48 protein-coding genes (1 of these 48 cut by a window edge) are annotated in these 56,930 nt (G+C 66.5%); 25 read left to right on the top strand and 23 right to left on the bottom strand.

Going from position 1 to position 56,930, the window contains the following annotated elements; genetic code table 11:
- On the top strand, window positions 1-3,255 hold a 3,255-nt coding region (locus tag A5779_RS12290), incomplete at its 5' end, for an SDR family NAD(P)-dependent oxidoreductase (protein WP_131811641.1).
- 80 nt (window positions 3,256-3,335) lie between these two features.
- On the opposite strand, the gene A5779_RS12285 is transcribed toward A5779_RS12290, so the two are convergent.
- On the bottom strand, window positions 3,336-5,078 hold the full coding sequence (locus tag A5779_RS12285; protein WP_064882161.1) for a DUF3556 domain-containing protein: 1,743 nt from the start codon (window positions 5,076-5,078) through the stop codon (window positions 3,336-3,338).
- Window positions 5,079-5,255: 177 nt separating this feature from the next.
- Complete coding sequence (locus A5779_RS12280) at window positions 5,256-6,335, bottom strand: NAD(P)H-dependent amine dehydrogenase family protein (protein ID WP_064882159.1); 1,080 nt, start codon at window positions 6,333-6,335, stop codon at window positions 5,256-5,258.
- A gap of 234 nt (window positions 6,336-6,569) precedes the next feature.
- Between A5779_RS12280 and A5779_RS12275 the strand changes: the two genes are divergently transcribed.
- The 4 genes from A5779_RS12275 to A5779_RS12260 all read left to right on the top strand — a co-directional run bounded on the left by A5779_RS12275 (window position 6,570) and on the right by A5779_RS12260 (window position 11,427).
- The gene (locus A5779_RS12275; protein ID WP_064882157.1) at window positions 6,570-8,408 is read left to right on the top strand and encodes an acyl-CoA dehydrogenase; all 1,839 of its coding nucleotides are present in this window, start codon (window positions 6,570-6,572) and stop codon (window positions 8,406-8,408) included.
- Between the two features lie 100 nt (window positions 8,409-8,508).
- A complete protein-coding gene (locus A5779_RS12270) occupies window positions 8,509-10,092 on the top strand; it encodes a phospholipase D family protein (RefSeq protein ID WP_064882198.1) in 1,584 nt (527 codons plus the stop codon).
- Between the two features lie 91 nt (window positions 10,093-10,183).
- A complete protein-coding gene (locus A5779_RS12265) occupies window positions 10,184-10,825 on the top strand; it encodes a DUF1361 domain-containing protein (protein WP_055119693.1) in 642 nt (213 codons plus the stop codon).
- A gap of 110 nt (window positions 10,826-10,935) precedes the next feature.
- Window positions 10,936-11,427 (top strand): hypothetical protein, encoded by a 492-nt coding sequence (locus A5779_RS12260; protein ID WP_064882155.1) that lies wholly within the window; start codon window positions 10,936-10,938, stop codon window positions 11,425-11,427.
- Between the two features lie 35 nt (window positions 11,428-11,462).
- Here A5779_RS12260 and A5779_RS12255 read toward each other — a convergent pair whose 3' ends face one another.
- Window positions 11,463-11,735 carry a DUF4235 domain-containing protein gene (locus A5779_RS12255; RefSeq protein WP_064882153.1) on the bottom strand — a complete coding sequence of 91 codons (273 nt, stop codon included), beginning with the start codon at window positions 11,733-11,735 and terminating at the stop codon, window positions 11,463-11,465.
- 169 nt (window positions 11,736-11,904) lie between these two features.
- On the opposite strand from A5779_RS12255, the gene A5779_RS12250 reads away from it, so the two are divergent.
- Window positions 11,905-12,315, top strand: a complete 411-nt coding sequence (locus A5779_RS12250) for a phage holin family protein (RefSeq protein ID WP_064882151.1) — start codon at window positions 11,905-11,907, stop codon at window positions 12,313-12,315.
- The gene (locus A5779_RS12245) at window positions 12,302-12,595 is read left to right on the top strand and encodes a DUF3618 domain-containing protein (protein ID WP_064882149.1); all 294 of its coding nucleotides are present in this window, start codon (window positions 12,302-12,304) and stop codon (window positions 12,593-12,595) included. The genes A5779_RS12250 and A5779_RS12245 overlap by 14 nt, the downstream gene beginning before the upstream one ends.
- 4 nt (window positions 12,596-12,599) lie before the next feature.
- Here the strand turns inward: A5779_RS12245 and A5779_RS12240 are convergent, their stop codons facing one another.
- Window positions 12,600-13,226: a TetR/AcrR family transcriptional regulator gene (locus A5779_RS12240; protein WP_082941658.1), complete on the bottom strand. Its 627-nt coding sequence runs from the start codon at window positions 13,224-13,226 to the stop codon at window positions 12,600-12,602.
- 137 nt (window positions 13,227-13,363) lie between these two features.
- Between A5779_RS12240 and A5779_RS12235 the strand changes: the two genes are divergently transcribed.
- Both A5779_RS12235 and A5779_RS12230 read left to right on the top strand, forming a co-directional pair.
- Complete coding sequence (locus tag A5779_RS12235) at window positions 13,364-13,810, top strand: MmpS family transport accessory protein (protein WP_055119681.1); 447 nt, start codon at window positions 13,364-13,366, stop codon at window positions 13,808-13,810.
- A complete protein-coding gene (locus A5779_RS12230) occupies window positions 13,807-16,710 on the top strand; it encodes an MMPL/RND family transporter (RefSeq protein WP_064882145.1) in 2,904 nt (967 codons plus the stop codon). Before A5779_RS12235 ends, A5779_RS12230 begins: the two co-directional genes overlap by 4 nt.
- A gap of 10 nt (window positions 16,711-16,720) precedes the next feature.
- Here the strand turns inward: A5779_RS12230 and A5779_RS12225 are convergent, their stop codons facing one another.
- The 3 genes from A5779_RS12225 to A5779_RS12215 all read right to left on the bottom strand — a co-directional run bounded on the left by A5779_RS12225 (window position 16,721) and on the right by A5779_RS12215 (window position 20,357).
- Entirely contained in the window at window positions 16,721-17,656 is a 936-nt protein-coding gene (locus A5779_RS12225) for an aromatic alcohol reductase (RefSeq protein ID WP_064882144.1), read from the bottom strand.
- A gap of 105 nt (window positions 17,657-17,761) precedes the next feature.
- Window positions 17,762-18,673 (bottom strand): TIGR03564 family F420-dependent LLM class oxidoreductase, encoded by a 912-nt coding sequence (locus A5779_RS12220; RefSeq protein WP_064882142.1) that lies wholly within the window; start codon window positions 18,671-18,673, stop codon window positions 17,762-17,764.
- Between the two features lie 382 nt (window positions 18,674-19,055).
- Window positions 19,056-20,357, bottom strand: a complete 1,302-nt coding sequence (locus A5779_RS12215) for an acetyl-CoA C-acetyltransferase (RefSeq protein WP_064882195.1) — start codon at window positions 20,355-20,357, stop codon at window positions 19,056-19,058.
- 109 nt (window positions 20,358-20,466) lie between these two features.
- Here A5779_RS12215 and A5779_RS12210 point away from each other — a divergent pair, with 109 nt between their 5' ends.
- Window positions 20,467-21,819: a 3-oxoacyl-ACP reductase gene (locus A5779_RS12210; RefSeq protein WP_064882140.1), complete on the top strand. Its 1,353-nt coding sequence runs from the start codon at window positions 20,467-20,469 to the stop codon at window positions 21,817-21,819.
- A gap of 13 nt (window positions 21,820-21,832) precedes the next feature.
- Window positions 21,833-22,648, top strand: coding sequence for a MaoC/PaaZ C-terminal domain-containing protein (locus tag A5779_RS12205; protein ID WP_064882192.1), 816 nt, complete (start codon window positions 21,833-21,835; stop codon window positions 22,646-22,648).
- Window positions 22,649-22,666: 18 nt separating this feature from the next.
- Here the strand turns inward: A5779_RS12205 and A5779_RS12200 are convergent, their stop codons facing one another.
- The 6 genes from A5779_RS12200 to A5779_RS12175 form a co-directional block, all read right to left on the bottom strand.
- Window positions 22,667-23,113, bottom strand: coding sequence for a lipoprotein LppJ family protein (locus tag A5779_RS12200; RefSeq protein ID WP_131811640.1), 447 nt, complete (start codon window positions 23,111-23,113; stop codon window positions 22,667-22,669).
- Between the two features lie 110 nt (window positions 23,114-23,223).
- Window positions 23,224-25,065, bottom strand: coding sequence for an alpha/beta hydrolase (locus A5779_RS12195; protein WP_110777171.1), 1,842 nt, complete (start codon window positions 25,063-25,065; stop codon window positions 23,224-23,226).
- Complete coding sequence (locus tag A5779_RS12190) at window positions 25,062-25,361, bottom strand: type VII secretion target (RefSeq protein ID WP_064882136.1); 300 nt, start codon at window positions 25,359-25,361, stop codon at window positions 25,062-25,064. The genes A5779_RS12195 and A5779_RS12190 overlap by 4 nt, the downstream gene beginning before the upstream one ends.
- 71 nt (window positions 25,362-25,432) lie before the next feature.
- The gene (locus tag A5779_RS12185) at window positions 25,433-28,795 is read right to left on the bottom strand and encodes an ATP-binding protein (RefSeq protein ID WP_064882134.1); all 3,363 of its coding nucleotides are present in this window, start codon (window positions 28,793-28,795) and stop codon (window positions 25,433-25,435) included.
- A complete protein-coding gene (locus tag A5779_RS12180; protein WP_064882132.1) occupies window positions 28,788-29,543 on the bottom strand; it encodes a DUF4194 domain-containing protein in 756 nt (251 codons plus the stop codon). Before A5779_RS12180 ends, A5779_RS12185 begins: the two co-directional genes overlap by 8 nt.
- Window positions 29,540-31,012, bottom strand: a complete 1,473-nt coding sequence (locus A5779_RS12175) for a DUF3375 domain-containing protein (protein WP_064882130.1) — start codon at window positions 31,010-31,012, stop codon at window positions 29,540-29,542. Before A5779_RS12175 ends, A5779_RS12180 begins: the two co-directional genes overlap by 4 nt.
- Window positions 31,013-31,155: 143 nt before the next feature.
- Between A5779_RS12175 and A5779_RS12170 the strand changes: the two genes are divergently transcribed.
- On the top strand, window positions 31,156-32,244 hold the full coding sequence (locus A5779_RS12170) for a methyltransferase (protein ID WP_064882129.1): 1,089 nt from the start codon (window positions 31,156-31,158) through the stop codon (window positions 32,242-32,244).
- On the opposite strand, the gene A5779_RS12165 is transcribed toward A5779_RS12170, so the two are convergent.
- Genes A5779_RS12165 through A5779_RS12155 form a run of 3 tightly spaced genes read right to left on the bottom strand, consistent with a single transcriptional unit; the run spans window position 32,241 to window position 34,617 of the window.
- On the bottom strand, window positions 32,241-32,750 hold the full coding sequence (locus A5779_RS12165) for a hypothetical protein (protein WP_064882127.1): 510 nt from the start codon (window positions 32,748-32,750) through the stop codon (window positions 32,241-32,243). The two genes, A5779_RS12170 and A5779_RS12165, sit on opposite strands and share 4 nt — an antisense overlap.
- A 54-nt stretch (window positions 32,751-32,804) precedes the next feature.
- Window positions 32,805-33,428: a TetR/AcrR family transcriptional regulator gene (locus A5779_RS12160; RefSeq protein ID WP_064882125.1), complete on the bottom strand. Its 624-nt coding sequence runs from the start codon at window positions 33,426-33,428 to the stop codon at window positions 32,805-32,807.
- 52 nt (window positions 33,429-33,480) lie between these two features.
- Window positions 33,481-34,617 carry a glycoside hydrolase family 3 N-terminal domain-containing protein gene (locus A5779_RS12155; RefSeq protein ID WP_064882123.1) on the bottom strand — a complete coding sequence of 379 codons (1,137 nt, stop codon included), beginning with the start codon at window positions 34,615-34,617 and terminating at the stop codon, window positions 33,481-33,483.
- A gap of 103 nt (window positions 34,618-34,720) precedes the next feature.
- Here A5779_RS12155 and A5779_RS12150 point away from each other — a divergent pair, with 103 nt between their 5' ends.
- The gene (locus A5779_RS12150) at window positions 34,721-34,894 is read left to right on the top strand and encodes a DUF2613 domain-containing protein (protein ID WP_003881739.1); all 174 of its coding nucleotides are present in this window, start codon (window positions 34,721-34,723) and stop codon (window positions 34,892-34,894) included.
- A 40-nt stretch (window positions 34,895-34,934) separates the two neighbouring features.
- Window positions 34,935-39,167, top strand: coding sequence for an alpha-(1->3)-arabinofuranosyltransferase domain-containing protein (locus tag A5779_RS12145; RefSeq protein WP_207549070.1), 4,233 nt, complete (start codon window positions 34,935-34,937; stop codon window positions 39,165-39,167).
- Window positions 39,168-39,462: 295 nt separating this feature from the next.
- On the opposite strand, the gene A5779_RS12140 is transcribed toward A5779_RS12145, so the two are convergent.
- Genes A5779_RS12140 through A5779_RS12130 form a run of 3 tightly spaced genes read right to left on the bottom strand, consistent with a single transcriptional unit; the run spans window position 39,463 to window position 42,741 of the window.
- Window positions 39,463-40,404: a R2-like ligand-binding oxidase gene (locus tag A5779_RS12140; protein WP_055119657.1), complete on the bottom strand. Its 942-nt coding sequence runs from the start codon at window positions 40,402-40,404 to the stop codon at window positions 39,463-39,465.
- A gap of 9 nt (window positions 40,405-40,413) precedes the next feature.
- The gene (locus A5779_RS12135) at window positions 40,414-41,094 is read right to left on the bottom strand and encodes a TetR/AcrR family transcriptional regulator (protein WP_064882121.1); all 681 of its coding nucleotides are present in this window, start codon (window positions 41,092-41,094) and stop codon (window positions 40,414-40,416) included.
- Window positions 41,095-41,148: 54 nt separating this feature from the next.
- Complete coding sequence (locus A5779_RS12130) at window positions 41,149-42,741, bottom strand: MFS transporter (protein ID WP_064882120.1); 1,593 nt, start codon at window positions 42,739-42,741, stop codon at window positions 41,149-41,151.
- 34 nt (window positions 42,742-42,775) lie between these two features.
- On the opposite strand from A5779_RS12130, the gene A5779_RS12125 reads away from it, so the two are divergent.
- A complete protein-coding gene (locus tag A5779_RS12125) occupies window positions 42,776-43,096 on the top strand; it encodes a GNAT family N-acetyltransferase (RefSeq protein WP_064882187.1) in 321 nt (106 codons plus the stop codon).
- Between the two features lie 3 nt (window positions 43,097-43,099).
- On the opposite strand, the gene A5779_RS12120 is transcribed toward A5779_RS12125, so the two are convergent.
- The gene (locus A5779_RS12120; protein WP_064882118.1) at window positions 43,100-43,714 is read right to left on the bottom strand and encodes a class I SAM-dependent methyltransferase; all 615 of its coding nucleotides are present in this window, start codon (window positions 43,712-43,714) and stop codon (window positions 43,100-43,102) included.
- A 130-nt stretch (window positions 43,715-43,844) separates the two neighbouring features.
- Between A5779_RS12120 and A5779_RS12115 the strand changes: the two genes are divergently transcribed.
- The 4 genes from A5779_RS12115 to A5779_RS12100 are packed head-to-tail and all read left to right on the top strand — an operon-like array spanning window position 43,845 to window position 47,211.
- Window positions 43,845-44,321, top strand: coding sequence for a MarR family winged helix-turn-helix transcriptional regulator (locus A5779_RS12115; RefSeq protein WP_064882116.1), 477 nt, complete (start codon window positions 43,845-43,847; stop codon window positions 44,319-44,321).
- The gene (locus tag A5779_RS12110) at window positions 44,318-44,734 is read left to right on the top strand and encodes a PPOX class F420-dependent oxidoreductase (RefSeq protein WP_064882114.1); all 417 of its coding nucleotides are present in this window, start codon (window positions 44,318-44,320) and stop codon (window positions 44,732-44,734) included. Before A5779_RS12115 ends, A5779_RS12110 begins: the two co-directional genes overlap by 4 nt.
- A 19-nt stretch (window positions 44,735-44,753) precedes the next feature.
- A complete protein-coding gene (locus tag A5779_RS12105; RefSeq protein ID WP_064882111.1) occupies window positions 44,754-45,725 on the top strand; it encodes a phosphotriesterase family protein in 972 nt (323 codons plus the stop codon).
- Between the two features lies 1 nt (window position 45,726).
- Window positions 45,727-47,211: an AMP-binding protein gene (locus tag A5779_RS12100; protein ID WP_064882108.1), complete on the top strand. Its 1,485-nt coding sequence runs from the start codon at window positions 45,727-45,729 to the stop codon at window positions 47,209-47,211.
- Here A5779_RS12100 and A5779_RS12095 read toward each other — a convergent pair.
- Window positions 47,174-48,292, bottom strand: coding sequence for an acyltransferase family protein (locus A5779_RS12095; RefSeq protein WP_207549069.1), 1,119 nt, complete (start codon window positions 48,290-48,292; stop codon window positions 47,174-47,176). The genes A5779_RS12100 and A5779_RS12095 overlap by 38 nt on opposite strands.
- A gap of 238 nt (window positions 48,293-48,530) precedes the next feature.
- Between A5779_RS12095 and A5779_RS12090 the strand changes: the two genes are divergently transcribed.
- Complete coding sequence (locus tag A5779_RS12090) at window positions 48,531-49,721, top strand: cell envelope lipid trafficking protein PgfA (protein WP_064882103.1); 1,191 nt, start codon at window positions 48,531-48,533, stop codon at window positions 49,719-49,721.
- A 22-nt stretch (window positions 49,722-49,743) separates the two neighbouring features.
- Complete coding sequence (locus tag A5779_RS12085) at window positions 49,744-51,393, top strand: MmpA family trehalose lipid delivery protein (RefSeq protein ID WP_064882185.1); 1,650 nt, start codon at window positions 49,744-49,746, stop codon at window positions 51,391-51,393.
- 92 nt (window positions 51,394-51,485) lie between these two features.
- Here A5779_RS12085 and A5779_RS12080 read toward each other — a convergent pair whose 3' ends face one another.
- Window positions 51,486-52,655: a glycosyltransferase family 4 protein gene (locus A5779_RS12080; RefSeq protein ID WP_064882101.1), complete on the bottom strand. Its 1,170-nt coding sequence runs from the start codon at window positions 52,653-52,655 to the stop codon at window positions 51,486-51,488.
- A gap of 48 nt (window positions 52,656-52,703) precedes the next feature.
- Here A5779_RS12080 and A5779_RS12075 point away from each other — a divergent pair, with 48 nt between their 5' ends.
- The 3 genes from A5779_RS12075 to A5779_RS12065 all read left to right on the top strand — a co-directional run bounded on the left by A5779_RS12075 (window position 52,704) and on the right by A5779_RS12065 (window position 55,365).
- The gene (locus tag A5779_RS12075; RefSeq protein WP_413784910.1) at window positions 52,704-53,462 is read left to right on the top strand and encodes a class I SAM-dependent methyltransferase; all 759 of its coding nucleotides are present in this window, start codon (window positions 52,704-52,706) and stop codon (window positions 53,460-53,462) included.
- Window positions 53,463-53,518: 56 nt separating this feature from the next.
- Window positions 53,519-54,994: an aldehyde dehydrogenase gene (locus tag A5779_RS12070; protein ID WP_064882183.1), complete on the top strand. Its 1,476-nt coding sequence runs from the start codon at window positions 53,519-53,521 to the stop codon at window positions 54,992-54,994.
- Window positions 54,995-55,143: 149 nt separating this feature from the next.
- Window positions 55,144-55,365, top strand: a complete 222-nt coding sequence (locus A5779_RS12065) for a hypothetical protein (RefSeq protein WP_064882098.1) — start codon at window positions 55,144-55,146, stop codon at window positions 55,363-55,365.
- 17 nt (window positions 55,366-55,382) lie between these two features.
- Here A5779_RS12065 and A5779_RS12060 read toward each other — a convergent pair whose 3' ends face one another.
- Window positions 55,383-56,180: a crotonase/enoyl-CoA hydratase family protein gene (locus A5779_RS12060; RefSeq protein WP_064882096.1), complete on the bottom strand. Its 798-nt coding sequence runs from the start codon at window positions 56,178-56,180 to the stop codon at window positions 55,383-55,385.
- A 315-nt stretch (window positions 56,181-56,495) separates the two neighbouring features.
- Here A5779_RS12060 and A5779_RS12050 point away from each other — a divergent pair, with 315 nt between their 5' ends.
- Window positions 56,496-56,930: the 5' portion of a TetR/AcrR family transcriptional regulator gene (locus A5779_RS12050; RefSeq protein ID WP_064882092.1), read on the top strand. 216 nt of this gene lie beyond the right edge of the window; the window shows 435 of its 651 coding nt (coding positions 1-435); the start codon lies at window positions 56,496-56,498; its stop codon lies off the right edge, out of view.

Genomic DNA, 56,930 nt, shown 5'->3' with positions numbered 1-56,930 from the left:
AGAGACCAGCTCTTGCGGACGCATGCGTTCCAGCCGTTCGAGACCTTCGCCGACCTGGAATTGGCCTGGGGCCCAAACTGGTCCGGTTCCCTGAAGTCCTTGTGGCTCGGTGAGGGCGAGGCGATCGGCGACATCCTGGTCGGAGCGGAACTCGCCGAACAACTGGGCACCGAGCCGATGCACCCGGTCCTGATGGACCTGTGCACGGGCGTCGCCTTCCCGGCGTTCCCGGCTCTTCTGGCGGCCGAGCAAGGGGTCAACGACCTGTTCCTGCCGTTGCGCTACGGGCAGGTGACGTTGAAAGAGAAGATGCCTCGGCGGTTCTACTGCCGGGCGAAGTGGCACGAGGCCGAGCTCAACAACGAAACCCAGGTGTTCGACCTCGAGTACATCGATCGGGACGGCCATTACCTCGGCGGCGTTCGCGAGTTCACCGTCAAGCGCGCACCCCGCGAAGCATTGCTTCGTGGCCTCGGCGGCGACGCCACCCGGCTGCTGTACACGCTGGGCTGGCACGAAGTGCCGGTGCCGCCGTCCGACGCTGCGGCCGAAAGCCCGAGCGGCACTTGGCTGGTCGCCGGGTTCGACGAACTCGCCGCGAAGGTGCCGGGCTGCATCCCGCTCGATCGCAACACCGGTCAGCAGCTGGGAGAGGTGCTGGCAGAGGCCAAGGAGCGCGGTCTGCCGTTCTCCGGTGTCATCTGGCGTGCCGCCACGCCGGGCACGGAATCGGCCGGTGCTGACAGTCAGGCGCGACTCGAAACCGAGATCACCAATCTGCTCGGCGCGGTGCACACCGTGCAGGGCGGTGAGGTGAAACTCCCGAATGGTCTGTGGATCGTCACCGAGCGGGCCGTCGCCACCGAATCCGGCGAGCCGGTCGATCCGGTGCAGGCGGCGCTGTGGGGCTTCGGCCGCACCACGATCAACGAGGAACCGGCGTTGCACGCCAAACTCATCGATTGCGACGGGTCACCGGAGGCCGTGCAGGCACTGGCCGATCTGATCGCCACCCCGGTCGAGGAACCGGAAATCGCTGTGCGGCAAGGCAAGCTGCTCGCATCTCGGTTGCTGCCATGGTCGCGAAGCGGGAACCTCACGGTGCCGCGCGGCAGCGACTACGTCCTGGCACCCACCGAACGCGGCGCGATCGACAACCTCCGCATCACCGAGAAGGAGGTGCCGGCGCCGGACGAGGGTTATGTGCAGGTCCGGGTGGAGGCCGCAGGTCTCAACTTCCGGGATGTGCTCAACGTGCTGGGCCTGTACCCCGGTGATCCGGGACCGATCGGCGGTGACTTCGCCGGCATCGTCACACAATTGGGTGAGGGCGTCACCGGAGTCGAGGTGGGCCAGCGGGTCTACGGCTCCATGCAGGGTGCGTTCTCCAGCCGGTTCAACGTGCCTGCCCAGTTCCTGGCGCCGATCCCGGACGGGGTCAGCGCGGTCGAGGCCGCGACGATTCCGGCCGCGGCGCTGACCGTCCGACTGTCGTTCGACTGGGCGAAGCTCAAGCCCGGCGACAAGGTGCTGATCCACGCCGCCAGCGGTGGTGTGGGCCTGGCCGCCATCCAGATGGCACAGCAGTGCGGTGCGGAGGTCTACGCCACGGCGAGCACCTTCAAGCGGGCCACGCTGCGCAAGCTGGGTGTCAAGTACGTCTATGACTCGCGGACAACGGACTTCGCCGATCAGATCCTGGCGGACACCGACGGTGCGGGCGTGGACGTGGTGCTCAACTCCCTGACGAGCGAAGGGTTCATCGAGGCGACGCTGAAGGCCACCGGCAAGAACGGCCGCTTCGCCGAGATCGCCAAGCGCGACATCTGGTCACCTGAGCAGATGGCCGAGGCCCGTCCCGACATCGCCTACGAGATCGTGGCGTTGGACACGGTGATGTTCACCGAGCCCGATCGCATTCGCGACCTGCTCACCGAGGTGTCGGAAGGCCTCGCCAAGGGCGAATGGACTCCGCTGCCCGCGGAGATCTACCCGCTGACGGAGGCCAGGACGGCGTTCCGGCGTATGCAGCAAGCCCGGCACATCGGCAAGATCGTGTGCCAGCTGCCGAATCTGCTTGCACCTCGGCCGGATCGGACCTACCTGATCACGGGTGGGCTCGGGGCGATCGGTCTACACACCGCGTCGTATCTGGCTCAGCTGGGTGCCGGCGACATCGTGCTGACCAGCCGCCGCGCACCGGATACGGACGCGCAGAAGCTGATCGAGGAGATCACCGAGCGCAACAAGACCCGCATCCATGTGTTCACCGCCGATGTGGGCGAGGAGTCCGAGGTGTCGAACCTCCTGGAGCGGATCCGTGCGGAGCTCCCGCCGCTTGCGGGCGTCGCCCACCTGGCAGGTGTGCTCGACGATGCGCTGCTGGGTCAGCAGAGCACGGAGCGGTTCCATAAGGTGTTGGCACCCAAGGCCTTCGGCGCCGAGTATCTGGACAGGTTGACCAAGGACGACGAGCTGGACTTCTTCATCGTGTCCTCCTCGGTGTCCAGCCTGTTCGGTTCCCCGGGGCAGTCCAACTACGCGACGGCCAATGCGCTGCTCGACGGTCTGATCGCACAGCGCAGGGCGCAGGGCCTGCCGGCCACCGGCATCAACTTCGGCCCGTGGGGTCAGGGTGGCATGGCCTCCTCGGAGGCGGCGACAGCCAATATCAGTGCGCAAGGCCTGATTCCGCTGGATCCCTCGGCCGCCCTCGCCGCGCTCGCCGAGGTCGTCGCCAACGGGACCGGCCAGGCGGCCGTCATCAAGGCCAACTGGCAGCGGGCCGCGAAGGTGCTGGGCAGTCAGCGGCCTCCGATCCTCGACCTGGTGTTGCCGAGTGCCGTCGGTGAGGTCGTCGGTGACAGTGAGGTTCTCAAGCAGCTGCTCGAGATCCCCGTGCCGCAGCGTGCCGGGTTCGTGACCGAGTTCCTGCAGAAGGAGGTGCAGAACTTCCTGCGACTCGCTTCACCGCCGGCCGCGACCAGCCGCTTCCTGGATCTCGGCACCGACTCGCTGATGGCGATCGAACTGCGCAACCGACTGCACACTCAGTTCGGTGGCAAGTTCACGCTCAACGCGACGGCGGTCTTCGACTATCCGACCATCGGCGGGCTGGCCGAGTATCTGGTGGCCCAGCTGCCCGATGCGGAGTCGGCGGATTCGGCCGAGTCGTCGGAGCCGTCGGAGCCGTCGGAATCTGACGCGGCGCAACCGGAGTCGGCACCGGAGGCCTCAGAGGCACCCACGGACTGACCCGCGAGCAGACGCTGCGGTACCCGCGAACACCGATTTTCGGTACCGCAGCGTCTTCTCGTCGGAGCGGACGGAAGTCTTCAGGACATGCCGGCTGCCGCACTGCGGCCGACGTGCACTGGCAGGTCATCCGCCCAAGGTTGGTTGACGGCCATGTCATCGACTTCGACGTAACCCCGCTCGAACTCGCCGGTGGCTGCGTCGACGAGCCGATACTCCTGTCGCTTGGTGTGAATCGGCTGCGAGTCGAGGATCACCACACGAACCTCTCCCGGATCGAACCCGCAGCGCCGTTGCATCGCCTCGATCAGGCACTCGTTGTGCATGTGGCCGTCACCGAAGTTCCAGCCAAGCAGCATCGCGCAGACCTGCTCGCCCTCACACAAGTTGTAGTCAGCTTCGTCCTGGCCGGTCATGGCTCGGTGCGCCAACGTGAACAATGCGCGCCCGTGGGTGTTCATCCCGCGGAACGCGTAGCCGAGATAGGTGATGATCTGGGGCGTTTCACCGTCGTCGTACAGCCGCTCCAGTTGCAGGTGATACATCGGGCCGAGCGCTCGCGAGGCTGCTCGCAGCTTCTCGTCAGCCGACGGCTTCACGCACCACACCGTGGTGTCCCAGTTGCCTGCGTAGTACCTCATGCCGGGCAAGAAGGAAATCTTGTGCGGCAACAGGTTTCCGCACACCACGGTGCCCGCGAGGACGACAAGAAGCAGCACCACCGGCCAGGGTTCGCCAAGGTCGGACAGTCCGATGTCCGCATGGCCGACGAAAAGCCAGAGCAACCCGAAGATCATGAAGACATTCCATTCCAGCGGAACACCCATCGGAAACGACAACAGGATGTTCAGGTGGAACACGACCATCACGAATGCCGCGACGGCGGTGGGCCAGCCACCGTGGGAGAAGAACAGCACCAGCGGCACCAACCCCTCCACTGCCGTCGAGAAATGCGCGATGAAGTGCGCGACACTGCTGGGCCTCAGATCGTCCGGATATCGCTTGAACATCGAGCGTTTGAGAATCCCCGGCGGGACAAAGGGATTGTTCGCCAGCATCGTCGAAATGACGAACGGAAAGTGCGCGTTGAGCTTGCTGGTAGCGGCGCCCAGCCAGATGACCAGGAAGACCACCTTTGCGCCGACGACGATGTCTGTCCCGACGAACAGGAACACCAGTGCCAGTGGCGCGTACACCTCGGCGCGGGCCGCCAGATAGATCACCTTGTCGCGCAACCCGAGCAACGCCAGGACGGACAGCACCGCGGCGGTCTGCCACCAGGGCAGCACGCCGATCTCGGTGTCCAGGGCGGAAATTGGGCCGGACCCATCGGACAACAGCGCTGTCACGAGTAACACGAGCAGTCCGGCGTACAGCGCCACATCGATCGGGGACCGGATGTCGCCCTTGGTCAACGGCACCCGGTCCGGCCACGGCGGCAGCCGCACGGTCCCGGGCCGCAACCAGTACAGGATCGATCCCATCGGCGGAAAGTAGCGGCCCGCCAAAGGCCCGAAACAGCAACCGAGCCCGACGACTTCGAACAACATCGTGTAGAGGACGGCCTTCTGGAAGACGATCGGCTCCAACCACCAGGCCCCGACGTTGGTGAATCCGTCGACGCCCCGAGTCGACAACGCGAACACCCAGGCACCGAGAACGTAGAGCACGATCTTCACGCCGTACATCAGCGGCATCACCAGCGGCGTGCCGAAGCCGTTCTCGGCGATGTGCCGCGCCATCGGCACAATTCGCTCGGCGCGGGTGCCTTTGCTCCACACCGCGACATCGACGACCGGCAGGTTCGGCTGGAGAAACCCCATGCCGGAATGTTCCACGTCAGAGGCCGATTGCGGGGGTCTTTGGAACGAGGAGCCGCCCCGGTGCTTGCGTCAGCAAGCGCGTCACCCCTGATTGCCGAGCAGACGTGGCGGTACCCGGAGTTGCCGATTTTCGGGTACCGGAGTGTCTGCTCGGCGGAAGAACTCGGCAGAGAGAACTCAGATCCAGCGGGTCGCTTCGACCTCGGCAGGCAGCGGCGGGTGCAACGGCACGTCAAGTCCGTCGTAGATACCGGGCTTCTGGGTAGCCAGCCAATCGATCGCGCCGAGCAGACGGTTGGCCGCCGTGGTGTTGCCGCCGTCGGCGCGGGTGCCACCCGGCACATCGGCGCGCACGACGATGCTCAACTGCGGATCGCCGTCGACGATCACCCGGTGATCGCCGACCCCTTCGTCGGGCTGCGGCCAGTCCGGCGCGCAGGCCGGGTCGATGCGGGTGATGTGCTCGATGACGACCCGCTCGACCCCGTTGGCCCACCCGATGACCTGCAGGCGGAATGCGCCCTGGGTGCCTGCCTCGAACCGGCCCATGACGTTGTCGACGGCCTCGGTCAGCGGCAGCCGTTCGACCGTCTCGGTGATCTGGTCGATCTCCAGGCCGAGCCCGCGGCCGATCAAGCGGACATTGCCGCCCCACACCATGGTGGGGATGGACGGCAGCAACATCATCGGCGTCTCGTCCATCGACCCACCGAAACCGCAGAGCACCCGGACCGAGTGCGGCTGGTTGTAGGTGGAGTAGTCGAAGATCTCCTGGCACCGGATGGTGCGGATCCGGGTGCACAACCCCGCCGCGATCACGGCCAGGGCATCGTTACCCCAGCCCGGGTCCACGCCACTGACCAGAAGCGCGGAGTTGCCGGCCACCGCGGCGTCGGTGAGCCGCTCGACCCATTCGGCGGGAGCCGAGGCCGGGTCGTAGAGCGAGTACAGCGACGGCGTCACCACTTGCTTACCTGCACGGAGGCACCGCTCGATCTCGGCAAGGGCCTCCTCGGGACGGATGTCGCCGGAAGACATATACGCCACCGCATCGCACTGGGCGAGTGCCGCGTCCACATCGGTGGTGGCCTCGACTCCGGTGGGCGCGTCGAGCTTGGCGAACGTCGCCGCGTCGCGACCGGCCTTGTCGGGCGAGGACGTGATCACCGCTGCCAGTTCGAGGCCCGGAAATCCCGTGGCCGACCTGATCGCCGTCGCACCCATGTTGCCCGTACCCCACACCGCAATTCGACGCATCGGGCCACCTTAGTAGACCATTGGTGACTATCCTCACATTATCCGAAAACAGCTGGTCAAGCCCGTTTACGGAAAGGGGTACAAGGCTCGATCAACCACTGGGTTGGTTAGCTTTCAGAAATTGCTCAGAGTCTCTTTGCGTTGAAGTTACTGAACGGTATAGTTAGCCGCAGTTACTGGTGGGTAACTTATCCAAAGTACCCAACCTCAGGTGGCATTCCACAAGGAGGAAAAGTGAGCCACTACAAGAGCAATGTCCGTGACCAGGTCTTTAACCTGTTCGACGTGTTCGGCATCGACAAGGTGTTCGGCACCGGCAAGTTTGCGGATCTCGATCAGGATTCGGCTCGCGAGATGCTCGCGGAGATCGCACGACTGGCCGAGGGACCCATCGCCGAGTCGTTCGCCGACGGCGACCGCAACCCTCCCGTCTTCGATCCCAAGACCCATAGCGTCACGCTGCCGGAGTCGTTCAAGAAGTCGATGCGCGCCCTCCTCGAGGGTGGCTGGGACAAGGTCGGCCTCTCCGAGGAACTCGGCGGTATGCCGGTGCCGCGTGCCCTGCAGTGGGCGCTGATCGAGCACATCCTGGGCGCCAACCCCGCGGCCTACATGTACGCGATGGGCGCGGGCATGTGCGAGATCTTCTACAACAACGCCACTGAAGAGCAGAAGAAGTGGGCAGTGCTGGGCGCCGAGCGCGGCTGGGGCGCCACCATGGTGCTCACCGAGCCCGACGCCGGTTCCGACGTGGGCGCCGGCCGCACCAAGGCCGTCCAGCAGGAGGATGGCTCCTGGCACATCGACGGCGTGAAGCGGTTCATCACGTCCGCCGACTCCGACGATATGTTCGAGAACATCATGCACCTGGTGCTGGCCCGCCCCGAGGGCGCCGGCCCGGGCACCAAGGGTCTGTCGCTGTTCTTCGTACCCAAGTTCCTCTTCGACTTCGAGACCGGTGAGCTGGGCGAGCGCAACGGCGCCTTCGTCACCAACGTCGAGCACAAGATGGGCCTGAAGGTCTCCACCACCTGTGAGCTGACCTTCGGTCAGCACGGCGTTCCCGCCAAGGGCTGGCTGGTCGGCGAGGTGCACAACGGCATCGCGCAGATGTTCGACGTCATCGAGCAGGCCCGAATGATGGTGGGCACCAAGGCCATCGCAACCCTGTCGACCGGTTACCTGAACGCCCTCGAGTACGCCAAGGAGCGCGTCCAGGGTGCCGACCTGACCCAGATGATGGACAAGGCTGCCCCGCGCGTCACCATCACCCATCACCCCGACGTGCGCCGGTCCCTGATGACCCAGAAGGCCTACGCCGAGGGCATGCGCGCCGTCTACCTCTACACCGCGACCTTCCAGGACGAGGACGTTGCCAAGGCCGTCCACGGGGTGGAGCCCGAGCTGGCCCACAAGGTCAACGACCTGCTGCTGCCGATCGTCAAGGGCTGCGGCTCCGAACGGGCCTTCGTCCTGCTGGGCCAGGAGTCGCTGCAGACCTTCGGTGGCTCCGGCTTCCTGCAGGACTACCCGCTCGAGCAGTACGTCCGCGACTCGAAGATCGACTCGCTCTACGAGGGCACCACCGCCATCCAGGCGCAGGACTTCTTCTTCCGCAAGATCGTCCGCGACAAGGGCCAGGCGCTGGCATTCGTGGCCGGCGAGATCGAGCAGTTCATCAAGAACGAGACCGGCAACGGCCGCCTCAAGACCGAGCGTGCCCTCCTGGCCACCGCGCTGGAGGACGTGCAGGGCATGGCTGCCACCCTCACCGGGTACCTGATGGCCGCCCAGGAAGATGCCGCAAGCATCTACAAGGTGGGTCTGGGTTCGGTCCGCTTCCTGATGTCGGTCGGCGACCTGCTGCTCGGCTGGCTGCTGGCCCGCCAGGCCGCAGTGGCCATCGAGAAGCTCGACGCCGGCGCCACCGGCGAGGAGCGCACCTACCTGGACGGCAAGATCGCCGCCGCATCGTTCTTCGCCAAGAACATGCTGCCGCTGCTGAGCAGCACCCGTCAGGTCATCGAGACCCTCGACAACGAGGTGATGGAGCTCGACGAGGCTGCGTTCTAAGAAGTTCGAAGTCGAACGCCCCCGGGTTACCCGGGGGCGTTTGTCTTTGATGCACCCGGGTGCAGACACGGCCGCCAACGGGTATCTCCGGACAGTGCCCATGGAGTTGACGAATTGGTTCCTCACGACAGAGGAACGCGGCAATCCGGACACCTTGTTGCCTGACTGGTGTGCCGGCAACCGGGTCGAACCGCTGATCCATGGCGCAACCTACTTCGATCGGCTGGCCGCCGAGGTGAGCGAGATGCGCCGAGGCGACCATCTGTTCTTCACCGACTGGCGCGGCGACCCCGACGAACGGATGCGCGTTGACGGACCTACCATCGCCCAGCTGTTCTGCCAGGCTGCCGAGCGTGGCGTTGTCGTCAAGGGCTTGATGTGGCGCTCGCACCTGGACCGATTCGCCTACAGCGAGGAGGAGAACCGGCATCTCGGTGACGTGATCGAGGCAGCGGGTGGGGAGGTGCTGCTCGACCAACGGGTGCGCATCGGCGGTTCCCATCACCAAAAGCTCGTCGTACTGCGCCATCCCGGCGCACCCGAACGCGACGTCGCCTTCGCCGGCGGTATCGACCTCTGCCACTCGCGGCGCGACGACGCCGACCACCATGGGGATCCGCAGTCGATGCGGATGGCTCGCCAGTACGGCGAACACCCGCCGTGGCACGACGTCCAGCTACGCATCCAGGGACCGGCGGTCGGCTCGCTGGACTTCACGTTCCGGGAGCGTTGGACCGACCCGGCACCGTTGGACATGCTGTCGCCGATCGCCTGGATCGCCGATAAATTTCGCCGCTCCGACCTGAGCGCCGGCACATTGCCGCCGCAGCCGCCCGATCCCCCACCCTGCGGCCGACAGGCGGTGCAAGTACTGCGGACCTATCCCGATGCCCACTTCGAGTACGCGTTTGCCCCGCACGGCGAGCGCAGCGTGGCACGTGGGTACACGAAAGCCGTGCAGCGGGCCAGGAGCCTGATCTATCTCGAAGACCAGTACCTGTGGTCCAAGCAGGTTTCGCAGTTGTTCGCCGACGCGTTGGCGAACAACCCTGACCTACACCTGATCGCGGTGGTGCCGCGACACCCCGATGTCGATGGCCGCTGGGCCCTGCCACCCAACCAGGTGGGCCGCCAGCAGGCGATCGAGAAGTGCCGGGCCGCCGACCCGCGGCGTGTACATATCTTCGATATCGAAAACCACATGGGGACACCGGTTTACGTACACGCAAAAGTGTGTGTGATCGACGATGTCTGGGCCTGCGTGGGCAGCGACAACTTCAACCGGCGGTCCTGGACGCACGACAGCGAGTTGTCGTGCGCAGTACTCGACGGCACCCGCGACCAACGTGAACCCCGTGACCCAGCGGGCCGCGGCGATGGTGCCCGGGTGTTCGCCCGCAACCTCCGGCTGCGGCTACTCGCCGAACATCTCGACCTCGCCCCCCACGACGATGTCGACCTGATCGATCCGGCGGCTGCGGTCGAGGCCGTCACGGCGTCGGCGCAGGCGCTGCAGGACTGGCATGACGGCGGGCGGACCGGCCCGCGCCCGCCCGGGCGGCTCCGGCCGCATCAACCCGAGCGTCTCGGCCGGCTCACCCAGGCGTGGGCAAAACCGGTGTACCGCGCCGTCTACGACCCCGACGGGCGGTCTTACCGCGACCGGCTGCACCGGCGCTGGTAGTGCGGTGACCAAGCCCAACGTTGGCTCGTGTCTCAAATTCGGCCGAAATATGGGACACAAGCCAACATTCGGCGGATGACAAACTGGTCGCATGACTGAAGCCCGCGGCATCTTGCTCGTCATGTCGTTGATGGCGACGACCGCGCTCACCCTGGCCCTCGGGATCACCGATCCGGCGGCGCCGATGTCCTACCCGACCAAGTTCCTGGTGTGGAACCTGGTGCTCGCCTGGATCCCGATGGTCTTCGCGATCGCTTTCGATCTGGTCGAGCGACGACTGTGGCTGTTGCCGCTGGGACTGGGTTGGTTGGCGTTCCTGCCGAACGCTCCCTATCTGGTGACCGATCTGGTCCACCTCGGCGAGGGCTACGAGCTGTGGCGTCACGTGCTGCAGTACGGATTCGCCGCGTGGACCGGGATGCTGCTGGGCGTGGTCTCGCTGTTGCTGGTGCATCAGCGCCTTGACGACGAATTCGGCTCGTTCTGGGGCTGGCTGGCCGTCGTGCTGTCCGTGGCGGGGTGCGCCGTCGGCGTGGTCATCGGCCGGTTCCAGCGCTGGAACTCCTGGGACCTGGTGACCCGGCCCGATGCGGTGGTCGCGGCGACGTTCGACTGGATGCGCGCACCGCTGTCCTATGTGCAGTCGACCGGCGTGGCGATAGCTGTTGCAGCGTTCTTCGGGTTGGCGTATCTGACGATCTGGGCACTCAACGGACTGAATGTGCGCAGATAGTGTCCTGATCGTTATCGCGGTTTATCCCATTTGCCACATGGGTAACTTCTGTATCAGCGGCGCGAGTCCGCGACCGCACTGAAACAGAAAGAGGCGAATGGATCACCACCATGAACACCGTCCTATATTTCAGCGTCTATGGCGCCGTCTATGAAACCCGGGCCTACACCACCGCCGATATCAACCAGCTCGTCCACGACCACGGGCTGCACTGCCTGACCTCCGCGGATCGGCAGTTCGACTTCTGGTTCAGCCCGTCAACACACTCATGCCAGCGTCACGTGAACCGGAAGGCAACCGAACTCCTGCTGGCCACAACAGCTTTCACCCCCAAGACGGTTCCGCTGCTGCGCGGATGCGTCGTCGTCGCCACGCACGACACCGATGGTGAACTCGACGGGCTGAGCTGGCAGCAACTGGAGCTGCTGGCCCGCCGCGACCGCTCGCTGACCACGTCGCAAAAGCGTGCGCTCGGTCGACACATCAACCGCGCCGACGCCCGCCGAATCGACCCGCTCATCCCCGCCGCACACTGCGACGGGTCGCATCACATCGCGGTCAGCCGCGTCCGCGCAACCAGTCGAAGGGCCTGGGCCGATTGATCGGGGATGCCTGAATGGCCCGCGGCGGCGGAACGCTACACGGGCGATTCATGGGCCAGCGCCCGGTAGCCCTTGGCTCCCGCCCGGTCGACGGCGGCGCGGACCAAGCCGAACACCAAGCCCTGCAGGGCCGCAGCCGTCAGCGCTTTGGCGGTGGACCTTTCGAGATCTTTGGGGTCGGGCGGTTCCAGATTCGGCTCATCGATGCGCTTCCAGATCTGGGTGAACAACGCGCCGGCCAACAGTCCCCCGCCCACGCTCGTCGCCATCGACAGCGGCAGGTACAGCGTTTTCGAGAGTCGGCTCACGGGTTCTCCTCGCATCGTCCAGGCCCCGAAAGAACGGCTTTCGGGCTGACAGTGCGGATACCCCGAACCGACCGGTTCTAACGGGTTCCGGCGGCGGTACGAGGTTTTGCCGGGCCCTGCGTCGGGCACAGCTGTGTGAGAAGTAGTACGCATGGGGAAAGGCCCACCGATGACTACCGAACCCAAAACCATCAACGAAGCGTCCACGGCCGAGCTCCTCGGCCAACTACAGCAGCAGACCACACGGCTGGTACGCGACGAGCTGCGATTGGCGCAACGCGAATTCCAGGAGTCGGCGCGCCACGCCGGACTCGGCGCCGGGCTGATCAGCGCTGCCGGCCTGCTGGCGGTGCTGGGCCTGATGACGGTCGTCGCCGCCGCCGTGGCGGCGATCGCGCTGGCCCTGCCGGTATGGGCGGCCGCGCTCATCGTCGCCGCGGTGCTGTTCCTCGGGGCCGGGGTGGCCGCGCTGGTCAGCCGCAGCCAAGCCAAACAGGTACCGCCGCCGGCGAGCCAATCGGTCGACAGCGTCAAGCAGGATCTCGACGAGCTCAAGGAGGCACGACATGGCCACCGCTGATCGCCTTCCGCCCGAACCGGGGCCAGACGCCGGCATCGACGAACTCCAGTCCGATATCGACAAGACGCGCAGCGAGCTGGGTGAGACGGTGGCTGCGCTGTCGGACAAACTCGACGTCAAGGGCCGGGCACAGGACAAGGCAGTCGAGACCAAGGAAGCCTTCGTCGACCGGGCCCACGCCGCAACCGAGGCCGCGCGGTCCAAACCGGCGGTTCCGGTGGCCGCTGCGCTTGCCGTGCTCGCGGCGGTAGGCCTGCTCGTGTGGTGGCGCCGCCGCTGACAGGTCAGAACCGGGTCAGGCTGGGCATCAACACGTCGTCCACGAGCGCCCGAACCGTCTCCTCGGTCGGCGGACGTCCCGGGATCAGGGACCGGAACACCAGATACCCGGGCATCACATCCCACAACTCGTTGTGCACCGCCGCGGCGGTGATCTCACCCCGGTTGACCGCATCCGTCAGCACTTCGGTCATCAGCTTCTTGCGCTGCAGAACGAACTGATTCTGCAGCGCCGCACTCAATTCCGGGCTGTGCGCCACCTCGGACATGATCGCGCTCATCGTGCTGCCGTGCTCGCGTGCCTGTGCGCACACCGACGAGCCGATACTCAGCAGATCGGTCCGCAGCGCGCCCGTGCGAGGCGGCACCAACTGGATCCGGGTGCCCTCGATGAAGGCTGCCAGGACCAGCTCGGTCTTCGAGGGCCACCGGCGGTAGATGGTGGCCTTGCTCGACTTCGCTTCGGTCGCGACGGCTTCCACCGTCAGCCGGTCGTATCCGTGCTGCTGCAACAGACGCAGGGTGACCGCCAACAACTCCGATTCGCGCTCGGTCCACTGTGTCGCCGGGGCCGGCGGTGAGACGTCATGCGACGAGGCGGTCGAAGCGGGTGACACTGAAAACCTTTCCATAGCGGGCAACCACGGCCACTTGCCTGTAGGCCTTGCCCTGCAATCGACTGTACCGTACGGTACCGTTCAGGTGCTTGGAACGGCCAAAGACTCTCGCCTCACGGCGCGCAGAGCGCCCGTTGTCGAAAGGCTCTGAGATGCAGGGGATCTCGGTAGGCAGCCTGATAAGGCGGCGCTGGACGGTGATCGTGGCCGTGCTCGTGGTGGCGGTCGTCGCGTTCACCGTCAGCCGACTACACGGCATATTCGGTTCCGACAACGAGGTGTCACGCCCCAGTGCCGACGCCCTGGAGAACACCGGATACAACCCGAAACGGGTTCTCTTCGAAGTATTCGGATCACCGGGCTCGGTAGCCACCATCAATTACCTGGACATCGACGCACAACCCCAGCGGGCCGAGGACGTGACGCTGCCCTGGTCGCAGACCCTGGTCACCGATGACCCGACCATGTTCGCCGACCTGCGGGCGCAAGGCGACGGCGAATACATCGGCTGCCGCATCACCGTCAACGGTGTCGTCAAGGACGAAAGGTCCACCGATAACGTGAACGGCTACATCGCATGCTTGGACAAGTCGGCATGAGCGGGCAGCACGCCGAAGGCGCAGACGTCCGCTCCAGGACGTCGCGGACCATCCGCATGCTCGCGGTACCGATCGTGCTCGTGTGGGTGGCCATCGCCGCATTGACGAACATCCTTGTGCCACAACTGGAGGTCGTCGGCGCAGCACGTTCGGTGGGGCTCAACGCGCCCGATGCACCGTCGACCATGGCGATGCGCCACATCGGCCAGGTCTTCGACGAGTTCAACTCCGACAGCGCAGCCATGATCGTGCTCGAAGGTGATCAGCCGCTCGGCGATGATGCCCACCGCTTCTACGACACCCTGGTGAAAAAGCTTGCCGAGGACACCGAGCACGTCGAGCACATCCAGGACTTCTGGGGAGACCCGCTCACCGCGGGCGGCTCACAGAGCAAGGACGGCAAGGCCGCTCTGGTGCAGGTGTACCTGGCCGGCAACCAGGGCGAGGCATTGTCCAACCAGTCCGTCGACGCCATCCGCGAGATCGTGGCGAGTGTCCCACCACCGCCCGGGGTCAAGGCCTACGTCACCGGCGCCGCGCCGCTCATCACCGACAACTTCGAGGTGGGTAGCGAGGGCACCGAAAAGGTCACCGGCATAACCTTCTTGGTCATCGCGGTGATGCTGCTCGTGGTCTACCGATCCCTGGTCACGATGCTCCTCATGCTCGTCACCGTCCTCATCGAACTGGCGGCCGCGCGCGGTGTCGTCGCCGCGCTCGCGCACTCCGGGGTCATCGGTCTGTCCACCTATTCGACGAACCTGCTGACGCTGTTGGCGATCGCTGCGGGTACGGACTACGGCATCTTCATCGTCGGCCGCTATCACGAGGCGCGTAGCCGTGGCATGGACCGCGAAGCCGCGTACTACGACATGTTTCGCGGCACCGTCCACGTCATCGTCGGCTCCGGGCTGACCATCGCCGGAGCCGTGGCCTGCCTGCACTTCACCCGACTCCCCTACTTCCAGACCCTGGGCGTACCCGCCGCCATCGGCGTGCTGGTGACGCTGGTGGCCGCACTGACGCTCGGGCCCGCCGTACTGACCATCGGGAGCCGATTCGGACTCCTCGAGCCGAAACGCAATCCACGGGCACCGCGCTGGCGGCGCATCGGCACCGCGATAGTGCGGTGGCCCGGTCCCATCCTGGTGGTGTCGTGTCTGATCGCGCTCGTCGGCCTACTCGCCCTGCCGGGCTACAAGACCAGCTACGACGGCCGCCCCTACCTACCGGAATCAGCACCGGCCAACATCGGCTACACCGCCGCCACCCGCCACTTCTCCGAAGCCCGGCTGAACCCCGAGCTGCTGATGATCGAAACCGATCACGACATGCGCAACCCCGCGGACATGCTGGTGCTCGAACGCGTTGCCAAGGCCGTTCTGCACACCCGCGGCATTGCCCTGGTCCAGTCGATCACCCGACCACTGGGCACACCGATCAAGCACAGCTCCATCCCATTTCAGATCAGCGCGCAAAGCGCCAGCCAGATCATGAATCTGGGTTACCAGCAGGACCGCGCCGCCGATCTGCTCAAGCAGGCAGGCGAGCTGTCCAACACGATCAACATCCTCAAGCAGCAGGTCTCCTTGCAGCAGGCCAGTGCCGCCGCCACCCATGAGCAGACGCAGGCGTTCCACGACACCGTCGCGATCGTGAACGACCTGCGCGACAAGATCGCCAACTTTGACGATCAGTTCCGCCCCTTGCGCAACTACTTCTACTGGGAACCACACTGTTTCGACATCCCCATGTGCGCGGCGTTGAGGTCGGTTTTCGATGCGCTCGACGGGATCGACAAGCTCAGCGACCAGTTCGGTCAGATCACCGCGAGCCTGGACAAGCTCGACGCCCTCCAGCCGAAACTCGTGGCGCTGCTGCCGCCGCAGATCGCCATCCAGGAGCGCAACCGTGATCTGACCCTGTCCAACTACGCCACCACGGCCGGCACCAACTCGCAGTCCCAGGAAGCCCTCGAGAATTCGACTGCGATGGGCCAGGCCTTCGACTCCGCGAAGAATGACGACTCGTTCTATCTGCCGCCGGAAGCCTTCGACAACCCCGACTTCAAACGTGGCCTGAAACTGTTCATGTCACCCGACGGCAAGGCCGCCCGCATGATCATCACGCATGAGGGCACTCCCGCCACACCCGAGGGTATTTCGCACATCGATGCGCTCAAGGACTCCGCCTTCGACGCGATCAAGGCCACGCCGCTGTCGGACGCCAAGATCTACGTGGCCGGAACTGCTTCTGCGTACAAGGACATTCAGGACGGCGCCAAGTACGACCTGCTGATCGCCGCGTTGGCAGCCATCAGCCTGATCTTGCTCATCATGATGTTCATCACCCGCAGCCTGGTCGCCGCGATGGTCATCGTCGGCACGGTCGTGCTGTCGTTGGGAGCGTCGTTCGGTCTGTCAGTTCTGGTGTGGCAGTACATCTTCGGCATCCAGCTGTACTGGATCGTGTTGGCTCTGGCCATCATCCTGCTGCTGGCGGTCGGAGCGGACTACAACCTGCTGCTGATATCCCGATTCCAGGAAGAGATCGGGGCCGGTCTCAAGACCGGCGTCATCCGCGCCATGGCCGGGACCGGCCGGGTGGTGACCGCGGCCGGCCTGGTGTTCGCCGCCACCATGTCCTCGTTCATCTTCAGCGATCTCATCGTGCTCGGGCAGATCGGTACCACCATCGGCCTCGGTCTGCTCTTCGACACCTTGATCGTGCGGTCGTTCATGACGCCGTCCATCGCGGCGCTGCTCGGCCGGTGGTTCTGGTGGCCGCAGATCGTGCGGCCCCGCCCGGCCAGTCGCATGTTGCGCCCGTACGGATCTCGCACCTCGGTTCGCAAACTGCTCGAGCCGGAATCCGAGCCCGAGCCGACCACATCGACTTAGCCGCCGGACATCACGCCAGGTTCGTCCGCGCCCATTCCTCGGCGGTCGTGGTGGTGATCCCGCGAACAGCGTTGTAGGACTGGTCTTTCGGCCAGGCAACACCGTTGGTGCGGGCGAACACCGCCCGGTACTTGCTCATCGTGTCCTCTGGGTGCTGCCGCAATTGCTCGGCCAGGAAGTCATCGGTCCACAGCGTGCGGTTCACCGCACTCCCACGGAGCCGTTCGACGATATCGGCGAGTTCGCGGTAGCTGATGGTGTCCCCGGCGAGATAGACAACAGTGTCGCGAAGTCGCGGTTCGGCGAAGACGATATCGGCGGTCAGTGTCCCGATATCTTCGGGAGTGGTGAGGGTGACTTGGTTGTCCCAACTTCCGAGCGCATGCACGGTACCGGCAGGCAGATCCACGACGCCGAACTCGGGGTCGAACAGGAAACTGGTGAACATGCCGGTGGAGACGATCACCCACTCCGTGGTGTGCTGGCCTCGCAGCAGGTCACGCACGTCGAGCTGCTCATCGAACAGCGGCTGCGCGCTACCGCGGCCTATCTCGTCATAGTCGACACCGAACTGCCATGGGAAGAACCGCGGCACTCCGGCCGCGAGGGCCGATCGAGCGAGTTTGCGCTGTGTGCCCGGCCCCGCCGCGAAACCGACACAGCTGATGACCGTGTGGTACCGCCCCATTACGGCCGCAAGCTCTGCCACCGACGCCGTCGAGACGTCGGCATGTTCTACCGTGATCCCCGCCTCCGCCAATTTCGTTTGGCGCGCATCGCTGTTCGCGTCGGCACCCGCTGACGGTGGCCGCAAGAGCACCGCGAGAGTTGCGTCTGGAGGGCGCGCGACGTGATTGGAGAGAGCGAACAACACGCCGGCGCCGAGTTCTCCTGCCCCGATCACGAGAATGCTGGGGCTGTCTGCCGCTGATGACGTTGTGGGCAATGCGGCCTCCGTTACTGGTGGTGCGTCAAGCTTGCCTCGGCAACCACATCCACCTGCGGCCACCGGCAAGGACTGCAACCGCCAGATCGGCGACAATCATCCCCGTCAGCTGTCGAGCGAGCGCAGCAGCGCCCTTGTGCGGGCCCGGTTCTCGGGCGATGCGTCGAACACCACCCCGACATATTCGTCGACACCAATCGTTCCGAGCGCCCGAATGCGTTCTGCCACAGTGCTTTCGTCACCGATGATGGCGGCGTCCTCGGGTCCGGCGTAGCCCTCGCGGTCGAGCATGGCACGGTACGACGGCAGGTGCCCGTACATGGCGAACTGTTTGGCGGCCTGAGCACGGGCGCCGTCGACGTCATCGGTGACGCTGACCGGAAGCGCCGCGACGACGCGGACCGGGCGGTCCCCGGCCGCCTCGCGCAGTGTCGGGGACACGTGTTCGGCCAGTGTGGTCGGGCCGGTCATCCAGGTGACGGTGCCCGCTGTGCGACGGCCCGCGAGCTTGAGCAGTTGTGGCCCCAACGCGGCGATGTACACATCTGGTGCCGTCGCCCCCGGGATCTGCAGCGCGCCGCGCGTGGTCACCGTCTCGCCCGGTGCGTCGGCGGGTTCGCCGGCCAACAGCGGTTGTAGTCCGTCCAGATACTCACGGAGCCGACGCACCGGCTTGTCCCACGGAATGCCCCACATCCCCTCGGTCACCGCTGCATGGGTCATGCCGAGGCCGAGCAGGAACCGGCCGCCGCTGATCAGGTTGAGAGTGAGCGCACGCTGCGCCAGCAGCATCGGGTGCTGATTCTGGATCGGGATGACGCCGGTGCCCACCTCGATCCCGTCGACCTCACGGAAGGCGACAGCGAGCACGGTCAGCAGGTCCGGTTCGTAGGGCATCTGGGTCATCCAGACCCGCCGGAATCCCTCGTCGTGCAATTGCGCGAGATTCTCTACTGTGGCGTCGATCGGGGAGCGGCCACCGGTGTCACTGAGCGAGGCGATGAGGCTGGTCTGCATGTCACCACGCTACGGGCCGTATGGGCCAGACGATGCGGGGATCAAAACAAATAAGGGCGGGTTCGGGAGGACACCTGGGGGCGTTTCAATTCGTCTCACGCAGCCGGTCTTTCACCCCTGTACCGACTCTTTGGATCAGTCACTCCCGAACCCGTCGTACGCTCGATCGTACGCCTCGGGTACCCCTCAAACCAGAGAAAAGTACGGCCGAATTTGCCGAGAATTTGAAGCTAGGTCGCCCCGTGTTGCCGTCGGGTCGGGGGGTCAGACGGCAACACGGAGCTACCCGTGTATCGACCTCTATGCCGCGGCCGTTACACATCCCCGAAAGAAACTTTTCGGATGTTTTCGGCCTGGGCGTTTACGGAGGTCACGCCGCAAGCTACGCCTCCAAAATCGCGGTGACGCCCTGTCCCCCGGCCGCGCAGACAGAGATCAGGCCGCGCACCGGCTTACCCGTCTCCTTCTTCTTCTCGGCCAGTTGCTTGGCCAACTGGGCCACGATCCGGCCACCGGTGGCCGCGAACGGGTGACCCGCTGCCAACGAGGAACCGTTGACGTTGAGCTTGCTCCGGTCGATGCTGCCGAGCGCCTTGTCCAGACCCAGGCGCTCCTTGCAGTACTCGTCGGAGTCCCAGGCCGCCAGCGTGGCCAGCACCACCGAGGCGAACGCCTCGTGGATCTCATAGAAGTCGAAGTCCTGAAGGGTCAGCCCATTGCGGGCCAGCAGGCGAGGCACCGCATAGGTCGGTGCCATCAGCAGCCCGTCGGGCCCGTTGACGTAATCGACGGCCGCGGTCTCGCCGTCGACGAAGTAGGCCAGCGGCTCGTGACCGTGCGCCTGGGCCCAGTCCTCACTGGCGAGCAGCGCCACCGAGGCACCGTCGGTCAGTGGGGTCGAGTTGCCCGCGGTCATGGTCGCGTCACCGGCCTTGACCCCGAACACCGGCTTGAGCTTGGCCAGCTTCTCCACCGAGGAATCGGCCCGGAGATTGTTGTCGCGGTACAGCCCGAGGAACGGGGTGACCAGGTCGTCGAAGAAGCCACGGTCGTAGGCGGCGGCCATGTTGCGGTGGCTGGCGGCGGCCAGTTCATCCTGGTCGACGCGCTTGATGCCCATCTTCTTGGCGGTGACGGCGGCGTGCTCGCCCATCGACATACCGGTGCGGGGCTCGCTGTTGACCGGGATCTCGACGCCCAGTGCGGCCGGCAGCTTGCCGACCAGCTTGAGCCGGTCCACGTTGGACTTCGCCCGGCGCAGGCCCAGCAGAACCTGCCGCAGATCGTTGCCGAACGCGATCGGGGCGTCCGATGCGGTGTCCACACCGCCGGTGGCCGCAGACTCGTATTGCCCCAGCGCAATGGCGTTGGCAGCGACGATCGCAGCCTGCAGGCCGGTGCCGCAGGCCTGCTGAAGATCGAAGGCCGGCGTGTACGGCGACAACGAGCTGCCCAGCACGCACTCGCGCATCAGGTTGAAGTCGCGGCTGTGTTTGAGCACCGCGCCGCCGATCACCGCACCGAGCTGCTCACCGGCCAGATCGAAGCGCTCGATCAGCCCGTCCAGCGCGGCGGTGAACATGTCCTGGTTGGAGGCGTTGGCGTAGGCGCCGTCGGACCGTGCGAACGGAATTCTGTTGCCACCCAAAACGGCAACGCGTCGCCGGGTCGTGTTGTTGGCCATTTGTTTGCCCTCCACTGTCGGGTTGTCCGGGGCCATATTACCCACTGTTCTTACTCTGGAGTAAGTTCGGTATTGACAACGCAGTACTGCGAAGCGAAAGGCAGCTGAAGTGGCTTCCGACCTGTTCTCCCAAGTGGTCAACTCCGGGCCGGGATCGTTCCTGGCCAAGCAGCTGGGCGTGCCGCAGCCCGAGACCCTGCGCCGCTACCGCCCCGGGCAGCCGCCCCTGAACGGCTCCCTGCTCATCGGCGGCGAAGGCCGCGTCGTCGAGCCCCTGCGCGCCGCACTCGCCGGCGACTACGACGTCGTGTCCAACAACATCGGCGGCCGCTGGGCCGATTCGTTCGGCGGTGTGGTGCTCGACGCCACCGGCATCGCCGACGCCGCCGGGCTCAAGGAGCTCTACCAGTTCTTCACGCCGGTACTGCGCAACCTCGCGTCGTGCGCGCGTGTGGTCGTCATCGGCACCACGCCGGACGAAGCAGGCAGCGTCCACGCCCAGATCACTCAGCGTGCCCTGGAGGGCTTCACCCGCTCGCTGGGCAAGGAGCTGCAGCGCGGCGCCACCGCGTCGCTGGTGTACCTGGCCGCCGACGCCAAGCCCGGCGCCACCGGCCTGGAGTCCACCCTCCGGTTCATCCTCTCGGCCAAGTCGGCCTACGTCGACGGGCAGGTGTACCGGGTGGGCGCCGCCGACTCGACCCCGCCCGCCGACTGGGACAAGCCGCTGGCCGGCAAGGTCGCCGTGGTGACCGGCGCGGCGCGCGGCATCGGCGCGACCATCGCCGAGGTGTTCGCACGTGACGGCGCGACCGTGGTGGCGGTCGACGTCCCCCAAGCGGCCGAGGATCTTGGCAAGGTCGCCGAGAAGGTCGGCGGCAGCGCCCTGACGCTGGACGTCACCGCCGACGATGCGGTCGAGCAGATCGTCGCCCACGTCACCGCACAGCACGGCGGCAAGGTCGACGTTCTGGTCAACAACGCCGGCATCACCCGCGACAAGCTGCTGGCCAACATGGACGAGAGCCGCTGGGATTCGGTGATCGCGGTGAATCTCCTTGCCCCGCAGCGCCTCACCGAGGGTCTGGTTGCCGGCGGCACGCTCGGCGATGGCGGCCGGGTGATCGGACTGTCCTCCATGGCCGGCATCGCCGGCAACCGCGGCCAGACCAACTACGCCACCACCAAGGCCGGCATGATCGGCCTGACCGAGGCTCTCGCACCGGTGCTGGCCGAAAAGGGCATCACCATCAATGCCGTGGCCCCCGGGTTCATCGAAACGAAGATGACCGACGCCATCCCGCTGGCCACCCGTGAGGTGGGCCGCCGGCTGAACTCGCTGTTCCAGGGAGGCAAGCCGGTGGATGTGGCCGAGTTGATCGCCTACTTCGCCAGCCCGGCGTCGAATGCGGTCACCGGCAACACGATCCGGGTCTGCGGCCAGGCCATGTTGGGGGCGTGAGCAGGTGAACAACATGCTGCGCGCCGTCGTCGGCGCCCTGCCGTTCATACCGCGCGACGACACCCTGCCCGCACGCACCGTCACGGTCGACGAGCTGTCCATCGACCCGGCCAACGTTGCCGCCTATGCGCAGGTGACCGGGCTTCGGTTCAGCGACACCCTGCCGCTGACCTACCCGTTCGCATTGACCTTCCCCACGGTGATGTCACTGGTGACCGGATTCGATTTCCCTTTCGCCGCAATGGGTTCGGTACACATCGAGAACCACATCACGCAGTACCGGCCAATCAAGGTGACCGACACCGTCAGCGCCGCCGTACACGCGGAGAACTTGCGTGAACACCGCAAGGGCCTGCTGGTGGACATCGTCACCGAGCTCAAGGTCGGCAATGACACGGCGTGGCACCAGGTGACGACGTTCCTGCACCAGCAGAAGACCAGCCTGTCCGGTGAACCGAAACCGGAACCGCAGAAGCAGCCGAAACTGCCGCCGCCCAACGCGGTTCTGAACATCACCGCGGGCCAGATTCGGAACTACGCGTCGATCGGCGGGGATCACAACCCCATCCACACCAACGCGATCGCCGCCAAGCTGTTCGGCTTTCCTACGGTCATCGCGCACGGGATGTTCAGCGCTGCAGCGGTCCTGGCCAACATCGAGGGGCAGCTGCCCGATGCGGTCAAGTACTCCGTGCGGTTCGCCAAACCTGTGGTGTTGCCCGCCAAGGCCGGACTCTACGTCGAACGCGACGGCGACAGCTGGGAGCTGACGCTGCGCAACCTGAAGAAGGGCTACCCACACCTCACTGCGACGGTGCAGCCCGTCTGACTGCGAAGTAGCCGGGGGCTATTGCGATTCCAGCTCAGCCGTCACGTCGCCACGGTCGAACGGGTCTTTGGAGTGGTCATAGGTGTCGCGGCATTGGCCGTAGAGGGTGACGCGCGCGTGGGCGCCCAGTGGGAGAACGTACATCAGCTCCACCACTGCTTCCACGTCGTTCTTCTGCAACGTCGCGGTGCTGTGTGAGTGGAAGCCGGGGTCGCCCTGCCATCCGTGTTGCTGCAGCGCGGTAACGAGCATCGCAGGGTCCAGCGGCGCGGACCGGTCGGCGCCCGGCATCCAGAACACCAACACGAGCTTGCCTCTGAACGGGCCCTTGTTGTCATCGGTGCAGGATTCGTAGGTGAACGTCGTTCTGGTCAGGTTGCCCCGCAACCCCAGGTCCCGGACCAGTTCTTTGCCGGCGTCGATCACCTGCGCGCGGGACTGTTGCGGTGTCATCGGTTCTGTCACTGCGTTACCACCGCCGCACCCGACCATCACACTGGTCATTGTCACTAGCGCGATCGCCGTGATCACGTGTCTCCAACGCGTACCCAATCCTCATGCTCCTCCCTCAGTTCCTAATGGCGGTGGTTGTCCTGAGCGCGCCGATCCGCCTCGGGGTCGAAGGCTTGGTCGACACCCGGGATGGTGATCGAGGTGCCGGGCACCGGGATGGGGCCCATCGGGGTTGGTATCACCACCGGAACTTTGGCATACCAGTGATCTGAGCGATGTTCGGCCGTCATCCCGTTCTGTTGCAACCGATCACCGTGCCCTGAGGCGATGTCGGCCATGTTGTACAACGACTCCGAGCCCTGTTCGAAGTATCTGCTGTGATCGGTGCCGTAGTCGCGCAACGAGGATTCGGCGTCGAATCGGGTCGATCCGTACCCCTCGATCGACGGGTCGGTGCCCAGGCCCAGGCCGGGTGCATTCATGTGTTCTCGGCCGAGGTAGGTGACCGGGTCGGTGCTGGCCGCCCCCACGTACAGATGGCCGTCCGGAGGCAAGTGGAAATCGGCTGCCGATTTCGCCAGATCGGTGCCCGGGCTACCGATCAGCACAATGTCGTCGGCGCGCATACCGAACCCGGCCGCCGCATCGGCCACAGTGGTCGAGCCGTAGGAATGGCCGATCACAGTCAGGTGGCTGGAACCCAAGTGGGTGGCGTCCAGAGCGTTGACGTCGGCGGCCAACAGTTCAGCACCGTGGCGGGCCATGTTCGGCACCGCGACCGCCTGGTCGTCGGGCGCGTCATAACCCATCCACATGACGACTGCGTTCGACTTGCTCGGGTCGGCCAAACTGGTCTCGTTGTAGAGGTTGACCGGATCGGGGTTGTCCAACGATCCGCCCTTCACCGAGGTGGTGAGACCGGAGACCTTCACGGTCGTGTTGTTGGCGGTGTCGGGGTTACCGATCGCGATCGCCGCCGCACCCTTGCCGCCGAACGCCTCGGGGTCGTACTTGGTCAGAAAGATCGGTGGGTGCTGATCGTCGGTCCCGGGGAGCTTGGCGTCGCGGCCATAGCGGTCCAGCGCCTTCTGCACCTCGACCGCATTGTGGTAACGCGTGATGTCTGTGGCGGTCAGACCGTACTTTTCCGGGTGCGCCCGCACCTCGTCGACGCTGACATGGTGCGCCTCAGCCGCAGAGTTGACCCGGGCCAGATCCTGTTTCTGGATCTTCAGATTGGCCTCGCTCTTCACACCGGTCGGGATGCCGTTGAGGTTCCCGATCTTGTCCGGGTGATCGCGGAGCATCTGCGCCTTCTGCTCCGGGGTCAGCGAAAGCCACCAATCATGGATCGCGTGGGGGTCCTTGGTGTCGGGGATTTGTGGCTCGGCCTTGTCACCAGGGGTGGGTGCGCCCCCGCCGGCCCCGCTGCCCGGGCTGTTGGTCAGGCCGGCCACTGCCTGCCGTACCGCTTCGTCGGTCTGTTGATCCGCCGCGTCGAACTGAGCCAGCAACTTTTTCACCGCAGCGGTGTTGCGAACCGCCAGCATGCGGACCATCAACGCGTTGACCGGGCTGAGCCGAGCGTAGAAATCCAGAGCGCTGCCCGGCCGCACCGACACCGTGCCATCCGAAGCGACCTGCCAGCCCTGACCCTCCAACTGCGCCACGGTCTGCAACACCGATGATCTGATCTGGGTCAACTGCGCGCCGCCGGCCTGCAGAGGAGCTTGCACCCGAACCATGGCCTCGTGCACGCGCCGCATCTGTTCAAGGGTCTTCTGCCCGTCGGCAATTGCCGCATCTGACGCCGTGCCCTGCCATCCTGCCTTCAGCTTGTCCAGGTTCGCCTGCTGCCGATCGATCTGGGCCTGGTAGGCCGCCGCAGCCGCCTCCATCTGAGCGCCGGCGCGGGTCAGCGCCTCCGGTTGCGAGGCCTTCACCTGCTCGACGGTGACCGTCATCGACTGAACTGCTGCAATCGACGACCGAAGGTGGCGTCAGTGGCCTCATACTGCTGGGCTGCCGCCTCGAGCTTCTGCGAGTGACCGTTCAGCGCCGTAGTCACCGACTGGTTGACTTCATCGAACACCGCCTGGGCCGATTGACAGCCGCCCGCGGAGCGCAATCCCGCCATGCCGGCCGCCGCATCAGCCAGCGCCGCAGCGGCTCCGGTGTTCGACGCGGCCGCAGCTACCGATTTCTCCGCTGCAGCAACATCGCGCAACGTCGGCGCGTTTACTCGCAGGGTTGGCGTCACCCTTCGAGGATAAGTGCACCGTCACGCCGGTCCAGACACCAAATTCTGGTCAGCCGGCCCCTGCGCTCGAACTAGGCGCTCGCAACCGCCTCGCCCGAGGTCTTCCGCAGATCGGCGAATTCGGAGATCGATGCCGACGTGACCGAAGCGACCGGCCGGGCATTGGGCGCTGACGCGTCCGACTTGGACACCATCACCACGTTGTCGATGTAGGGCTGGATCGTCGTGCTGTTCTGCACGGTCGACACGATCACCAACTGGAAGCCGAACTTGCGGAACGCCGACAGGGCCTGCTGAGCGAACTGCGGATCCGACTTCGAGAACGCCTCGTCCAGCATGAGCTGGGCGAACAGCGGCCGGGTGTCGTCGCTGTCGGGGCTGGCCAGGTTGAAGCTCAGCGCCCCGGCCAGACAGAACGCCATGAGCTTCTCCTGCTCACCGCCGGAGTTGTCGCCGGAGTTGCTGTAGGTCCGGATGACCTCGCCGGTCTCGGCGTCGCGCTCCTCGCAGTACAGCACGAACCGGTTACGCACATCGAGTGCATCGCGGGTCCACTGGCGGTCCTCGGGGGTGTTGCCCGCCAACAACTTTCGCAACTGCAGGATGTCGGTGTACTGCTCGAACATCGCGGTCTCGTCGCCGAAGCTCACCAGGGACACCCGCGAGGAGATGCGCTGGGCCTTCTCGTTGAGTTCGTCGACGGCGGCCAGATGTCGGGTACCGGCATGCAGTGTCAACCGGGTACCGCGGTTGAACTCCACCGCGCCCAGCCCGGTATTGACGCGGGCGATCTGCTCGGTGATCCGCCGAGCCTCGTTGTCGGCGATCATGTGCAGGTTCAGGATCGCGCCCGGCGCCTGCTCGGTGATCAGCCGCTGCATGCGCTCGTAGGCGTCGGGCAGCTCGCGCTCGTCGATCCGACGGCACAACGCCACGTAGTCGTGCACCCGCTCGTCGAACACATCGCTGTCGTTGGGAATCGCATCGGGGAACGAGCTGTCGTAGGCGGCCATGATGCCGGCCAACTCGTCGTGAGACCGGTTGCGGTCCGCCCGCAGGCGGTCCCGTTCACGACTGATGACGCGGACCAGTTCGTTCCGGTAGAGCTCGGGTTCGAGCAACTCCAGGCTCAGCGCGATGTCGGCGGCATAGCCGTCGATCGTGTCCCGGGCATGTGACGGGAATTCGCCGGCACCGAGCCGCTCGGTCAAGACCTCGCTCAGCTCCAGCAGCGCCGTCCGCCTGCGGTCCAGGGTGGTCTCACGCTCGTTGAGCGAACCGATCTGTTGGATGACCTTCTCGACGCGCTCCCAGCAATCGTCGGCCCGCTGTTGCAGCCGTTCGGCGTCGGGATTGTCGGAGACCAGCAGATCGTGTTCGCCCTGCAGCCGCTCCAGCATCTCGTCCACCGAATCGGTGTCGATGTCACTCCACTGCATGTACTGGTCGCACAGCGCCCGGCAGGCCCGTTCCCGGGACTGCAGCTGGCCGCGGTGCTCGTCGAGCCGCTCACGGGCCGTGCGCGCCACCTGGTACACATCCTGGGCCGCGGTCAGATCATCCTGCAACGCTTCGACTTTGGCCGCTGTTCCCCCGAGGAAGATGTAATCCGAGGGGCGCAGCCGTGACCGGTCGTCCTTGATGGAGAGACGGCCGCTGTCCTTGCGCAAGCCCTGGTCGGTCACAGCGCGGGACTGCTCGGTGAACTCCCCTGGCCCGTCGACGCACACGTAATCACCCACCGCGGCAATCACGTTGAGCGCCTCCACGGCACTGTCATGCGTCGGGTCGGCCAGTTGAAGCTTGGTGGCCAGCGTGGCCGGGGGCGGAGTCCGCAACTGCGAACCGTGCTGGACGTGCTGCAGCTGGATCCGGCCGCGCATGTCGTTCTCGTTGACGAAACGCAGCGCCCGTTCCATGTGGGCGTCGGGAACCAGCAAGCGCAATCCGGCACCGCGCAACACCTTTTCGACCGCAAGCCGCCACCGCGACTCGTCCGGCTTGAGCTCCATCAGCTCTGCCACGTAGACCAGATCGCGTTCAGAGATGTCGAGCGCCCGGGCGATACGTGCCCGCATCTCATACTCGGTTCTGGGCAGCGGGGAACCCAGGCGCTGCACCCGCTCCAGCTCGGCTTCCACGCTCTCGCGTGCCTCACGAGCCCGGACTTCCTTCGCCGAGGCCTCGACGTAGGGCTGATTTCCGGTGAACAACTCACGGTGCAGCCGGTCGGCTTCCTCCATCAAAGTCTCACGCAGCGACCAGAATTCCTCGCCGTCGTCCGGCGGGGTCAACCCCAGTGCGGTGACCTTGTCCTCGTAGCCGCTGCGCCGACGCGACACCTCCTCGCTGACCCGCTCGGCCTCGGTCAGGCGCTGTTGCAGCGGCACCAGATCCACCGTGACGGTGTTGATCTGGGCCATCAGCGAGTTGTGCTCGTTCTTGAGCTGACGCTGCTGGGTACCGAACTCGTCGCGTTGGGCGCCAAGCTGGGTGATCTGATCATCGAGATTCGCGATCTCCGGGCCGGCCTGGGCCAGCCGCACATGGTCGACGTAATCGCGGATCATGGTGTTGTCGATCGTGTCGATCACCCCGAACTTGGCGGCCTCCTCGGCATAACGCGCTTGTACCGCAGCGATGTTGCCGAGCGTGTTGCGCTTCCGCCGGGCCACGTCGAGCAGACCACGGGCCTCGACCAAGGGGTTGATCTGCTCGAGCGCCTCCTCCACACCACTCAGGCTGGCCGGCTCGTCCAGCATGAACTCGCGGACGAACTGTTCAAGACCACCAACGCTTTTCAGCGATTTGGCCTTGCCCAGCAGCTGTTGAGCTGCTTCAGAGGCTCGGATACCGATGCTGGAGTACAACTGCGCCAGGTACTGGCTCTCGCTGCGGCCACCGGTCCAGCCGTCGTCCCGGAACACCGCGGCGTCATAGCCGTTGGACGCCCAGCGGTTGCACAGGCCGAAGATGTCGCGGTCGTCGTCGATCAGGTAGTAGCGGCTGCCCGGATCCGAGGTCTTCTCTGCGGCCAGCCATTTGAGGACCAACCCCGTGACCGAACGCCCGGTGCGGTCGCTGTAGGTGACCGCGACCGCGGACCAGGCCGGCCCCGTCCCGCGCAGGTACATGATCTGCCGGCTGGTGCCCTCGCGTCGCTCTCCCCACGCGCCGCGGACGTACTTGTCTACCGTGCGCTTGCCGGTGCCCGAACCCGCGGCGGTGGTGTCGCCCGAGGCGTTGAAGTTGCGGCGGTGTGACGGCAGGAAGGCCAGCGAAATCGCATCCAGCAGTGAGGATTTACCGCTGCCCGAGGATCCGGTGATCAGGGTGCCGTGTCGGCTGAACGGGATCGAGTGATACCCGTCGAACACGCCCCAGTTGATGACCTGCAGGCGCGACAGGGAGAACTGGTTGGTCGGGTCAGCCATGGGCGTCCACTTCGTCTTCGAGCCGTTCGGATACGTCTGTGTCGTCGGAGTCATCGACGGTGCCGTTCGCGGCCCGCTTGAGCTGCTCGAACTGCTGCTGCAACTCGGTGATCATCGACGCCGTCATGATGGCGTTGACCACCGGGCTGATGGTGAAACTGTCCTCGTCCTCCCGGTTACGCCCGAGCATCTCGATGTCAGTGAGCCGCTCGATCGCGTTGTCGATCCGCTTGTCGAACGAGGCGGTATCCCGGTCGGTGTCGTTGTTCACCCCGGCGAACAGCTCGTGGATCTCGTCGCGGCTGATCAGTACGTTCTCGTCGCGCGCCGCCGCGCGCATGAGCTTGGCCAGGTGCAGGGCCAGGATCGAGTCGTAGGTGTTGAGGGTCTCGCGGCGCAGCAGCCGACGCCGCCACTGCGATTCGTAGTCGGCCTGCTCGACGTAGGCGATGTCGTGATCATCCGAAATACACAGCCGCATATCGAGTTCCGACAGCCGCACGGTGAGTTCGGCACGGTACCGCGTCACCCACGACCACAGCTCCGAGTGGTTGTCCTTGCTGACGTAACGACGCGACAGCAGATGCTGAAGCGCCCAGCAGGCGCGGTCGGGCAGTTCGCTGACATCCCCGTCGAAGCGGGGCGCGCGCCGCTGGTCGGTGGACCGTTCGACGGCGTCGATGCTCGGCAGGGCATCGAAATCGATGACGCCGTCTTTGACGGGCGACGACTCCGGGGTGTCGGTCATAGCATGCTCTCGCTGGCAGTAGGGATCGGTTCGTTGAAAACCAGTCGGGGGATTTCGATTTCGCGGTCGGCACCCTCCAGAGACCGGAACCGCACCCGGACCGAAGGACCGTCGCCCGGTTCTCCCACCTGTTGCTTGAGTGCCCAGGACCACAGCACGATGACGTGCCCCAGGTACGCCGCGTCCAGCATGCCGATCGCGTCGGGTAGCGACAATGGCCCGTCCGCCACCGCGCCGTTGATCAACTCGGCGAGCTCAGCGGCGTCCACCTGGGACGCCAGTGCGGAGAAGGCCGACAAGTTCACCTCACCGTGCGAGGGTTCGGCCTGCGACGGCGGGACGGCGTCACGAATCTTGAATGCCACGGCGCCAATCGAATTGAAGTCCGTTCGGACCAGCGGAACCTCGATGCCGATGCGGCTGTCGGCGAGCGAAACGCTGAGCAGCTCCTGCGCGCTGGCCAGGGCGTCGTTGAGCTGACGGGTGACGCCGCGGCTGTGTTCCAGCGTGCCGGACGCGACGAAGCGTTTGATCCGTCGGGCGCAGCGCTGGCGGGTGCGGCCCACCTCGGCCGTCTGCGCCGACACCAGGCCGAAGAAACCCGTCATCACCTCGCGCAGGCCCGGGTCCAGGTGCGGCAACTCACGGGTCACCGCCTCGATGTCGGCCACCAGCGCAGCCCGCTGCTCGGGGTCCTGGATCATTCGGGTGAAGGCGCTGTAGGACGCACTCTCCCGCGAGGCGAACAGCGACTCGTAGTCGTCGAAAAGCTGGCGTTGGCGCTCCCGGTAGCCGAGATCGGTATCGGCGGAGGCATCCAGCAGTCGGGTGGTGATGCGGTTCAGCATGGCGCCGTACTGCCCGATGTCGGAGACGATCTGCTCCATCTGCAAGGCGATGGCTCGTGCCTCGTCTTCGACGTCGACCAGGTCGGGTTCCGGCCGCTGTCCCTGCTCGAGAGCATCCAATTCATCACGCAGCTTGGCGATTTCGGCTTCGATGTCGGCACGGATGCGATCGGGGTCATTGCTGACCTGGCCGGCCACGCGGCGCAGACCGGCCGCGATCCCGGTGATCGAACCGCCGGTGGCGACGGTGTCCTCGCGTCGCATGCGGCGGGCGAAATCCAGCACGGCCCGCGCCTCGTAGGTGAGGTAGCAGACATTGCGTTCGGTGTCACCGGACTGCTCGGTGATCCGGTGCAGCCAGCCCTGGCTGGCCCAGTGCTTGATCAGGGCCAGACCCGACTGGTCCGTTTCGGAGCCGAGGTCGGCGAGGTCGCGTTCCAGCCGGACCACCAGGTCGGTCTCGGTGAGCTTGGCGCCGCGGTCCAGGTGGCGTTCCATCAGCGTCAGGTAGGTGGCCAGGTTGTTCGTCACCAGGAGCCGCAACGAGCGCGAATCGGCCACCTCGCGATGGAGCTGGTAGAGCTGGTCCAGCGACGAGCTGCCGGTGCCTGCCTCAGGCATTATCGGGTTCTTCGGTCGCGTTGAACATTCGCACCACTCTAGGCGGCCGACGCAACAGGTTCCGACGCCAGTTCGGTTTGCTGTTGACTATCAGACCGGCCATAGTGACCGACACCTCAGCCCAGCTGCCCTAGAGTCATCCGGTGACTCCCGCCAAGGTGCCGCCGGCCGGATTGGTCCGTGCGGTCGAACGCGTTCGCCACCACCTGCGTCGCGTGCATCAGCGCGCGGTCCCGCCGCCCGCGGCGATGCTGGAGCTGATCCTGGGTGCCTGGGTCGCCCAGGGCATCACCGCCGCCGCACAACTCGGAGTGGCCGACGCGCTGGCCGACGGCCCGCTGCGCCCCGAGGAGCTGGCGCGCCGCGTCGAGGCCAATCCCGACACCCTCGACCGGCTGATGCGGGCGCTGGTCAGCGAGGGCGTCTTCCGTCGCACCCGCGACGGACGCTACGCACTTAATCCGTTGGGCGACACGCTGCGCACAGACGCGCCCGTCTCGATCGCCGGGATGGCCAAATTCGTCGGCTCGCCCCAGCATCGGGAGCACTGGAGCCATCTCGCCGATGCGGTCCGCACCGGCGAGGCGGTCATCCCGAGGCTGCGCGGCAAAGGGGCGTTCGACTACATGGGCTCCGAGCCTGAACTGGGCGCGATCTTCAACGACGCGATGACCAGCGTCTCCGAGCTGGCTATTGCCCCCGTGGTCGCCGCCTACGACTTCTCCCGGTTCGGAACCATCGCCGATGTCGGCGGCGGGCACGGCCGACTGCTGGCGGCCATCCTGCAGGCCACCCCGCGGAGCCGGGGCGTGCTCTACGACCTGCCGCAGGTGGTCGACGGAGCACCGGCGATGTTGGGCAAGTACGGAACCGCCGACCGAGTCCGCGTCATCCCCGGCTCCTTCTTCGACAGCGTCCCCGCAGGCGCCGACGCCTACGTCATGAAGAACATCATTCACGACTGGCCCGACACCGAGGCACTGTCGATCCTGCGCAATGTGCGCGCCGCCGCGACACCGGGCACCACTCTGCTGCTGATCGAGGGAGTGATTCCCGACCACGACCGCGAGTTCCTGGGCAAATGGACCGACATGGAGATGCTGATCGGGATCGCCGCGAGGGAACGCACCGAGGACGACTACCGAAAGCTGTACCAGGAGGCCGGGTTCCGGCTCACTCGCGTGGTGGAGACGGCATCACCATTCAGCCTGGTGGAGGGTGTGGCCGCTTAATCCTCGTTGGCGCACGGCGAGGTCGCGGACACGTCGAGTCTGTAGGTACTGGCCGGACTGATTTCAGCCTGTACCGAGACGCTGTACCCCCGGCTGTCCTCGTAGGCTTTGTTGTGCGGCGGTTCCGGCTCTGGGCGGGTCCACGGTATGGGTTGGAACCCCTGATCGAGCAGGGTGTCGATCCGGGTCAGGGCTGCCTGGACGAGCTCGGGCGCGGGATCGGGAATCGAGGCTTGGCGGTACACCCGCCAGGGCGGCCCGTCCGGCATCATTCCCGCATTCGTGCGGCAACCATGCAAGGCCGCGAAGGCGGGATCGGGATCGATGGGCCTGCCGACGATCATCGACACGTAACCCGCGACCGCCCGCGCCGCCTCGGTGACGGTCAATGAAACTGGCTCCGTCGTCGCCGCGCCTTCGCCAGCAGGCTGATCTTTGCCGAAGAATCCACATGAGCTTGTGGAGACCAACAGAATCGTCGCGAAAAGAGTTGTGATCAGCTTCATTTCACCTGCATCCGGGATACTTGGTCGACGGTGGCCCGCTGCCGGCGATGCCGATCAGCTCGTCGTGACCGACTGCGTTCCCGCGTCCGAGGGCGTGCCCTTCAGACCGCGCCAGAACAGGTTGATCATCAGCTCGGCCGCCTCGTTCACGTCGGCATCTCCGGTGCTGACCCGGCTGGCGATCGCCTCGCCGGCGCCCACCAGCGCCACCGCCATCATCTCGAAGTCGCTGTCGGGCTGAGGATTACGCGTACCGGTGCTGAGCAGCCTGGCCACCAGATCGATGATCCGGTCGCGGCCTTCCCGGACCGTGTGCGCGAATGCCTGTGAGCTGGTGGCCTGGGTATAGAGCACCATCCAGGAGGCCCGGTTGGCATCGATGTAGGTGAGGAACGCCAGCACGGCACTGCGCAGCAGATCCTTGGGGCTCTGGGTGAAGTCGATCTCCCCGCGCACCACGTCCACGAACCGGGTCAGCTCCCGGTCGAGGCAGGCGCCGAACAGTTCTTCTTTGGAGCCGTAGTAGAGGTACAGCATCGGCTTGGAGATCTCGGCCTCGGCGGCGATCGCGTCCATCGACGTCTCGTGATAGCCGTTGACCGAGAAAATCTGCACCGCGGCGTCGAGCATCTGCTGTTCACGCACAGCCCGCGGCAGCCGCTTGGTTCCACCTGCCATCCGAACAGGATAAGCGTCCGGTTGAGGAACAGGGCAGCAGCTCAGCGAGCTGCTAGCAGTGCACCCCACCCTTGGCGTCAATATTGCGCTGCACCGCCGCATCCACGGCGGCCTGGTTCAGTTGGCCGTCGGCCAACGCCTTCTCCAGGCCGTCGAGCACCGCGGGCACCTCGTCGGTGGTGATCCACAGCGCGTTGTCGGCCCCGGCCTGGAATGCCTTGAGCACCGCAGCAGCCACTCCGTAGCGCTGGTTGATCGCGGCCATGCTGGACAGGTCGTCGGTGTAGACCAGCCCGTTGAAGCCCGGGCCGCCGTATCCGCCCGAACGCAGCAGCTCATACGCGGCGGGGCTGAGGCTGGCCGGATCGGTACCGGTCAGGCCCGGCACCTCCAGGTGTCCGACCATGACGGCCACCGGGGCCTGGGTGGTCAAGGTGGCGTAGGGCAGCAGATCGTTGGCCTTGAGCTCCTCGAGCGGCGGGGTGGTCACCGAGCCGGTGTGCGAGTCACCCGAGCCGTGTCCGTGTCCCGGGAAGTGCTTGAGCACCGGGAGCACCCCGGCCTCCCGCAGCCCGCGGGCATAGGCACCGGCGTACTCGGTGACCTTGGCCGGGTCGTCACCGAAGGACCGGTCACCGATGACGGTGTCGTCGGGATCGGAGGTGACGTCGACGACGGGCGCGAAGTCGACCGTGATGCCGAGGCCGCGCATCTTCTGGCCGCGCTCCAGCGCGATGCCGTACACCTCGTCGACGGATTTGGTCTGGGCCAGCACCCGCGCCGACGGCTGCTCGCCGATCAGCGAGGACAGCCGCGAAACCCGGCCGCCCTCTTCGTCAACGGTGACCGCCAACGGCAGCGGGCCGGCGGCCGAGATATCGCGCAGGGATCCTTCGTTGACCATCGACAGGTCGGTCCAGCTGCCGATCATGATGCCGCCGACGTGCTGGCTGCTCACCACCGAACGCGCGTCGTCCGCGTCCTTGACCCCGACGGTCAGCAACTGGGCCAACTTGTCGCGGGGCGACAGGGCCGCCACATCGCATACCGGCGCGGCGGGCATCGGTGCGTGGGTGGACATCGGCTTCGTGTCAGAAGACTGAGACTCCGGCGCCGGCGTGCTCGGGGAGCAGGCCAGCAACAGTCCGGACAACGCTGCGAAAGTTGCGACGAGGCGCGGTGAAGCCATGAGGCCCGACCTTAGCCGCTGAGCAAGCCGTAATCGATTCTCTGCGTGTCGACCCACGTCCACCTGGCACTGATCGGCGGTGTTGCCGTGCTAGGTTGGCCGGGTGAACCGGTTCGTCATACCCTCCGCGGCCAGCATTGTCGTCGGCCTGCTGTTGGGGGCGGCTGCCGTTTTCGGTGTGACGCTAATGGTGCAGCAGGACACGAAGCCTCCGCTGCAAGCGGGCGACCCGGCGTCATCGGTGCTCAACAGGGTCGAGTACGGCGACCGGTCCTAGCTTGGATGTGCCGCTAACGCGGCGGGCGCTCGACGCGCCACTGTCGCGGCGCTGGTTGTGGGTGGTCGCCGCGGCGACACTGCTCCTGACTTTCGCCCAGTCGCCCGGAGAGATTTCACCCGACACGAAGCTGGACCTCACTGCCAATCCCCTGAGGTTCCTGGCTCGCGCCTTCAATCTGTGGAACAGCGACCTGCCGTTCGGGCAGGCGCAGAACCAGGCCTACGGCTACCTCTTCCCCCACGGCGCGTTCTTCCTGGCCGGCGATCTGCTGGGGATTCCCGGCTGGGTCACGCAACGACTGTGGTGGGCCCTGCTGTTGACCGTGGGTTTCTGGGGCATGCTGCGCCTGGCCGAACTCCTGGGCATCGGCAGCACCGGTTCGCGTGTCCTCGGCGCACTCGCCTTCACGCTGTCACCCCGCGTGCTGACCACCCTCGGCGCGATCTCGTCCGAGACGCTGCCGATGATGCTGGCGCCGTGGGTGCTGGTACCGATGATCCTGGCGTTCCGCCAGGATCGGAACCTGCGGCTGATGGCTGCCCGGTCGGCGGGCGCCGTGGCGCTGATGGGCGCGGTGAACGCCGTCGCCACCCTGACCGGCTGCCTGGCAGCGATCATCTGGTGGGCCTGCCACCGCCCGAACCGGCTGTGGTGGCGGTTTACCGCGTGGTGGTTCGGCTGCACGGCACTCGCCGTCGCCTGGTGGGTCGTGGCGCTGGTGATGCTCGGTCGGATCAGTCCGCCGTTCCTGGACTTCATCGAATCCTCGGGCGTCACCACGCAGTGGATGTCATTGACCGAGATGCTGCGCGGCACCCATACCTGGACCCCGTTCGTGGCGTCTACCGCCACTGCGGCGGCGTCACTGGTGACGAGCACGGTCGCGGTGCTGGCCACGACCTTGGTGGCGGCAGCCGGCCTGGCCGGGTTGGCGCTGCGCTCAATGCCTGCGCGGGGCCGGCTGATCACCATGCTGTTGATCGGCGTGGTCCTGCTGGGCCTGGGCTATTCCGGGGGGCTGGGCTCCCCGGTCGCGACGGCGGTCCAGGATTTCCTGGACGGCACAGGCACGCCGCTGCGCAACCTGGCCAAGCTCGATCCGGTGCTGCGGCTACCGCTGGCGCTGGGTCTGGCTCATCTGTTGGGCCGGATCCCGCTGCCGGGCAGCGCGGCCCTGCCGGTGTGGGTGCGGGCATTCGCCCGGCCCGAACGCGACAAGCGCATCGCGGTGGCGATCGTGGTGCTCGCCGCACTGGCCGCCGGAACCTCGCTCGCCTGGACGGGCCGGATCGCCCCCGCCGGAACCTTCACCGCCATCCCGCAGTACTGGCACGACACCGCGGACTGGCTCGACGAACACAACACCGACCGGGGCCGGGTCCTGGTCGCACCCGGCGCCCCGTTCGCCACCCAGACCTGGGGCAACAGCCACGACGAGCCGTTACAGGTGCTCGGATCCAGCCCGTGGGGGGTGCGGGATTCGATCCCGCTGACACCGCCGGAGACGATCCGCGCACTGGATTCGGTGCAGCGGTTGTTCGCCGCCGGCCGCCCTTCTGCGGGACTCGCAGACACCCTTGCCCGGCAAGGCATTTCGTATGTCGTACTGCGCAACGATCTGGATCCCGACGTGTCCCGGTCAGCCCGGCCGGTGCTGGTGCACCGGTCGATCGAAGGGTCTCCCGGACTGTCCAAGGTCGCCGAGTTCGGCGACTCGTCGGGTCCCGGGACGCTGGAGGGCTTCGTCGCCGACAGTGGTCTGCGACCGCAGTACCCCGCCGTCGAGATCTATCGGGTGGACACCGGCGGAACCAACCCGGCCGCGCCCTATCTGGTCGACACCGACGCGATGACCCGGGTGGCCGGTGCACCCGAGGCGCTGCTGCGTCTCGACGAACGCCGACGCCTGGCCGGCCGACCCCCACTGGGGCCGATGCTGCTGACCGCCGATGCCGAACGGGCCGGCCTGCCGGTACAACCCGACGGATCGGCCGGGGTGATCGTCACCGACACCCCGACCGCGCGCGAGATCGACTACGGCCGCGTCGACGACCACGCCTCGGCGATCCGCACCCCCGACGACGCCCGCCATACCCACAATCGGGTCCCGGACTACCCGACCGACGGGGCCGCACCGGTCTACGGCAAGTGGAACGGCGGACGGGTGTCGGTGTCCAGTTCGGCCGCGGACTCCACCGCACTGCCCAACGTCGCGCCGGCCACCGGACCCGCTGCCGCCATCGACAGCGACGGCTCGACGTCGTGGGTGTCCAACGCCCTTCAGGCCGCGGTCGGCCAGTGGTTGCAGGTCGATTTCGATCACCCGGTCACCAACGCCACCTTGACCATCACCCCCAGCGCGACGGCGGTCGGTGCCCAGGTGCGCCGCATCGAGGTGGCCACCGCGACCGGCACCAGCAGCCTGCGCTTCGACACCGCCGGCCAGCAGTTGACCATCCCGCTGCCGGTCGGTGAAACGCCGTGGGTCCGGGTCACCGCGGTCGCCACCAACGACGGTTCGCCCGGCGTGCAGTTCGGCATCACCGATCTGTCCGTCACCCAGTACGACGCCTCTGGATTCGCGCACCCCATCAACCTGCGGCACACCGTGGAGGTTCCCGGTCCTCCAGCGGATTCGGTTGTCGCACAATGGGACCTGGGCACAGAACTCCTGGGCCGGACCGGCTGCGCCGACAGCCCGGCCGGGGTCCGGTGCGCGGCTGCACTGGCGCTGGCCTCCGAGGAGCCGGTGAACCTCAGCCGCACGCTCACGGTGCCCGCCCCCACCGAAGTCGAGCCGACGGTGTGGATCCGGTCCCGCCAGGGACCCAAACTCGCCGATCTGGTCGCCCAACCCGGAACCACCCGCGCCTCCGGTGACGCCGATCCGATCGACGTGCTCGGTTCGGCCTATGCCGCCACCGACGGCGACCCGCGGACGTCCTGGACCGCGCCGCAGCGCGTCGTTCAGTTCAAGGCGCCGCCCACGCTGACGCTGAAACTGCCTGCGCCCACCGAGGTTGGCGCGCTGCGGATCGATCCCGGCGCCAGCCAACCGCCGGCGCATCCGACGCTGGTCTCGATCGACCTGGGCGACGGTCCGCAGGTACACAAGCTCCCCGGCAACGGTGAGGCTCAGACCGCGCACCTCAAACCGCGGGTGACCGACACCATCACCGTGTCGCTGCTCGCCTGGAACGACATCATCGACCGCACCTCGCTGGGCTTCGACCAGCTCAAGCCGCCCGGGCTGGCCGAACTGACCGTCCTCGACGTCCACGGCAAGCCTGTCGCCCCCGCCGACTCCGCCGCCAATCGCAAACGGACGGTGTCACTTCCGTGCGGTCAGGGTCCCATCATCGGCGTGGCCGGGCAGTTCATCCAGACCTCGGTGCGCACCACCGTGGGGGCACTACTCGACGGTGATCCGATTGCGGCCCAACCCTGCCGGACCGGCCCGGTCACCCTGCCCGCCGGCCAACAGGAACTCCTGGTGAGCCCGGGCGCAGCGTTCGTCGTCGACGGGGTCGTCCTCAATACCCCGGAGGCCGCTCAGCTACGCGTGGCCACAACAACTCCCGTCGCCGCACCGGTGTGGTCACCGGACCGCAGGCAGGTCGAGTTGCCGGCATCAGGGAAACCGCGGGCCCTGGTGGTGCCCGAAAGCGTGAACCCGGGATGGATCGCGCGGACCGCCGATGGCACCGCACTGAAGCCGGTGAAGATCAACGGTTGGCAGCAGGGCTGGGTGATCCCGGCCGGCGAGAGTGGACCCGTCACGTTGTCCTTCCCCTCGAACCGGCCCTACCGCATCGGGTTGATCGGTGGACTCGCACTGCTGCCGGTGCTGGCCCTGTTGGCCCTGTGGCCGGCGCGGCGCCGCGATCTGGATCTCGATCCTGTGCAGCCGTGGCAGCCGGCGCGGCCGCTGGCGGCGGCCGCGGTACTCGCGGTGGGTACGGCGCTGTCGGGTCTGCCGGGATTACTTGTAGCGGGTGCCGCCCTGGGAGTGCGCTACCTGCTGCGTAATCGCGACGCCTGGCAGGAGAGGCTGACGGTCGCCGTAGCGGCGGGCGGGCTGACGCTGGCCGGTGCGGCGCTGAGCCAGTACCCGTGGCGGTCGGTCGACGGGTATGTCGGACACTCGCCGTGGGTGCAACTGGCGGCGCTGCTGTCGGTCATCTCCGTTGCGGTATCCACGATCACCTTTGCCCGATCACCCGAGCCGATCGTCACACCAAAAGCACCGGAGCCCACCGATCCGGAGTAAACGGGCACTTCGCCGACGGATTCAGTGGAGCTGTTGACAACGCGGGTATCCAGTACTTACGGTACCGACACGCGTGACACAAGCCCGGAACGTCCTTTGCTGCATGGGGGACCTCAGGTTGCGGACCAGGATTGTGCAGGGCTGAGCGTATTAACTACGCAGTCAGTTGCAGCCGAGCTGTGAGGCTTAGCTGTGTTCGCGCGGCTGCGCACTATGTGGTGCGCACGGCTGCGGTGTCGGCGACGGAGGGGTTCGCCGACACCGCACCCTCGGGACCTGTCGCCGACCTTGCGGGTCAGGCGGTGGCCGCCAGCGCCCGCGCATCCTCGTCGGCGAACGTGTCCTCCAACGTCAGTGGCGAGTAGTCGAGGTCGATCTCCTCGAGCGGCCGGCCCCGGGCGCTGCTGATGGTGCCGAACCGGCGCATTCCCTTGTCGGCCGAGTACTGCATGAACTCGTCCTGCACCAAGCCGAACGGAATGTCCGGTGCGTACAGGGCGAAGCCCTCCTCGGTGAGTCGCAGCGCCAGCGGGATCAGCTCGTTCATCCGCTCCTCGAACACCGCCCAGTTGGCGTCATCGGCGGCGACGTGACGGCGACAGGTGAACGTGCCCCACGCCATGTGCCGACGCTCGTCGTCCCCGATGCGCCGGACCAGCTCCTGCATCCCGGGCAGGATCCCGCGATCGACGCAAATCTTGTGCCACGCATAGTATCCCGTGAGAGCCAGCATGCCTTCGACGATGTGGTTGTAGGTCACCGACGCCCGCACCTGGGCAGCCGGCGACGGGTCGGTGTACAACGCATCCAGCGACTGCGGCAGCTCCTCGTAGAACATCTGCCGGTAGGCCGGAAGGTCGTCGAAGTAGTTGTGCAGATCGTCGCCGATACCGACGGCGTCCAGCCACATGCGGAACACCTGGGTGTGTTTGGCCTCCTCGAAGGCGAACTGGGTCAAATACATCTCGTCACCCAGGCGGCCCTCGGCCCGCATCGCGGACATGAAAGGCTGAATGTCCTTGGTGACAGCCTCCTCCCCGGCGATGAACTCGGCGCACAGGCGGGTGGCGTACTCCCGTTCCCGATCGGTCAGCGCCTCCCAATCCGCTCGGTCGCGGGAGAAATCGATGTCGGCAGGATCCCAGAATTTCGCGTTACCACCCGCGAAGAGCTTCAGCGGCAAGCTGTTCCAATTGAGGCCACCTTTGGCCAGCGAACCGAACTGTGTGTGTGACATGAGACCTCCTCAGGTCTGGCGGGCTGGTTGATCGGATGCCGAGAAATTGGGTACCGCGAATGCGGCCGACAACACCCCGACGAGGCGGCGTACGGCCAGGGCCGGTTGCTCAGGGCTGGGCTCATCGAGGCCCAGGATCGGATCCATCCCACGCACGTACGGCGCGAGCGCCAGGTGCGGAAAGATCATCAACATCAGCGACAGCAACGCATCGACGTCGCAGTCGGGCTTCAGGTCGCCGCGCGTTTGCGCATCCCGCACCAGGGGGCGCAGCACATCGAGGTAATGACGGTGGACCACGGCGCGCACGCTGACCCGCGCGTCGGCGTCGACCTCGAAACTGGCGGCGGCGTGCAGCGCCCGCTCCCTGGGGTGATCGGCGAAGTAGGCCACCCAGTCGTCGAGCAGGTCAGGGAGGAATTCGAAGAGCGGGCGGCTCGGATCGAGCTCGCGAATCCGGCCTTCCATGTAGGACCGCACCCGCTGGCTGCCGACATCGGCGATGAACGCGTACAGGTCGCGCTTGTCCGCAAAGTATTGGAAGAGACTGCCTTTCGCGACACCGGCCTTGCGGGCGATGACGTTGAGGCTGCCGCGGGAGTATCCGTGCGCCCCGAATTCCGCCTCGGCGGCCGCGATCACCGCGGCCCGACGAGCGGGATCGACACGTGCCCAGGTGACCGTTGGCATCAGCGCCTCCAGAGTGGATGACCACTGGTCATATTACTGTGATGGCGCTCACAGTCAAGAAGTGCGTACCGCGATCAGGTGATGCGAAACCGGCTCGCCCTCGACCCACCGCTCCACTGACTGCTCGATGAGCAGGTCGTTACCGGTGAGGCGAGTGCGGTGCTGCCGCACATGCTCGTCCCAGGACCGCACCACGAACGCCTCGACGAAGACGGCGTCACGCTCGACACTGCGGAACAGCTGCCATTGCGTGGCCCCGGTGCGCTGCCGGGACCGGCCGAGTACACCCATGGCAGCGAAGAACTCGGCCTCATGTTCAGGTTCCACCCGGTAGGACGTCAGTACCAGGACGGGGCCATCCGGCGGGGCCGGCTCGAACACCAACGCCGGTTCGGGCCAATGCGCCGACGGGGTCAGGTCCAGGTCGCCGGTGCGCGCGTGCAGCGGCCACCACCAGGCCGATACCGCGCAGAACACCAGAAGCCCGGCACTGATCAAAAGCGCCGTCACGGTGCTCGTCGCACCGGCCACCAGCCCCCACACCAGCGAACCGATCGCCTGGCCGCCCATGAACGTCAGCTGATACACCGACAACCCGCGGGCGCGCACCCACGCAGGCAGGCTCAACTGCATCGAGGCATTGAGCGTCGACAGTGCCAACAGCCAGGACGTGCCCCCGATCACGAGGGCCGCCAGGACGATGCCGAAGTTGTGGACCAGCGCCAGAACCGCAGTGGCTCCGGCGAATCCGACGGCGGCGGCAATCAGCAGGGCGTTCAGGCCGAACGCGTACTGCAGCCGGCCCAGGACGAACGCGCCGAGCACCGCCCCGACTCCGAGCGCGCCCAGCAACAGGCCGTAGCCGGACGAGGACAGCCCGAGCTGCCTGTCGGCGATCACCGCGAGCAGGCCCCACAACGCGCTGCCGGGCGCGATGAACAACACCGCCCGCAGCAGAATCCGCCGGATGATCGGTGAGCTCCGGATGAACCGGCCACCGGCGCTGAGTGCGGCCAACGGCCGCTCGGCGGGCAGCAGGTGTTCGGCGACGGGGCTGCGCCAGAGCAGCAGCACCACGACGATGCCGGCGAAGGAGACCGCGTTGAGCGCGAACACCAGGGTTGGGCCTGACAGCGAGACCAACGCGCCGGCGATCGCCGGTCCGATCGCCCTCGCCCCGTTCATGCTCATACTGCCGAGCGCGGCGGCGGCCGGAATCTGTTCACGCGGAACAAGATCAGGTTGGATCGCCTGCCATGCCGGTGCCGTCAGCGCCTGCCCGCAACCGATCAGGAACAGCAGGATCAGCAGCACCGTCGGTGTCGCGAGACCGACACCGGTCAGCGTCGCCAGCGCAGCCACTCCCGCCGCCATTGCACCCTGGGTGGCCAGCAGCAACCTGCGCCGGTCGACCAGGTCGGCGAGCACGCCCGACGGCAGGGCCAACAGCATCACCGGCAGCGTGGTGGCGGTCTGCACCAACGGCACCAGCACCGGGGCACGCGGATCTCCGACCAGCATCCACTGGGCGCCCACCGTCTGCATCCAGGTGCCGAGGTTGGAGACGAATTGTGCGATCCACAGCGCCCGGTAGACCGGCGATGCCAACGGCGCCCACGTCGAACCTGCGGTGACGGCCATCTGCATGATCGTGCCAGTGCCACTGGGGCATAGTTGGGACATGGCTGAAGTCCGCAACATTCCCGAAGCCCGCCATTACGAGATCACCGTCGACGGCGAACACGCCGGCCTCGCGGCCTATGTCGACTCAGGCGACCAGCGCATCTTCCACCACACCGAAATCGACGACAAGTTCGGCGGCCGTGGCCTGGCAGGCGAGCTGGTCTCCGCGGCACTGACCGATGCACGTGCCGCCGGCAAACGCATCGTCGCGGTCTGCCCATTTGTCAAGAAGTACGTGCAGAAGCACCACGACTTCGACGACATCCTCGACCCGATCACCCCCGAGGTCATGGCCGCCGTCGAAGCCGACGCCGGGTAGCCGCTAGACCTTGGTGGCGGTCACCAAGAAGGCCGGCATCTGGGTGCGGCCTTCGGGTAGGGCCGCATACAGCTGTGCCGGCCGGATCTCGTCGACCTGCCAGCGGCGTGAGACCACCTCGCGCAATTGATCTTCGGTGAACTGTGTCGGGCCCGGGCCGTCCAGGTCACCGAATGCGCCGGCCCCGAAGGCCAGGATGTAGAACCGCGCACCAGGCGTCGCCGCGCGGTATACGGATTGCAGGTAGCCGTCGCGGAGTTCGGCAGGCAGCGCGTGCAGCAGCCCACTGTCGAAGATCGTCGAGAACCGGCCGTCGTATCCGGTGAACGAGGAGATGTCGGCCTGCGCGAATGTCGCGGTGTCCAGCCCTCGCTGACGGGCGGTCTCGGTTGCTGCCGCCACGGCGGTGGGGCTCAGGTCCAGGCCGACGACGTTGTGGCCGCGCGCAGCCAGCGCCAACGCGAGTTCGGCGTGACCACACCCCGCATCGAGAACCTCACCTCGAACCGCGCCGTCGGTGTCGATGATCGCCGCGTACTCCGGTTGCGGTGCACCGATGCTCCAGGCTGGGGTCTGGTCCTGCCGGTAGGCGTCGTCCCAGTCGATCACGTGTGTCATGTCAGGCGTCCCTTCATTTTATTCAAATTTGTACTATATTGACAGTAGGTCGAGATATAGCGAACGGCAAGGCGATCCTTCACACTATTGAGATCTGAACTAGTTGTCCGATCGGAGGAATGTGACGCGAATGCTCTCCACCGCCGAGGCACGGACCTGGCGGCCCTACATCGAATCCAGCCTGCGTCTGGAGACACTGCTCGACGAGCGCCTCCGCGAGGCCACCGGCCTGAGCTTGATGGACTATCACCTGTTGATGCTGCTGTCCGCCGCTCCCGATCACCGCCTGCGCATGAGCGAACTCGCCGAGAAGATGGTGTTCTCCCGCAGCCGAATCACCTACCAGATCAACTCGATGACCAAGCGCGGTCTGGTGCTGCGGGAACCGGTGCCCGAGGATCGCCGCGGCTACCGCGCGGTGCTGACCGCCTCCGGCGCCGAAGTGCTGCGCGACGCCATGCCGCTGCACTCCGAGTCGGTCCGCGAATTGTTCTTCGACCACATCCGGCCCGACGAACTCGACTGCATCGAAAGGGTATTCACCCGGCTCCACGACACCCTGCAGCACGACGAGCTGCGACCCGACGAAGAAGGACCGACATCATGAGCTTCACCGCCGCCGAGCTGACCCACCTGCGCGAGCAACCAATCGGACGCCTGTGCACCGTCGACCGCAACGGCGCTCCGCAAATCCGTCCCGTCGGTGTCCACGTGAGTCCCGATCAGGAGGGCATCGACATCGTCGGCCACGCCCTCGCGTCGACGCAGAAGTGGCGCAATGTGATTGGCAACCCGCAGGTCGCCTTCATCGTCGACACGGTGCTCTCGGTACGGCCACCAGACGCGCGCGGCATCGAAATCCGTGGCACGGCAACGGCGCTGCCCGGCGCGGGAACCACCGAAGGCGGGCTGTCCGGCGACATCATCCGTATCGCGCCGCGCCGCATCATCAGCTGGGGGCTCGACGGTGCAGGTACCACCGCCCGCGACTGGGCCGAATCCCCACACACAGCGGACTGACGCACCTAGCATCGGGCTCGTGCCGACTGTCAACACCGCCCACGGAGCCATCGATGCCACCGACCTCGGCGTCACGCTCATGCACGAGCACGTCTTCATCATGAGCACCGAGCTGACCCAGAACTATCCCGAGTCCTGGGGCGACGAAGCCAGCCGGGAAGCCGATGCGATCGCGCGGCTCACCGAACTCAAATCCCACGGTGTCGACACGATCGTCGACCTCACGGTGATCGGCCTCGGCCGCTACATTCCGCGGATCGCCCGGATCGCCGAGGCCACCGACCTGAACATCATCGTCGCCACCGGCTTCTACACCTACAACGACCTGCCGCTGACCTTCCACTTCAACGCGCCCAAAACCGGCCGTCCGGATCCGATGACCGAGATGTTCGTCCGCGACATCGAACACGGCATCGCCGATACCGGGATCAAACCGGCAATCCTCAAGTGCGCCACTGACGAACCGGGCGTCACACCGGGTGTCGAACGGGTGCTGCGAGCCGTCGCTCAGGCCCACCGACAGACCGGAGTGCCCATCTCGACCCACACCCATGCGGCCAGCCGGAGCGGCCTCGAACAGCAGCGCATCTTCGCCGAGGAGGGCGTCGACCTGTCCCGGGTGATCATCGGCCATTGCGGTGACACCACTGACATCGGCTACCTCGAAGAGCTGATCGCCAACGGGTCCTATATCGGCATGGACCGGTTCGGTGTGGATGTCTTCCTGCCGTTCGAGGAGCGGGTCGCCACGGTGGCGACCATGTGCGAGCGCGACCACGCCGAGAAGATGGTGCTCTCGCACGACACCTGGTGCTACTTCGACGCGCTGCCTGACGAATTGACCACCACGGCCCTGCCCAACAGTCATTACCTGCACATCCACAACGATGTGCTGCCTGCCCTACGGGAGCGTGGGGTCACCGAGGAGCAGATCACCACGATGCTCGTGGACAACCCACGCCGGATCTTCGAGCGGAAGGGCGGGTACTGAGATGACCGACGCCATCCCGACCATTCCTACCCAGGTCGCCGAGTTGGCAGCGGCCGGTCCTGACCGGCCCGCGGTGACCTGCCAGGGCATCACGCTCACCCGGGCCGAACTGGACCGGTCCACCAATCGACTGGCCCGAGCCTACGCTGAACGCGGTGTGCGACAAGGCGATTACGTCACCATAAGCCTGCCCAACTCGATCGGATGGGTACAGGCCGTCCTTGCCACCTGGAAACTCGGCGCGGTACCGCAACCCCTGTCGCCCCGGTTGCCGGACGCGGAGTTCGCCGGGATCCTCGCGCTGCGTCCCAGGGCCCTGGTCGTCGGCCGCGACGCGGGCGAAACCCCCTGGGTTCCGGCCGGTTTCACTCCTGATGCCGAGCTGTCCGATGCACCGCTTCCCGAGGCGGTCGCGCCGACGTGGAAGTCGATGGCGTCGGGCGGCAGTACCGGACGCCCGAAGCTGATCGAAGCCGGCGGCGACAGCCGGGTGCCCGCTCTGATCGGTGTGCCCCTGGGCGCCCAGCCCGACGACGTGACGCTGATGTCGGTACCGATGAGCCACAACACCGGTTTCACCACATTCGCCATCGCGCTGTTGCAGGGCCACCACCTGGTGTTGATGCCACGCTTCGATCCAGCCGAGTTCCTGGCGCTGGTCACCGAACACCGCGTGACGTTCCTGACCACGGTGCCCACCATCATGCAACGGCTGCTGCCGGTGTACCGCGCCGACCCGAAAGCCTATGACCTGTCGAGCATTCGGCGGTTCTGGCACGTCGGCGCACCCTGCCCACCTGCGGTCAAGCAGGCCTGGATCGACCTGCTCGACCCCGAGGCCCTGTGGGAACTGTACGGCGGCACCGAACTGCAGGCGCTCACGTTCATCTCCGGCGAGCAGTGGCTGCGGCATCCGGGATCGGTCGGCGTGGTGGTGGCCGGAGAGATGAAGGTGCTCGACGACGACGGCCAGGAGTGCCCGCCCGGCGTGACCGGTGAGATCTACATGCGGCCCGGACCGGGCAGCGCCCCCACCTACCGCTACGTCGGCAGCACGGCCAAAAACCGCGACGGCTGGGACTCACTCGGAGATCTGGGGTATTACGTCGACGACGGGCCCGAGCGGTTCTTCTACCTCAACGACCGGCGGGTGGACATGTTCACCGTCGGCGGCAAGAACGTCTACCCCGCCGAGATCGAAGCGGCGCTCGCCGAGCATCCTGACGTCCTGTCCTGCCTCGTCGTCGGCGTACCGCACGAAGATCTCGGGCAGGTGCCGTACGCGCTCGTGCAGACGTCCGACGGATCGGACCTGAATGCCACGGCGGTGCAGGCATTCCTGCGCGAGCGTCTCTCGGGCTACAAGGTGCCGGGCGACGTCGAGTTCGTCGACACCCCACTGCGTGACGACGCGGGCAAGGCCCGGCGTACCGCGGTGCGCGACGAGGTCATCGCGCGGCTGGAGCCGGCTCGGGCTCGTCGGTGATGGAGCTGTCCAGCGGTGGCACCGGGGTCTGATTCCGGTACTCCCACCGCCGCAGGGCCTCCCGGCACGGTGACTCCACCAGCGCGTAGCTGACCGCGGCCAGCGCGAAACCGAACACCAGCGTCAGAACCAGCACCACCAGCATCTGGCCGTTGAAAAGGAACTCCCCGATCATCGGGAACACCATGGCCAGCGCCGCAAGGTGCCAGACGAACAGCCCGTAGGACCAGCGGCCCAGCGTGACCATCACCTTGTTGCCCAGAATCGGATGCCCGGTGTCGGGGTGGTCGAGGACCAGCGGGGCCAGCAGCGCGCCCGCGACGATCGCACCCATCGCCGTCTTCAACGTCACCTGGCCGACCGAGCCCGGGCGTAGCCCTTCCAGTCCGGCCAGCGGCGAGGCCGCGATCGCGAACGCCACCGCGGCGATGACACCCATCAGCACCCGGCGCCGGGCCAGCCGGTGCACCCAACCGAATGGGCTCACCGTGAGTTCAGCCAGCACCATGCCCGCGGCGAACCAGGAAAAGAACGCCGGCGGCCAGTTCCACGGGTTGAGTCCCGTGGTGCCCGAGAACGGGATGCGCACCCACAACAGGCTCAGCGCCGCGAGCGCGACGATCACGCCGACACGGGCCCGCACCGGCAGCCGCCGCGCGAGCAGCGCCAGCACCGGCAGCGCCAGATAGAAACTGACCTCAACCGACAGGCTCCACATCTGGGTGAGCCCCGCGGTCAGCGTCAGCGGCACGTAGATCTGGGTCAGGGTCAGGTTGGCCAGCCACACCGTCAGATCGGCTTTGGCCTCCGGGAGCAGCAGGATGATCACCACGACGGCCACCACATAGCCGGGCATGATGCGCACGATGCGCGAGCGCAGGTAGTGACCGGTTCGCGGGCGGGGACGCATGCCGCGGGCGGCGGCGGCATGGCCTCGCCACAGCAGGAACCCAGACAATGCGAAGAACACCGCGACTGCCAGGTCGAACCGGCCGAAGAACCGGCCGCTCACCCCGGTGGTGTGCCCGGTCTGAAAGGCGACGTGCGTGAGCACCACACCCATGGCCGCGCAGGCGCGCATGCCTTCGACCGCCGGCAGGAAGCTACGTGTCCCGCCGACCTGAGATTCCGATCCGGTTTCCGGGTCCGGTGCTCCGGTGGCCACGGCGACCAGTGTGCCGCTCGATGGCAACCCCGCCAAACTGCGGGTTAACGCGCCCGCGGGATGTCGCCGGAGTAAGTAATGGCCTTAGATAGTGCTGTTAGGGTCGAACGGGTTTGCCTCACGGCGAGTTGGCCCACACTGAAGGAGGCACGGTTTGAACCGCGCAGTGGCGCTGCGGATAGCGGCATGCGGACTGATGGGGCTGGGTGCAGCCCTGCTCATTGCCGCGCTGTTGCTGACCACCTATACCAAGGGCAAGATCGCCAAGATCCCGCTCAATCTCGATACCAGCCTGGTCAGCGATGGGACCGCGACCGCTTTCGATCCGGAATCGCTGGTGGCCGAGAAGTTCTCGGTCGACCGCAACGTGCCGGTCGCTTTGCAGCAACAGGTCAGTGTGGAATCACCGTCGAACGCCGAAGTGGTGACGCTGCAGGTGGGTAGCACGTTGCGGCGCACGGACCGGCAGAAGGACTCCGGTCTGCTGTTGGCGCTGGTGGACACCGTCACGATGAACCGCAGCACCGCGCTCGCGGTGTCCAGCGACAACAACCCGGGCGGGGCCCTGCAGAAGCCGCGGGCCATCGAGGACGAGAAGCCGCCGACCAACGTCGCGCTGCCGCATGACGGCCTGACGTACCGGTTCCCGTTCGACACCGAGAAGAAGACGTACCCGTTCTTCGACGCGATCGCGCAGAAGGCGTATGACGCGAACTACGACGGCGAAGAAGACGTCAACGGGCTGACCACCTACCGGTTCATCCAGAACGTGGGCTACGACTCCAACGGCAAGCTGGCCGATCCGGTCAAGTACTCCTCGCTCTACGAGGACGACGCCGACAGCTCGGTGACCGCAAGCCCCGAGATGTGGGGCGTGCCCGGCGAACCCGACGAGCGGATCACCATGGACCGCTTCTACGCCGCGCAGCGCACCTTCTGGGTCGACCCCGTGTCGGGCACCATCGTCAAGGCGCAGGACCACGGCTACCAGTACTACGCGCGGGACAAGCTCAAGCCCGAGGTGACCTACGTCGACTACAAGGTCACCTACAACGAGGAGACCGTGGAGTCCCAGGTTGCGGCCGCTCAGGACGAGCGTGACCGCGTGTCACTGTGGACCCGCGTCCTGCCGATCACGTTCACCGCGCTGGGCCTGCTGGCACTCGTCGGTGGCGCCGTGGTGGGATCGTTCGCGATCCGCGCCGAGTCCACGCTGATCGATCCCGGGCTCGACACCGCCGATCACGGCTTCTTCGACACCCAGGGCTTCCAAGTCCCCGGCGCCGAGGCCAAGACCGAGAAGCTACCCGCTCAACGACCAACCGACCTACCACCGGACCGGTGATCTGAGCCTGCGCTCTGCAGTGCTGCCGGCCTACGCGCTGACACTGTCGTTATCGGTAACCGGGCCCCTGCTGGGGCCCGGTTACCTGCTTTTGCGGGACGCCGTCTCCACCCCCCGCTCATACCTGACCGATGCGGCGCTCGGCCTGACCGAAGCCGCCCCCCGCGCGTTGCCCCAGGATTTTCTCGTTGCCCTGACGTCGACCGTGCTGGACGGCGGAATCGTGGTGAAGGTTCTGCTCGTGGCGGGCCTGTGGCTGGCCGGCTGGGGCGCCGCACGCTTGGCCTCCACTGTGATGGACGCCGGGCTGCCCGCTCAGTTCATCGCCGCGACGCTGGCGATCTGGAATCCGTACGTGGCCGAGCGGTTGCTGCAGGGGCACTGGAGCCTGCTCGTCGGCTACGGCTGCCTGCCCTGGGTGGCGGCGTGCGTGGTGCGCCTGCGGACCAAGCCGGAGACGGGCCCGGTGTGGGGCTTGCTGTTCTGGATCGCGCTCGCCGGTTTGACGCCGACGGGGCTGATGCTGGCCGCCACGGTCGCTCTGGTGTGCGTTGCGGCCCCCGGCGATGGCTGGCGGCGCCTGCGCGTCGCCGCGCTCGCATTGGGCATCTCAGTGCTGGCGGCGACGCCGTGGCTGGTGGCCGCCGCGGTCGGTGGCACGGTGTCCTCTCCGGCGTCGGCGGCCGGGGTGCATGCATTCGCGGCTCGGGCCGAGCCCGGACTTTCCACCCTCGGCAGCCTGGCCGGCCTGGGTGGAATCTGGAACGGTGAAGCCGTGCCAAGCTCGCGCACAACACTTTTCGCCGTGGCCGCCACCGTCATCCTGGTCGGCGTCGTCGCGCTCGGCCTGCCCGCGGTGGTGCGCAACCGCAGGGCGGTGCCGCTGCTGATCCTGGCCGCGGCAGCGGTGCTGATCCCGGCAGCGATGGCCACCGGCCCCGGTCTGGCGTTCGTCGACGCGACGATCCGGGCCGTGCCCGGCCTCGGGGTGGTACGCGATGGTCAGAAATGGGTGGCGCTGGCCATGCCGGGCTATGTCGTGGCTGCTGCCGCCGCCCCGATCACCTTGGGCCGCCTGCGGGTGCCGATGGCCGCGTCGGCCGCGGTGGCCTGCGCGGCGCTGATCGCGGTGCTGCCAGATCTCGCCTGGGGCGTCGGCAACCAGATGCGTGCGGTGCAGTACCCGCCTGGGTGGACCGCCGCAGCGGCCGCCATCAACGCGGATCCCCGACCGGTGGCGGTGTTGCCACCGGACAGTATGCGGTCGTTCTACTGGGCCGGCGCCGCGCCGGTACTCGATCCGCTGCCCCGGTGGCTGCGCGCCGAGGTGCTGTCAACCGGCGATCTGGTGATCGGTGGCCGGGTGGTACCCGGGGAGGGAACGCGGGCCCGCGCGGTGCAGGGCCTGCTGCGCTCGGGCGCTGACGGCCGGACAATGGCCGACGCGGGTGTCGGCTGGCTGGTCGTCGAGACCAATGGGGTGCCGGCAGAACTGGATCTTCCGGTGGCTTACCGGGATGGCGATATCGCCCTGTACCGGATCGGCGGCGACCACCCGGCCTCACCTCACCGGGGCGTGTTGACAGCCGCACATCTGGTATGGCTGCTGGCCATGGTCGGCGGGGTAGTGGGGATGGCGGTCAGCTCCTGGCGAGCCAGAACTTCTTGTTGACTTTGAGCTGACGCTGCATTTTTGCGGGTAGCGGTGCGCGTGGTTTCACAGTCAACGGGCGCCGCCACGCGTAGTCGGAGTGACCGGTGTGGCTACACCAGTCCGCTGACGTAGTTGCCCTCGTGCACCGATTCCAGCACCGCCCGCATCGCGTCCGCACTGAGCGTCCAAGAGAATTCGTCGCTGCGGGCCTGCGCCTTGCTGCCCAACTGGACCCGCAGCACCGGGTCGCTCAACAGCTGGTGCAGCCCGGCGACCAGGGCATCACGATCCTCCACCAGCAGCCCGGTGACCCCGTCCACGATCGAGTCGTTCAGCCCGCCCGATGCGCGATAACCGATGGTCGGCACCCCGTGCTGGGCGGCCTCGGTGACGGCGAGTCCCCAGCCTTCTTTCCGTGACGGCAGCACATGCACCCAACTCTGCTGCAGCACACGGTGTTTGGTCTCTTCGTCGACGTGGCCGTGGAACGTCACCGAATCGGAGATGCCGAGTAGTTCGGCGTGTTCGACCAGCCGTTTCCGCCACCAGCCGCCGCCCAGGATGTCCAGGTGCAGCCCGGGAATCCTGGTGCGCAGTGTCGCGACAGCTTCGAGGGCGTCCTCGATCTGCTTGTGGGGCACCAGCCGGGACAGCACCACGAGGCGCGGACTGGTCGACCGCGGCAGCTCCAGCGTGGGACCGGGAGCCTCGTCAAGTCCGTTGCGCACCACGGCGATCCGGCCGGAATCGACCCCGAGCTCGTTGAGATCGCGGGCCGAGGGCAGGGAGACGGTGACGTACTGGTTGCGACGGTGCAGCCGCGGGGACAGTTTGGACTCGACGAACCAGCCGATGCGGCCCTTCATCGGGCCCGCCACGGGCCACAGTTCCCGGTGACAGTGGTGCACGAGCACCGCCACCCGACGGCCGAACGCCAGCCGGGCCAGGAACGGCAGCCCGTTCTGGGTGTCGATGACGACATCCGGCCGGACCTTGCGCAGCGGCCCGAGACCGACGCGGGAGGCCACCATGGACAGCCCGGCCCAGATGTACACGCTGTAGGGCCCGCCGGCCCGGTTGATCTGTACCCCGTCGACCACCTCGCGCCGAGCCGCACCCGGGTACCGCGCTGTGCGCAACGTGACGTCCATGCCGCCGTCGGCCAGGCACGCGCCGATCCGCTGTAGATAGGCCTCGCTGCCGCCGCCCTGGGGGTGCCCGGTATCGCGCCAGCAGAGCAGCAGGACGCTCCGCAGGCGAGGGTCGGGACGGGCAGACATCGTGTTGAGAGTACCGGTCAGTAGGTTGGGCAGGTGCAGCCCAGCGACATCTCCGCGCGCTTCGCCCGCCGGGCAACCCTGAACAGGTCCGTGCGCCTATTGGCCCAGTTCCGGTTCGAGCAGACCGAACCGGCCCGCTTCTACGGCGCGCTGGCCGCCGATACCGTCGACCTGGTCACCGATCTGTGGTCGGGCGCCACCGGTGAATCTCCTTCTGGGCGCACCGTGCTCGACGTCGGCGGCGGACCCGGCTACTTCGCCTCGGCATTCGATGCGGCGGGCATGGACTACATCGGGGTGGAACCGGACCCCCGGGAAATGCATGCGGGACCAGCCGCGGACGCGACCGAAGGCACCTTCGTCCGGGCCTCCGGGATGGCACTGCCGTTCGCCGACGACAGCGTCGACATCTGCCTCTCCTCCAATGTCGCCGAGCATGTGCCGCACCCGTGGCGGTTGGGCAACGAGATGTTGCGGGTCACGAAGCCGGGTGGGCTGGCGGTGTTGTCCTACACGGTGTGGCTGGGTCCGTTCGGCGGCCATGAGATGGGGCTGACGCACTATCTGGGCGGAGCCCGGGCGGCCGAGCGCTACGCCCGCAAACACGGGCACCGACCCAAGAACGACTACGGCTCGTCGTTGTTCGCGGTGTCAGCGGCCGATGGTCTGCAGTGGGCCGCCAGCACGGGCGCGCTGATCGCCGCATTTCCCCGCTACCACCCACGATGGGCCTGGTGGATCACCTCGGTGCCAGGGTTGCGGGAGTTCCTGGTGAGCAATCTGGTTCTGGTTCTTCGGCCGTCCTAACCCGTCCACTGGAACAGGTTCTCGTTTTTCTGGGAAATCTAGGTAATGTGACGGCCATGACACAAAGCGCAGCCGCCATAAGGACGGAATTCGACAAACTGTTCATCGGCGGCCACTGGGTGGAGCCCTCGACCTCCGAGGTCATCGAGGTCTTCTCCCCCGCGACCGGCGAGAAGGTCGGCCAGGTCCCGCTCGCCGCCGAGGCCGACGTCAACGCCGCGTGCGCCGCGGCCCGCAAAGCCTTCGACGAGGGCCCGTGGCCCCACATGTCGCCCGAGGAGCGCCAGGCCGTGCTGGCCAAGGCCGTCGAGCTCATCAACGAGCGGGCCGAGGACTTCAAGCACCTGCTGAAGCTGGAGACCGGCCAGCCGCCGACCATCGTCGACATGATGCAGTTCGGCGCGGGCGTCTCGAGCCTGCAGTACTACGCCGGCGCAGCCGACAAGTACGACTGGAAGGACATCCGCGACGGCATCTACGGCCAGACCCTGGTCATCAAGGAGCCGATCGGTGTTGTGGGCGCCGTCATCGCCTGGAACGTGCCGTTCTTCCTGGCCTGCAACAAGTTGGGCCCGGCCCTGCTCGCGGGCTGCACCGTCGTGCTCAAGCCGGCGGGTGAGACCCCGCTGACCACCAACCTGTTCGCCGAGGTGCTCGCCGAGGCCGGCCTGCCCGAGGGCGTGCTGTCGGTCGTGCCCGGCGGTCCCGAGACCGGCCGCGCTCTGACCGCGAACCCCGAGCTGGACAAGTTCACCTTCACCGGCTCCAGCGGTGTCGGCAGGGAGATCGGCAAGATCGCCGCCGAGAAGCTCAAGCCCTGCACGCTGGAACTCGGCGGCAAGTCCGCGGCGATCATCCTCGAGGACGCCGATGTGGACTCGACCCTGCCGATGCTGGTGTTCTCCGGCCTGATGAACTGCGGCCAGGCCTGTGTGGGCCAGACCCGCATCCTGGCACCGCGGTCGCGCTACGACGAGGTTGTCGAGAAGCTCTCGGCCGCCGTCGCCGCCATGCCGGTCGGCCTGCCGGACGACCCGGCCTCGATGATCGGCCCGCTGATCTCGGAGAAGCAGCGTGACCGCGTCGAGGGCTACATCAAGAAGGGCGTCGAAGAGGGTGCCCGCATCGTCACCGGCGGTGGCCGCCCCGAGGGTCTGGACTCGGGCTGGTTCGTGCAGCCGACCGTCTTCGCCGACGTCGACAACTCGATGACGATCGCGCAGGAGGAGATCTTCGGGCCGGTGCTCGTGGTGATCCCGTTCGACACCGAAGAAGACGCGGTGCGCATCGCCAACGACTCGCCGTACGGCCTGGCCGGCAGCGTGTACACCACGGACTTCCCGAAGGCTGTCGAGATCGCCTCCAAGATCCGCACCGGCACCTACGCGGTGAACATGTACGCCTTCGATCCGGGCGCCCCGTTCGGCGGGTTCAAGAACTCGGGCATCGGCCGCGAGAACGGCCCCGAGGGCATCGACGCCTACACCCAGGCCAAGAGCGTGCTGCTGCCGTTCGGCTACACCCCGGAGTAAAACTCCACGAGAGTTCTCTGCGCGAGCAGACGTAAAACTGCCCCAAAACACCAGTTTTGGGGCAGTTTTGCGTCTGCTCGGCCAGTAGATGGACAGCCCGCATTCAGGTTGGGCAACTACGGTGGGCAGCCCAACAACGAGGAGGCACCGTGGCAGTTTCCGTTGATCTGGCCAAGTCGCTCGACAAGGCCTACGAGGACAAGTCGCTCAAGGAGATCCTGGACGCCTCTCCGGCGGCCCTGGCCGGGGTCACCGACGCCGATGCCGAGCATCTCGCGGCCGCGTTCAACATCAAGACCGTGCGCCAGCTCGGGTCCAACAAGTTCTACGCCGTGGCCGCGGCCCTGGTCGCGCTGGATACCGCGGGCTAGCTGTTCGCGCCGAACCCTCAGCGGCCCTGGAAGTTCGCGGCCCGACGTTCGATGAAGGACTGCACGCCTTCGGCCGCGTCGGCGGTGGCGAACAGTTCAGCGACCACAGGCCGCAGTCGCGCAATCGCGGCATCATCCCCGTCGCGGCGGGTGGTGTGCGCCGAGGCGAGGGTGGCCCGGACTCCGAGCGGGGCGGCGCGATCGGCAATCGTGTGTGCGATCGCGCAGGCTCGGGTCAGGGCCGCGTCTGCGTCCGGCGCGACTTCCTGGATCAGCCCGATGCGGTACGCCTCGGCGGCGTCGAACTCGTCGCCGGTCAGCAGCCATCGCATGGCATTGCCCCAGCCCGTCTGGCGCGGCAGCCGCAAGGTGGCACCGCCGAACGGGTAGATGCCGCGCAACACCTCGATCTGCGCGAACCGGGTGTCCTGCGCCGCGACACGGACATCGGCGGCCAGGAGCAGTTCGATGCCGAGGGTCAGGCATCGACCCTGGGCCGCGGCGACGACGGGCTTGGTCCACTCGCCGTCGAGGCGCCACGGGTCGCGTCCACCCTCGGGCATGGGCAGATCGCCACTGGCCACGTAGGGGGCGACGTCGACGAGATCGAGGCCCGCGGTGAAGTGGTCACCGTGCGCGAACAGCACCCCGACGCGCAGGTCGTCGTCCGATTCGAGAAGTCCGTAGGCGAGCGAGAGATCGGTCAGCATCGCGACGTTGAACGCGTTGCGTTTCTCCGGACGGTTGAGTCCGATCAGCAGGACGTGGCCGTCCCGATGCAACGTCAGAGTGTCGAGGGCCGGGTCCGTCGTCATGGGGGCAGTCAACGCCTGTTCGCAGAATTATGCAAGACATCATAATTCGGCTGAGGTCCACCGAAGCGTGGCAGGACCTGTTCAGAAGCCGTTCACCTGCTAGTCTCTTATCCACAAGCATGTTCGTTAGATACTCGATATCATGCGAGGATTCCATCATTTCTATGGTGGATGACATAGAAGGGCGGTGCGCGATGTGGGTCGTTGAACTCAACCTCGCCGGTCACCGGTTCACCCGTCGGGTCCGCACACCACATACTCCGGTGCGCACCATCACCCCGCGGATGCTGCTTCGCTGTTCCTCGCAGTTCTTGCATGACCGGGTCGCCTGACTCCGCCACGAAGCCGCGGAACAAACGCGGCTCCACCCGCGCCCGCATGCTCGGCAGCGCGGTCGAGGTACTACGTGAGCGAGGCGCTGCCGGCGTCACGATCGACGAGGTCCTGGCCCGTAGTGGCGCACCTCGCGGTTCCGTCTACCACCATTTCCCCGGCGGTCGCCGCCAGATCCTGATGGAGGCGCTGCAGTTCGCCGCGGACACGATCGGTGATGTCGTCGGCGCCGAAACGTCGGAAAACGCGTGGGATCTGGTGCACCGGTTCGTCGAATTCTGGGAGCGAGTGCTCACCGGAAGCGATTTCACCGCGGGCTGCCCGGTGGTCGCGGTGGCGATCGCCGACCCGGACGAGGAACCGGAACTCACCGCGGCGGCGGGCGCGGTCTTCGACCGCTGGCGCACCGCCCTGACC

This window comes from Mycolicibacterium peregrinum (assembly GCF_001665625.1).
Lineage (GTDB): Bacteria > Actinomycetota > Actinomycetes > Mycobacteriales > Mycobacteriaceae > Mycobacterium > Mycobacterium peregrinum_B.
This window is presented reverse-complemented; position numbering and strand designations above follow the sequence as displayed.

Excerpts from the sequence above, each read along its gene's own strand:
- A5779_RS12120 (WP_064882118.1), bottom strand. The coding sequence starts at position 43,714 with ATGACACACGTGATCGACTGGGACGACGCCTACCGGCAGGACCAGACC.
- A5779_RS12155 (WP_064882123.1), bottom strand. The coding sequence starts at position 34,617 with ATGGCTTCACCGCGCCTCGTCGCAACTTTCGCAGCGTTGTCCGGACTG.
- A5779_RS12125 (WP_064882187.1), top strand. The coding sequence starts at position 42,776 with ATGGCTGAAGTCCGCAACATTCCCGAAGCCCGCCATTACGAGATCACC.
- A5779_RS12115 (WP_064882116.1), top strand. The coding sequence starts at position 43,845 with ATGCTCTCCACCGCCGAGGCACGGACCTGGCGGCCCTACATCGAATCC.
- A5779_RS12135 (WP_064882121.1), bottom strand. The coding sequence starts at position 41,094 with ATGCCAACGGTCACCTGGGCACGTGTCGATCCCGCTCGTCGGGCCGCG.
- A5779_RS12140 (WP_055119657.1), bottom strand. The coding sequence starts at position 40,404 with ATGTCACACACACAGTTCGGTTCGCTGGCCAAAGGTGGCCTCAATTGG.
- A5779_RS12250 (WP_064882151.1), top strand. The coding sequence starts at position 11,905 with ATGACTACCGAACCCAAAACCATCAACGAAGCGTCCACGGCCGAGCTC.
- A5779_RS12110 (WP_064882114.1), top strand. The coding sequence starts at position 44,318 with ATGAGCTTCACCGCCGCCGAGCTGACCCACCTGCGCGAGCAACCAATC.
- A5779_RS12130 (WP_064882120.1), bottom strand. The coding sequence starts at position 42,741 with ATGCAGATGGCCGTCACCGCAGGTTCGACGTGGGCGCCGTTGGCATCG.
- A5779_RS12185 (WP_064882134.1), bottom strand. The coding sequence starts at position 28,795 with ATGGCTGACCCGACCAACCAGTTCTCCCTGTCGCGCCTGCAGGTCATC.
- A5779_RS12205 (WP_064882192.1), top strand. The coding sequence starts at position 21,833 with ATGCTGCGCGCCGTCGTCGGCGCCCTGCCGTTCATACCGCGCGACGAC.
- A5779_RS12060 (WP_064882096.1), bottom strand. The coding sequence starts at position 56,180 with ATGACGACGGACCCGGCCCTCGACACTCTGACGTTGCATCGGGACGGC.
- A5779_RS12245 (WP_064882149.1), top strand. The coding sequence starts at position 12,302 with ATGGCCACCGCTGATCGCCTTCCGCCCGAACCGGGGCCAGACGCCGGC.
- A5779_RS12070 (WP_064882183.1), top strand. The coding sequence starts at position 53,519 with ATGACACAAAGCGCAGCCGCCATAAGGACGGAATTCGACAAACTGTTC.
- A5779_RS12220 (WP_064882142.1), bottom strand. The coding sequence starts at position 18,673 with ATGCAGACCAGCCTCATCGCCTCGCTCAGTGACACCGGTGGCCGCTCC.
- A5779_RS12265 (WP_055119693.1), top strand. The coding sequence starts at position 10,184 with ATGACTGAAGCCCGCGGCATCTTGCTCGTCATGTCGTTGATGGCGACG.
- A5779_RS12095 (WP_207549069.1), bottom strand. The coding sequence starts at position 48,292 with ATGCGCGCCTGCGCGGCCATGGGTGTGGTGCTCACGCACGTCGCCTTT.
- A5779_RS12180 (WP_064882132.1), bottom strand. The coding sequence starts at position 29,543 with ATGACCGACACCCCGGAGTCGTCGCCCGTCAAAGACGGCGTCATCGAT.
- A5779_RS12195 (WP_110777171.1), bottom strand. The coding sequence starts at position 25,065 with ATGACGGTCACCGTCGAGCAGGTGAAGGCCTCGCAACCGGAGGCGCTG.
- A5779_RS12260 (WP_064882155.1), top strand. The coding sequence starts at position 10,936 with ATGAACACCGTCCTATATTTCAGCGTCTATGGCGCCGTCTATGAAACC.
- A5779_RS12280 (WP_064882159.1), bottom strand. The coding sequence starts at position 6,335 with ATGCGTCGAATTGCGGTGTGGGGTACGGGCAACATGGGTGCGACGGCG.
- A5779_RS12165 (WP_064882127.1), bottom strand. The coding sequence starts at position 32,750 with ATGAAGCTGATCACAACTCTTTTCGCGACGATTCTGTTGGTCTCCACA.
- A5779_RS12160 (WP_064882125.1), bottom strand. The coding sequence starts at position 33,428 with ATGGCAGGTGGAACCAAGCGGCTGCCGCGGGCTGTGCGTGAACAGCAG.
- A5779_RS12230 (WP_064882145.1), top strand. The coding sequence starts at position 13,807 with ATGAGCGGGCAGCACGCCGAAGGCGCAGACGTCCGCTCCAGGACGTCG.
- A5779_RS12240 (WP_082941658.1), bottom strand. The coding sequence starts at position 13,226 with ATGGAAAGGTTTTCAGTGTCACCCGCTTCGACCGCCTCGTCGCATGAC.
- A5779_RS12235 (WP_055119681.1), top strand. The coding sequence starts at position 13,364 with ATGCAGGGGATCTCGGTAGGCAGCCTGATAAGGCGGCGCTGGACGGTG.
- A5779_RS12215 (WP_064882195.1), bottom strand. The coding sequence starts at position 20,357 with ATGGCCAACAACACGACCCGGCGACGCGTTGCCGTTTTGGGTGGCAAC.
- A5779_RS12175 (WP_064882130.1), bottom strand. The coding sequence starts at position 31,012 with ATGCCTGAGGCAGGCACCGGCAGCTCGTCGCTGGACCAGCTCTACCAG.
- A5779_RS12080 (WP_064882101.1), bottom strand. The coding sequence starts at position 52,655 with ATGTCTGCCCGTCCCGACCCTCGCCTGCGGAGCGTCCTGCTGCTCTGC.
- A5779_RS12100 (WP_064882108.1), top strand. The coding sequence starts at position 45,727 with ATGACCGACGCCATCCCGACCATTCCTACCCAGGTCGCCGAGTTGGCA.
- A5779_RS12285 (WP_064882161.1), bottom strand. The coding sequence starts at position 5,078 with ATGGGGTTTCTCCAGCCGAACCTGCCGGTCGTCGATGTCGCGGTGTGG.
- A5779_RS12270 (WP_064882198.1), top strand. The coding sequence starts at position 8,509 with ATGGAGTTGACGAATTGGTTCCTCACGACAGAGGAACGCGGCAATCCG.